This window comes from Acidovorax sp. 1608163 (genome assembly GCF_003669015.1).
In the GTDB taxonomy this organism is placed as follows: domain Bacteria; phylum Pseudomonadota; class Gammaproteobacteria; order Burkholderiales; family Burkholderiaceae_C; genus Acidovorax.
This window is the reverse complement of sequence record NZ_CP033069.1, coordinates 4894743-4952413: the sequence shown is the minus strand read 5'-3', so window position 1 is coordinate 4952413 and position 57671 is coordinate 4894743. Positions and strand designations below refer to the sequence as shown.

46 protein-coding genes (1 of these 46 only partly in view) are annotated in these 57671 nt (G+C 64.0%); 34 read left to right on the top strand and 12 right to left on the bottom strand.

From position 1 onward, the window contains the following. The first annotated feature begins 71 nt into the window (after positions 1 to 71). The 6 genes from EAG14_RS23020 to EAG14_RS23805 all read left to right on the top strand — a co-directional run bounded on the left by EAG14_RS23020 (position 72) and on the right by EAG14_RS23805 (position 5418). Positions 72 to 500: a hypothetical protein gene (locus EAG14_RS23020; protein ID WP_162996071.1), complete on the top strand. Its 429-nt coding sequence runs from the start codon at positions 72 to 74 to the stop codon at positions 498 to 500. 155 nt (positions 501 to 655) lie between these two features. Further along, the gene (locus tag EAG14_RS22125; protein WP_121730618.1) at positions 656 to 2218 is read left to right on the top strand and encodes a recombinase family protein; all 1563 of its coding nucleotides are present in this window, start codon (positions 656 to 658) and stop codon (positions 2216 to 2218) included. Further along, positions 2215 to 3117: a ParB N-terminal domain-containing protein gene (locus tag EAG14_RS22120; protein WP_121730169.1), complete on the top strand. Its 903-nt coding sequence runs from the start codon at positions 2215 to 2217 to the stop codon at positions 3115 to 3117. The genes EAG14_RS22125 and EAG14_RS22120 overlap by 4 nt, the downstream gene beginning before the upstream one ends. After that, a complete protein-coding gene (locus EAG14_RS22115; RefSeq protein WP_121730168.1) occupies positions 3114 to 3995 on the top strand; it encodes a plasmid partitioning protein RepB C-terminal domain-containing protein in 882 nt (293 codons plus the stop codon). Before EAG14_RS22120 ends, EAG14_RS22115 begins: the two co-directional genes overlap by 4 nt. 528 nt (positions 3996 to 4523) lie before the next feature. Further along, positions 4524 to 4886: a hypothetical protein gene (locus EAG14_RS23530; protein WP_240456884.1), complete on the top strand. Its 363-nt coding sequence runs from the start codon at positions 4524 to 4526 to the stop codon at positions 4884 to 4886. After that, complete coding sequence (locus EAG14_RS23805) at positions 4876 to 5418, top strand: GNAT family N-acetyltransferase (protein WP_371414380.1); 543 nt, start codon at positions 4876 to 4878, stop codon at positions 5416 to 5418. The genes EAG14_RS23530 and EAG14_RS23805 overlap by 11 nt, the downstream gene beginning before the upstream one ends. On the opposite strand, the gene EAG14_RS23015 is transcribed toward EAG14_RS23805, so the two are convergent. Next, the gene (locus EAG14_RS23015) at positions 5393 to 5800 is read right to left on the bottom strand and encodes a hypothetical protein (protein ID WP_162996070.1); all 408 of its coding nucleotides are present in this window, start codon (positions 5798 to 5800) and stop codon (positions 5393 to 5395) included. The genes EAG14_RS23805 and EAG14_RS23015 overlap by 26 nt on opposite strands. A gap of 219 nt (positions 5801 to 6019) precedes the next feature. Between EAG14_RS23015 and EAG14_RS22105 the strand changes: the two genes are divergently transcribed. The 8 genes from EAG14_RS22105 (at position 6020) to EAG14_RS22070 (ending at position 15039) form a co-directional block, all read left to right on the top strand. Next, complete coding sequence (locus EAG14_RS22105; RefSeq protein WP_240456883.1) at positions 6020 to 6526, top strand: phage tail protein; 507 nt, start codon at positions 6020 to 6022, stop codon at positions 6524 to 6526. A gap of 4 nt (positions 6527 to 6530) precedes the next feature. Further along, positions 6531 to 7025, top strand: a complete 495-nt coding sequence (locus tag EAG14_RS22100) for a phage tail protein (RefSeq protein ID WP_121730166.1) — start codon at positions 6531 to 6533, stop codon at positions 7023 to 7025. A 23-nt stretch (positions 7026 to 7048) separates the two neighbouring features. Continuing rightward, a complete protein-coding gene (locus EAG14_RS22095) occupies positions 7049 to 7570 on the top strand; it encodes a phage tail protein (protein ID WP_121730165.1) in 522 nt (173 codons plus the stop codon). A 69-nt stretch (positions 7571 to 7639) separates the two neighbouring features. Beyond that, positions 7640 to 12286 (top strand): choice-of-anchor U domain-containing protein, encoded by a 4647-nt coding sequence (locus EAG14_RS22090; protein WP_121730164.1) that lies wholly within the window; start codon positions 7640 to 7642, stop codon positions 12284 to 12286. Between the two features lie 109 nt (positions 12287 to 12395). Further along, positions 12396 to 12797: a YkgJ family cysteine cluster protein gene (locus EAG14_RS22085; protein WP_121730616.1), complete on the top strand. Its 402-nt coding sequence runs from the start codon at positions 12396 to 12398 to the stop codon at positions 12795 to 12797. Between the two features lie 155 nt (positions 12798 to 12952). Next, positions 12953 to 13213 carry an ATP-binding protein gene (locus EAG14_RS22080; RefSeq protein WP_121730163.1) on the top strand — a complete coding sequence of 87 codons (261 nt, stop codon included), beginning with the start codon at positions 12953 to 12955 and terminating at the stop codon, positions 13211 to 13213. Positions 13214 to 13311: 98 nt separating this feature from the next. Further along, positions 13312 to 13506 carry a hypothetical protein gene (locus EAG14_RS22075; protein WP_121730162.1) on the top strand — a complete coding sequence of 65 codons (195 nt, stop codon included), beginning with the start codon at positions 13312 to 13314 and terminating at the stop codon, positions 13504 to 13506. Between the two features lie 129 nt (positions 13507 to 13635). Continuing rightward, complete coding sequence (locus tag EAG14_RS22070) at positions 13636 to 15039, top strand: homoserine dehydrogenase (RefSeq protein WP_121730161.1); 1404 nt, start codon at positions 13636 to 13638, stop codon at positions 15037 to 15039. Between the two features lie 217 nt (positions 15040 to 15256). Here the strand turns inward: EAG14_RS22070 and EAG14_RS22065 are convergent, their stop codons facing one another. Further along, on the bottom strand, positions 15257 to 15892 hold the full coding sequence (locus tag EAG14_RS22065; protein WP_121730160.1) for an FMN-binding negative transcriptional regulator: 636 nt from the start codon (positions 15890 to 15892) through the stop codon (positions 15257 to 15259). Between the two features lies 1 nt (position 15893). Next, positions 15894 to 16391: an OsmC family protein gene (locus EAG14_RS22060; RefSeq protein ID WP_121730159.1), complete on the bottom strand. Its 498-nt coding sequence runs from the start codon at positions 16389 to 16391 to the stop codon at positions 15894 to 15896. Between the two features lie 76 nt (positions 16392 to 16467). On the opposite strand from EAG14_RS22060, the gene EAG14_RS22055 reads away from it, so the two are divergent. Continuing rightward, complete coding sequence (locus EAG14_RS22055) at positions 16468 to 17949, top strand: PLP-dependent aminotransferase family protein (protein WP_240456882.1); 1482 nt, start codon at positions 16468 to 16470, stop codon at positions 17947 to 17949. A gap of 230 nt (positions 17950 to 18179) precedes the next feature. Here EAG14_RS22055 and EAG14_RS22050 read toward each other — a convergent pair whose 3' ends face one another. Then, positions 18180 to 19304, bottom strand: a complete 1125-nt coding sequence (locus EAG14_RS22050; protein ID WP_240456881.1) for an MBL fold metallo-hydrolase — start codon at positions 19302 to 19304, stop codon at positions 18180 to 18182. 147 nt (positions 19305 to 19451) lie between these two features. On the opposite strand from EAG14_RS22050, the gene EAG14_RS22045 reads away from it, so the two are divergent. Next, a complete protein-coding gene (locus EAG14_RS22045; RefSeq protein ID WP_121730156.1) occupies positions 19452 to 20093 on the top strand; it encodes a TetR/AcrR family transcriptional regulator in 642 nt (213 codons plus the stop codon). Positions 20094 to 20277: 184 nt separating this feature from the next. Here the strand turns inward: EAG14_RS22045 and argP are convergent, their stop codons facing one another. Continuing rightward, positions 20278 to 21174 (bottom strand): HTH-type transcriptional regulator ArgP, encoded by an 897-nt coding sequence (gene argP, locus EAG14_RS22040; protein ID WP_121730155.1) that lies wholly within the window; start codon positions 21172 to 21174, stop codon positions 20278 to 20280. Between the two features lie 115 nt (positions 21175 to 21289). Between argP and EAG14_RS22035 the strand changes: the two genes are divergently transcribed. From EAG14_RS22035 to EAG14_RS22020, 4 genes are all read left to right on the top strand, one after another. Next, positions 21290 to 21721, top strand: coding sequence for an ACT domain-containing protein (locus EAG14_RS22035; RefSeq protein ID WP_121730154.1), 432 nt, complete (start codon positions 21290 to 21292; stop codon positions 21719 to 21721). A gap of 192 nt (positions 21722 to 21913) precedes the next feature. Further along, the gene (locus EAG14_RS22030) at positions 21914 to 22459 is read left to right on the top strand and encodes a gamma carbonic anhydrase family protein (protein WP_121730153.1); all 546 of its coding nucleotides are present in this window, start codon (positions 21914 to 21916) and stop codon (positions 22457 to 22459) included. 48 nt (positions 22460 to 22507) lie between these two features. Next, on the top strand, positions 22508 to 23563 hold the full coding sequence (locus tag EAG14_RS22025; protein WP_121730152.1) for a sensor domain-containing diguanylate cyclase: 1056 nt from the start codon (positions 22508 to 22510) through the stop codon (positions 23561 to 23563). A 94-nt stretch (positions 23564 to 23657) separates the two neighbouring features. After that, positions 23658 to 25577, top strand: a complete 1920-nt coding sequence (locus tag EAG14_RS22020; RefSeq protein WP_205603471.1) for a radical SAM protein — start codon at positions 23658 to 23660, stop codon at positions 25575 to 25577. Positions 25578 to 25695: 118 nt separating this feature from the next. On the opposite strand, the gene EAG14_RS22015 is transcribed toward EAG14_RS22020, so the two are convergent. After that, a complete protein-coding gene (locus EAG14_RS22015) occupies positions 25696 to 26775 on the bottom strand; it encodes an ankyrin repeat domain-containing protein (protein ID WP_162996069.1) in 1080 nt (359 codons plus the stop codon). Between the two features lie 1483 nt (positions 26776 to 28258). Between EAG14_RS22015 and dinG the strand changes: the two genes are divergently transcribed. From dinG to EAG14_RS22000, 3 genes are read left to right on the top strand one after another with little or no spacing between them, the layout of a single operon-like run. Further along, on the top strand, positions 28259 to 30421 hold the full coding sequence (dinG, locus tag EAG14_RS22010; RefSeq protein ID WP_121730149.1) for an ATP-dependent DNA helicase DinG: 2163 nt from the start codon (positions 28259 to 28261) through the stop codon (positions 30419 to 30421). A 50-nt stretch (positions 30422 to 30471) separates the two neighbouring features. Next, the gene (locus tag EAG14_RS22005) at positions 30472 to 30828 is read left to right on the top strand and encodes a zinc ribbon domain-containing protein YjdM (protein WP_099742552.1); all 357 of its coding nucleotides are present in this window, start codon (positions 30472 to 30474) and stop codon (positions 30826 to 30828) included. Between the two features lie 7 nt (positions 30829 to 30835). Further along, entirely contained in the window at positions 30836 to 31342 is a 507-nt protein-coding gene (locus EAG14_RS22000; protein WP_205603462.1) for a macro domain-containing protein, read from the top strand. A 35-nt stretch (positions 31343 to 31377) separates the two neighbouring features. On the opposite strand, the gene EAG14_RS21995 is transcribed toward EAG14_RS22000, so the two are convergent. Next, positions 31378 to 32367 carry a M28 family peptidase gene (locus EAG14_RS21995; RefSeq protein WP_205603460.1) on the bottom strand — a complete coding sequence of 330 codons (990 nt, stop codon included), beginning with the start codon at positions 32365 to 32367 and terminating at the stop codon, positions 31378 to 31380. 204 nt (positions 32368 to 32571) lie between these two features. Between EAG14_RS21995 and EAG14_RS21990 the strand changes: the two genes are divergently transcribed. The 7 genes from EAG14_RS21990 to EAG14_RS21960 all read left to right on the top strand — a co-directional run bounded on the left by EAG14_RS21990 (position 32572) and on the right by EAG14_RS21960 (position 46370). Next, entirely contained in the window at positions 32572 to 32892 is a 321-nt protein-coding gene (locus EAG14_RS21990) for a hypothetical protein (protein WP_121730148.1), read from the top strand. A 58-nt stretch (positions 32893 to 32950) separates the two neighbouring features. Next, the gene (locus EAG14_RS21985) at positions 32951 to 33631 is read left to right on the top strand and encodes a PolC-type DNA polymerase III (protein ID WP_121730147.1); all 681 of its coding nucleotides are present in this window, start codon (positions 32951 to 32953) and stop codon (positions 33629 to 33631) included. 172 nt (positions 33632 to 33803) lie between these two features. Further along, on the top strand, positions 33804 to 37766 hold the full coding sequence (locus EAG14_RS21980) for a WG repeat-containing protein (RefSeq protein WP_121730146.1): 3963 nt from the start codon (positions 33804 to 33806) through the stop codon (positions 37764 to 37766). A 302-nt stretch (positions 37767 to 38068) separates the two neighbouring features. Beyond that, complete coding sequence (gene leuA, locus EAG14_RS21975; protein ID WP_121730613.1) at positions 38069 to 39754, top strand: 2-isopropylmalate synthase; 1686 nt, start codon at positions 38069 to 38071, stop codon at positions 39752 to 39754. Between the two features lie 213 nt (positions 39755 to 39967). Then, positions 39968 to 40489, top strand: coding sequence for a C40 family peptidase (locus EAG14_RS21970; RefSeq protein ID WP_099657269.1), 522 nt, complete (start codon positions 39968 to 39970; stop codon positions 40487 to 40489). A gap of 96 nt (positions 40490 to 40585) precedes the next feature. Then, positions 40586 to 41692, top strand: a complete 1107-nt coding sequence (locus EAG14_RS21965; RefSeq protein WP_121730145.1) for a 3-deoxy-7-phosphoheptulonate synthase — start codon at positions 40586 to 40588, stop codon at positions 41690 to 41692. 169 nt (positions 41693 to 41861) lie between these two features. Continuing rightward, positions 41862 to 46370 (top strand): EAL domain-containing protein, encoded by a 4509-nt coding sequence (locus EAG14_RS21960; protein WP_121730144.1) that lies wholly within the window; start codon positions 41862 to 41864, stop codon positions 46368 to 46370. Between the two features lie 1549 nt (positions 46371 to 47919). Here the strand turns inward: EAG14_RS21960 and EAG14_RS21955 are convergent. Continuing rightward, on the bottom strand, positions 47920 to 48492 hold the full coding sequence (locus EAG14_RS21955; protein ID WP_121730143.1) for a Spy/CpxP family protein refolding chaperone: 573 nt from the start codon (positions 48490 to 48492) through the stop codon (positions 47920 to 47922). A gap of 367 nt (positions 48493 to 48859) precedes the next feature. Between EAG14_RS21955 and EAG14_RS21950 the strand changes: the two genes are divergently transcribed. Further along, on the top strand, positions 48860 to 49936 hold the full coding sequence (locus tag EAG14_RS21950; RefSeq protein WP_121730142.1) for a recombination-associated protein RdgC: 1077 nt from the start codon (positions 48860 to 48862) through the stop codon (positions 49934 to 49936). A 73-nt stretch (positions 49937 to 50009) separates the two neighbouring features. Here EAG14_RS21950 and EAG14_RS21945 read toward each other — a convergent pair whose 3' ends face one another. From EAG14_RS21945 to EAG14_RS21935, 3 genes are all read right to left on the bottom strand, one after another. Beyond that, positions 50010 to 51140 carry a glycerophosphodiester phosphodiesterase gene (locus EAG14_RS21945; RefSeq protein ID WP_121730612.1) on the bottom strand — a complete coding sequence of 377 codons (1131 nt, stop codon included), beginning with the start codon at positions 51138 to 51140 and terminating at the stop codon, positions 50010 to 50012. Positions 51141 to 51307: 167 nt separating this feature from the next. Beyond that, positions 51308 to 51784 (bottom strand): Cu(I)-responsive transcriptional regulator, encoded by a 477-nt coding sequence (cueR, locus tag EAG14_RS21940; RefSeq protein WP_121730141.1) that lies wholly within the window; start codon positions 51782 to 51784, stop codon positions 51308 to 51310. After that, positions 51781 to 51984, bottom strand: coding sequence for a heavy-metal-associated domain-containing protein (locus EAG14_RS21935; RefSeq protein ID WP_099657281.1), 204 nt, complete (start codon positions 51982 to 51984; stop codon positions 51781 to 51783). Before EAG14_RS21935 ends, cueR begins: the two co-directional genes overlap by 4 nt. Positions 51985 to 52182: 198 nt before the next feature. Between EAG14_RS21935 and EAG14_RS21930 the strand changes: the two genes are divergently transcribed. The 3 genes from EAG14_RS21930 to EAG14_RS21920 all read left to right on the top strand — a co-directional run bounded on the left by EAG14_RS21930 (position 52183) and on the right by EAG14_RS21920 (position 57081). Further along, positions 52183 to 54522 carry a cation-translocating P-type ATPase gene (locus EAG14_RS21930; RefSeq protein ID WP_121730140.1) on the top strand — a complete coding sequence of 780 codons (2340 nt, stop codon included), beginning with the start codon at positions 52183 to 52185 and terminating at the stop codon, positions 54520 to 54522. A 120-nt stretch (positions 54523 to 54642) separates the two neighbouring features. Next, entirely contained in the window at positions 54643 to 56292 is a 1650-nt protein-coding gene (locus EAG14_RS21925; protein ID WP_121730139.1) for a methyl-accepting chemotaxis protein, read from the top strand. Positions 56293 to 56493: 201 nt separating this feature from the next. After that, the gene (locus tag EAG14_RS21920; RefSeq protein ID WP_099657284.1) at positions 56494 to 57081 is read left to right on the top strand and encodes a hemerythrin domain-containing protein; all 588 of its coding nucleotides are present in this window, start codon (positions 56494 to 56496) and stop codon (positions 57079 to 57081) included. Between the two features lie 152 nt (positions 57082 to 57233). On the opposite strand, the gene EAG14_RS21915 is transcribed toward EAG14_RS21920, so the two are convergent. Beyond that, a protein-coding gene (locus tag EAG14_RS21915) for an alkene reductase (RefSeq protein WP_099657285.1) crosses the window boundary here: on the bottom strand, positions 57234 to 57671 show its 3' end. The gene runs 666 nt beyond the window's last position; 438 of the gene's 1104 nt are visible here — the last part of the coding sequence; its start codon lies off the right edge, out of view; its stop codon occupies positions 57234 to 57236.

Here is a 57671-nt window from a genome sequence, read left to right as displayed (position 1 = left end):
CCTGGAAATTAACACTCAAAGCATCCATCCTGAAATTAAATCTCCCTTCCTGTTCTGACTGGAGGTTCACCATGGAAAAGCGCTGGTGCAACGCGTGCGGGGAGTCGTTTGAACCCCGACCCCAAACCCCTCGCCAGTTGTACTGCGCGAAAGCAGAGTGCCAACAGTCACGCAAACGCTTGTGGCAAAAGACAAAGCGCAAGACCGACGATGACTATCACGAGAACCAGACTCAGGCTCAGTCTAGTTGGCGCAGGGATCATCCAGATTACTGGCGCCGCTACCGTGAATCACACCCCGAATACACCGCGGCCAATCGGCAACAGCAGAAGCAACGCAATGCTCGGCGCTCCCCTGCTTTGCATGAGTCACAAATTGCAAATAGTGACGCGTCACCAAAAAACTCGCCCGTATTGGGCATATTCAAACTTATCGCAATCGCCCCAACCACGTTTGCAGGGCAACATGAATGGACTGTACAGATCAGCCTGGCGCGTTGAACCTGCTCGGAGACGTGTGATTGCAAAGAGAGGACTTCATCGCCAACAGAAGATAACGCTGGTAGTGTGGTGTTGCCGTTGCTAACCCAGGAGATGTTTCCAGTTAGCAGATGACCTTGTGGCCCAGCACCACGAGCCTGTTGAGGAGCTGCACGATGGAAAAAAGTCGTCTGCCATTGCCACAGAACGGGCAACCGAACTTCCGCGCCGCCGAGTACGTGCGGATGTCGACCGAGCACCAGCAATACTCCACGCATAACCAAGTCGCTCGCATTCGGGAATACGCCCAGCAACGCGGCATTGAGGTGGTGAAAACCTATGCCGACGAAGGCAAGAGCGGGCTTCGGATTGCCGGACGGCTCGCCTTGCAACAACTCATTGAGGACGTGGAATCGGGTGCAGTGGACTTCTCCATGGTGCTCGTCTACGACGTCAGCCGTTGGGGACGCTTCCAGGACGCGGATGAAAGCGCGTACTACGAATACCGGTGCAAGCGCGCGGGTATTCAAGTGGTCTACTGCGCGGAGCAGTTCGAAAACGATGGTTCACCCATCTCAACCATCGTCAAGGGCGTGAAGCGAACCATGGCCGGCGAATACAGCCGGGAGTTGTCGACGAAAGTGTTTGCAGGCCAGTGCCGGCTGATCGAGTTAGGTTACCGACAAGGAGGACCTGCGGGCTTTGGATTGCGCCGACTACTGGTTGATCAGACGGGGGCGAGCAAGGCCGAATTGGCACGTGGTGAGCACAAAAGCTTGCAGACCGACAGGGTCGTGTTGGTGCCTGGCCCCCAGGAAGAGGTGCAGGTCGTTCAAAGCATCTACCGTTGGTTCGTCAATGACGGCTTGTCTGAGGCGGAGATCGCCTCGCGATTGAACTGCTCTGGCATCCGCACCGATCTGGGTCGTGAATGGAGCAGAGCCACTGTTCACGAGGTCCTGATCAACGAAAAATACATCGGCAGCAACGTCTACAACCGGGTGTCCTTCAAGCTCCGCAAGCTGAGAGTGGTCAATCCTTCTGACATGTGGATTCGCAAGGAAGACGCCTTCCCTGCCATCGTCGCCAAGGAGGACTTCTACACCGCGCAAGGCATCATCCGCGCGCGCTCGCGTCGCTATTCAGACGAAGAATTGATTGAGCGACTTCGCAACCTCTATCAGCACCGCCAGGCGCTGTCTGGGCTCATCATCAATTCAACCGAGGGCATGCCATCCTCTTCGGTCTACGCCCACCGCTTCGGCAGCTTGGTACGTGCTTACCAACTTGTTGGCTTCGTCCCGTCCCGCGATTTTCAGTACGTCGAAATCAATCGGCATCTGCGCCGGATGCATCCCGCCATCGTCGAGCATACCGAGGAAAAGATGGCGGCGCTGGGCGGTAGCGTACGACGCGATCCACTCACCGATCTCCTCTATGTCAACGAAGAGTTCAGCGTCTCTATCGTTCTGGCTCGTTGTCGGCGCCGCGAGTCAGGACAATTGTTCTGGAAGATGCGGTTCGACACGGGCCTTGCGCCCGATCTCACGGTAGCGGTACGTCTGGATCTCTCCAACCAGTCTGCTCTGGACTACTACTTGTGGCCAAGGCTGGACTTCGGCAATCCCCGCATCAGTTTGGGAGAACGCAATCCAGTGGAACTGGAGAACTACCGATTCGACAACCTGGACTACTTCTATGGAATGGCAGCACGAACCCGGCTGCGGAGAGCGGCATGACCGAGCCGCTTTCTCTGCCCGAGCTGCGCATGATCCCGATGGACCGCATTGAGATCCTGAATCCCCGTGAACGCAACCAGCGCAAATTCAGCGCTATTGTGGAAAACATCGGAGCAGTTGGTCTGAAGAAGCCTGTGACAGTCACACCGCGTCCAGGCGAGGACGGTGCAGAGCGCTACGTATTGGTGTGCGGCGAAGGGCGATTCAAGGCATTCCAACAACTGGGGGAGAAGCGCATTCCAGCGCTTGTGGTCATGGTCTCCGACGAGGATGCGTTCGTCATGAGCCTTGCGGAGAACGTTGCGCGGAGACGGCATCAACCACTGGAACTGCTGCGCGGCATCACATTGCTGCGCGACAAAGGCCATTCCGTCCAAGACATCTCGCGCAAAACCAATCTGCACGAATCCTACGTACGCCATATTCTTGACTTGGTCGACAAGGGGGAGGAGCGACTGCTGGTTGCCGTCGAGCGCGGCAAGATGCCGATTACCGTGGCCATTCTCATCGTCGGTGCCGGCAACGACGACAAGGCAGTACAGATGGCAATGCAAGAAGCCTACGAGTCTGGCGAGCTACGTGGCCCGCAGCTGATGTACGCCAAGAAGCTGGTGGAGCGGCGCCAGTTTCTAGGGCGCTCCATCGCACGTTCCACGCCGCGGAAGCCTGTCGACATCACCTCGTCTAGTCTGGTGCGCGCCTACAAGACAGAAGTTGAGCGCCAGCGCATCATGATCCGTAAGTCCTCGCTCGTCCAACAGCGACTCTTTTTTGTATACGGCGCGCTGCGAAAGATGCTCGGCGACGAGAACTTGGTCAACATCCTTCGATTGGAGGGGCTGGACACCTTGCCCAAGTACCTCGCTGAGCGCGTTTCCCGCAGTGGAGGCTCCGTATGACATCCACAACTCTTGGATTCCTGCCCAAACCGCTCATGATTGAGGTCGACCGCATTCTTCCGTCGGTCAAGCTCGATCAAAGGATTACGGCGACGCACAAGTTTCGGCAAATCAAAGAATCTATCGCCGAGATCGGTCTCATCGAGCCCCTGGTTGTCACAGCTGTCGACCGCAAGACCACACGGCATCTCATCCTGGACGGGCATTTGCGCTTAATGGCCATGAAAGAGCTAGAGCTCAACGAGATTCCTTGCCTGGTCTCGACGGACGACGAGTCATTCACATACAACAACCAGCTGAACCGCTTGTCCACCATCCAGGAGCACATCATGATCCGCCGCGCGATGGATCGTGGCATTCCTGCAGCGAAACTAGCCAAGGGATTGTGCATTGATGTGAGCTTGCTACAAAAGAAGCGTAGCCTGCTCGACGGGATTTGTGATGAGGTGGCCAGGATTCTGAAAGACCACCAATTCTCGACAGAAGTCACGGCAGTGTTGCGACGCATGAAGCCCACTCGCCAGGTCGAGTGTGCAGAACTCATGGTGGCCGCCAACACGGTGACCGCCAGCTACGCCCGCGCGATGCTTGCAGCGACACCGGAAGAAATGCTGGTGGGCGGCAAGAAGACGGTTCGCAATGCCGCGATGTCGCAAGAGCAGGTGGCGCGGATGGAAAACGAGATGACCAACCTGCTGGGGCAGTACAAGCTGGCCGAGCAATCGCACAGCGAGGACATGCTGAACTTGATGATCGCCAGAGGCTACATCGTCAAGCTCGTAGACAACGCACGCGTGCTGCGGTACATGCAGACCCACTTTCCAGAGGTCTTGGAAGAGTTTGCCAAGATCGTGGAAATGACGACCGTGGAAACGTGAGCGCGTTTCAGCTCCATGTATGAGAGCCGCTGAGATGGCTCTGGTAGCACCTGAGACCACGCCAGAAGGTACTCATGCACCGGCACCTAACCGCCGCCGAATCCCTGCAGCAACAACCGACCCTGGGAGGGGCTGTGAAGAGTTGTGCCTCGCGTTTCTCTGAGGCTCAAGAGCCTTCACAATCAGCGTATTTCACCAACCCGCCCCAAGAGATCGACTTGCAGGTAGCCGCTAGTCATGCGCTGGGGCAATCCACCACTCATCGTCAACATCGTCGGGAATATCCCAAAGGGTAAACTTGGCAGAAAAGTGCGTCCAACGGGGCGCGCTCCCTGGTGTCAATGGCGGTATGTAGGATCTTTGCAGGTTTGTGGGAATGATTTCTAGAGCCGTTCTCATTGGAACTGCAAATGTGATTGGTTTGCAAGGCCCCGGGTTTGCAGGTTCAGTGAGAACCTACAGAGCCAGAGTGTCTGGCGAAAGCAAAACGATAAATTGGCAGCTAGCGGAAAACTCACGAGCCGAAGAATGGAAAAAGACCCTTTCTCATCTTCAACAGGAGCGGCTGCGCTCGACCCTGACTTGTTTTCCCGCCAACTCACTTGGTCCGACGCCCTACGCTTCGAAAAACAGGATGTTCATGTGCTAACTCCGGAGGCAACCAGCGCCCAGGTGCTTTGTCTTCGGGTGTCCCGAGTGACGGAGTCACCTGCAGCACCTGGCACTCATCAATTCGCCATTGTTTTTCATGGCCCTGCCGATACGTTACTGGGCCAAGGAACTTATCACCTGGTTCACCCGGAGCTCGGAGATTTTGCTGTCTTCATTACCCCAGTGGGACGCACGCCTGCTGGTGTTGAATACGAGGCATGTTTCACGCATGTGGTGTGATTTAGACAGCTCACGGCTGCCGCCTGATCTGAGTTTGCGGCAGTCCACGGATAGTGACTTGTCGTTCTTGAGAGCTTTGTACCGTACAGTGCGCGACCCCGAGCTCGCATTGACCCAGTGGTCAGAGGCACAGAAGCAGGCTTTTTCAGATTCGCAGTTTTCCCTTCAGGACCAACACTACCGAAAAAACTACCCTGGAGCTTTGTTTCTTGTAATTCAATTCCAGAGTGTGCCAGTGGGGCGGGTCTATCTGGCCAAAGCCGCAGACCAATTGCGCCTAATGGATCTCGCTTTTCTCCCCCATTTCCGGGGACGCGGCTGGGGCTCTTCCGTTGTGCGGGTGGTGCTAGACCTTGCAGATCGGGAAAGGCTAGAAACACAGCTGTTTGTTGAGTCTAGCAATCCAGCCTACGCTTTATACGTACATCACGGCTTCTTAGCCGAGGGCTTGGAAGGCGTCTACGTGCGCATGCGACGCCCCGTTCCACACGCCTTGGGAAACCCATCTAGGTCGACGGATGGTGACGATTGAAAATAGCCTCGACCTCCTGGCCTAGAGCATCATTGGGACTGGTGAAGATCGGATGCTTGCCCAGATCTGGATGAAAAACTTCCCACGTCTCTTGCTCAGGAACTAAACGGCTGGTGGGAGCAAAGAGGAGACGAAAACTTTGCTCGAGGTTACCGCCACCGGGAAGTGGACCGATATCAAGCAATGTGCCTTGCCAATGCCGTCCGTTCGGATGACTGAAGAAAAACTCACGTCCCACGAGTGGTAAAAAATGACTTCGAAGCAGCATGACATCGCAGCCCTGCCCTGACAGCGAAGAAGCGTGTATCAACCCTGAGCCGGCTGCAACCGCAGGGGCTAAGCTTGCAGCCTTGAGCAGGGAGCGTCTTTGGTGATTCAACATAGAAATGGTACCGATCCCACTGGGGCAGTTCTTTGGCGGACGGCGAAGATCTTGCCTCAGTTTTGAATATGGCGCCATATTTGTCTTGCACCGCATCAAACAGCCTCCTATATTCCGCCATGCCTGCGAAGAAAGCCGCAGGCGTGCTTGTCCATAGCTAGTGGCTGTGCCACGTCTTTCTTTCTTCAGTTTTACGGGCCCACGTGCCCATAGCGCACCATGGCACAACCGTATGTTGGCGAAATTCGCATGTTCGCCGGAAATTTCGCTCCGGCGGGCTGGGCTCTGTGCGAAGGGCAATTACTGCCGATCTCCGAAAACGACACGCTGTTTAACTTGATCGGGACCACTTACGGCGGCGATGGGCAGTCCACTTTCGCTCTGCCTGATTTGCGCGGTCGGATCCCCATCCATCAAGGCAACGGCTTCATCTTGGCAGAAACAGGCGGCGCTGAAGAAGTTACGCTGACCGTGAGCCAGATCCCTAATCACAGCCATGCGCTGCGGGCATCGGCCGGAACAGGGTACATAGCGTCACCTGCGGGGGCACTGCCCGCTCGTCACCGGGACTACAAGACTTTTTTGAATGCTGGACCTGCGGCGCAGAGCATGCACCCGTCTACGCTTTCGCCAATCGGTGGCAGTCAGCCACATGAGAATCGGCCGCCATTCTTGTGCGTGAATTTCATCATCTCGCTCTTCGGCATTTTCCCGTCTCCAACCTGACGCCATGGCAGAACCATTCCTTTCCGAGATCCGTATCGTCTCGTTCGTATTTGCGCCCAAAGGGTGGGCGCTTTGTAACGGACAGCTCTTGCCCATCAACCAGAACCAAGGGCTCTTCTCCCTCCTCGGCACCACTTTCGGTGGTGATGGGCGTGTGAATTTTGCGTTGCCAGATTTTCGTGGGCGCATCCCTATCCACGTAGGAGGAAGTCATACCCTAGGCGAGCGTGGCGGGGAACAGGCCCACACACTGTCGGTTGGCGAACTGCCCACCCACACCCACGTACCAAAGGCGGCTACAGCAGTAGGGCGCGCCACGGCCCCTGCGGGCAATGTGTTCGCGGCATCGCGCGGAAGCTACGCGGCATCGGCTACAGCCACCATGCAGGCGGCGAGCGTAGCGTCCGTTGGCGGATCGCAAGCCCACTTGAACATGTCCCCGTTCCTCACGCTCAATTTCGTGATCGCGTTGCAAGGTATCTTTCCTTCACCCACCTGACTAAGTACGACGAGAGACCCCGCATGGCTGACCCGTTTGTCGCGGAAATCCGCATCGTTCCTTTTAACTTTGCACCCAGAGGATGGGCGTGGTGTGATGGACAGCTTCTCCCCCTGTCACAGAACACTGCACTTTTCTCGCTGCTAGGTACAACCTATGGGGGCAATGGAACATCCACCTTTGCGCTGCCCGATTTGCAGGGGCGCGCTCCCTTGATGCCAGGGCAGGGTCCCGGTCTGTCTCTTTACGATCTCGGACAGACAGGGGGAGCGGAGACTGTCAGCCTTCTGGAATCGGAAATGCCTTCACACAGCCATGCGTTACATGGCGGTGATCCCGTGGGAGCCCCGGTAGCAGCCCCCGAAGGCGCAAGCCTGGGTTCATCGCCAGCGCGCAGTTATATCAGCGGCGTAACCGCTAGCGAATCAATGTCGTTAGAGACGGCCAGCCAGACCGGTGGAAGTCAACCGCATAACAACATGCCACCCTATTTGACTGCGTATTTCATCATTGCCTTGCAAGGTGTTTTCCCTCCGAGGACATAGTCCTATGGGTTGCGCTTTCGCCCAAATCAACAACAGGCATTTCAAAAGTCTCCATTAAGTGGCCCCACCATGCGTTGTACCGTTCTGGCCCTAGCCTTAGTGCTGTCTGCTGGCGCTCTGCCTTCTTGGTCGCAGCAGACCAAGCCTGTCGTACAGCGCGAGTTCGCCGGACGGGAGAACCGTTTCGTTGCCATGCCCGCCAGCGATACCTCGGCAACGTTTCGCGCAGCTGCTGCTGGGAGGCAAATTGCCTTTGAAAACACTGGCGTGCTGCTGCAGCCCCGCCGCAGCCAAGCCGCAACGGCAAAGACAGGAACAGCACAGAAGACGGCAAACGAAGGCGGCCTGCGGTACAGCTTCGAGGGCTCATCAGGCACCATACCGCAGGGTGCGCGACCTTCTTCCACCGTATACCACTGGCTGGTGGGCGATCGCTCACAATGGCAGATCGGTCTCAAGAGCTACGGTGCTGTGGCTTACCGCGGTGTATGGCCAGGCATCGATGCCATCTTTGCGGGCGATGCTGGCGGCTTCAAGTACCAGTTTGAACTGGTGGCAGGTGCGAACCCCGCCAATGTGGTTTGGCGAGTGGATGGGGCAGATAGTCTGAGCGTCCAGCCCGATGGTTCGCTACAGTGGCGCGTGGGCGATGAGGTATTGACCGATGCTGCACCCGTGGTTTACCAACCGCTGGGCCAAGGGCGCAGTCCCGTGGCTGCTCGCTACCAAGTGGAACAGACAGCCGCGCGCAGCTGGCGTGTGCGCTTTGCTCTTGCTCCGCACGACCCCAGCAAGCCGCTGATCATCGACCCGGCCTGGACGGGCTACTCAGGCCTAGTTGGCGGCAACGCTGACGATCAAGTGTTTGCAGTGGCGCACGATGACAACGGTAATACTTTTGCGTGCGGCGCGACCGAGTCTTCCAGCCTGTTATCTGGCTCAAGCACGGTGGGCGCCCGGGGTGCAGATGATGCTTTTTTGGTGAAATTCGACCCCAAGGGCGTAGCACAATTCGTAACGTATGTGGGGGGCACAGGCGACGATGCCTGTCACGGGCTGGCGCTGGATGACAGCGGACGCATCTACCTGGCGGGGGCGACGCATTCGCTCAACTTTCCCACCGCAGGCACAGACCCGAACAACCGCTTGCGACGTTCGAAAACCCTGCAGGATCGTGATGCCTTCGTGATGCGATTGGGCAGCAATGGCACCACGGTAGAGTATTCCGGCTTTATCGGTGGCTCCGAAGATGATCAGGCCAATGCTATCGTTGTAGATGGGTTAGGCCGCGCCTATGTAACCGGCTTCTCCACCTGCACCACTACGTCCGCCGCAGGCTGTACCACGGGTGCGCCAGCTTTCCCTGCTTTTGTGGGGCCTAGCCTAAGCCACGGCGGCGATCAGTTAGGCACAGGGGGTATGGATGCGTTTGTGGCGCGCGTGGCGGCCAACGGCGAGGGGCTGGAATATGCCGGCTTCCTTGGCGGCGATGGGGGCGACGAGATGGGCAACGCGCTGGCGCTACTACCGGATGGCCGGTTGGCTGTAGCAGGTGCCACGGACTCCACGGCAGGACTGCCGACCCTCACCGGACCGCGCACCGTGCTGGCCTCTCGCTCACAAGACGCGGTCGACGCGTTTGTGGCTTTTGTCTCAGCTGACGGAGCCAGCGCGCAGATGCAGATACTGACAGGCTCGACACCTGGCAACGGCGAGGTTGGCATTGACCGTGCCCTGGCGCTGATGCCGGATTCAAACGGAGGACTGCTGGTAGCAGGTGAAACCAATTCACCTAATTTTCCCGCTGACAACACAGGTACGCGATTCCTGTCGGGCGGCCCACAAAGCACCGCAAACGGAAGCATGGATGGCTTTATTGTCCGACTGCATCCCACCGCACCATTTGCTACGTACCTGGGTGGCTCAGGCTATGACTATGTTGCCGCATTAGCGGAAGACGGCAGCTCGCTTTACGCGACGGGAGCTACCAGTGTGGGCTCGGGTTTCCCGGTAGTGGCCCAGAGCGGCATTGCCACGGCGCGGCCGGGGCAACAGGACGGCTTCCTCAGCAAGATCACGCTGGCCACGCCGGGTACCTTTGTGTACTCAGGTTTTTTGGGCACAAACGGGGCCGATGCCATGCATGCGTTGTCCGCCACCTTGGTGGATACAGACACCATTCTTTCGGTCGGTGGGGTCACCACATCGGGCGCCGCAGGGCTAACGAATCCCACTACCAGCGCCTCCAACGGTACCACCGCAGCCAACGGACTGGTGTTGCGCATTGACCCCTTCGGCCCACCTCATCGTATTGATGTGGTTTCCGGCGCCACGCAATCTGCACCTATCGGTCAACCTTTTTCCACACCTCTACAGGTGAAGGTGTTTGACATCGACTCCCATGCACTATCCAACATCGTGGTTACCTTTGGTGCGCCGACCTCCGGGCCCTCGGCCACGCTGGACGCGGGTGGCTCGGCCACAACCAACGCGTCGGGGATCGCCACGCTGAACGCCACCGCCAACATGCTGACTGGCACCTACAACATCACGGCCGCAGCAGGCGGTGTACAGACATCGCTGGCTCTGACCAATGCAAAGGGCTCTCAAGCCACCCTGACAGCTTCGGCCAGTCCGACCAACATCACCTACAACGGAACAACAACACTATCCACCAGCGGGGGCACTGGCGCTGGTGCTGTCTCGTATGCGGTGACCGCAGGCGCATCCAATTGCTCCGTCGCGGGCAGTGCAGTCACAGGTACGGGGGTGGGCCCGTGCACCATCACGGCCACCAAGGCCTCCGATGCCAACTATCTGGAAGCCACTGCCACAGTGGATATCAACGTCAGCAAGGCCAACCAAGCGTCGTTGACTGCCTCAGCTTCGCCCTCCACCATCGCATTCAATGGCACAGCCACACTTGACGCTATCGGCGGTTCGAGCGGGGGCACCGTGAGCTTTGCGGTAACGGCAGGCGCAAACGTCTGTAGCGTGACAGGCAATTTACTGACCAGTCTGGACGTGGGCTCGTGCACCGTCACAGCCACCCGCGTTGGCAATGCGCTGTACAACGATGTTTCGGCGCAGGTGGTGGTCACGGTAGGCCGTGCGCTGCAGACCGGCTGGACCGTGAGCGGCGCCCCCTCTGCCACGATCTCCGTTAACGGAACAGTTACCCTGACCACTTCCGGTGGAGGCGGCTCCGGAGCGGTCAGCCTGGCCATCACAGCGGGCGCAGCCTCTTGCTCTCTATCGAGCAATGTAGTCACTGGCGTGACGCCCGGTACGTGCACGGTGACGGCCACAAAAGCTGCTGATGCGCAGTACGAGTCCGCATCAGCAACGGTGGATATCCAAGTCGATCAGGCTGCGCAGGCGCCACTGGCCGCTACCGCAACGCCGGGCGCTATCCCCTATCTGGGCACAGCCACGTTGGCCACAACGGGAGGATCGGGTACAGGGACGGTGAGCTTTGCCGTCACCACCGGGGCTGGGCAATGCCAGCTGAACGGAAACCTGTTGACGGGCGTCGGCGTCGGCGGATGCACCGTCACGGCCACAAAAGCAGCCGATCTCAACTATGGGGCAGCCACGGCCACGGTAGGCGTGCTGATCAGCAAAGCAGCCCAGCCTGCACTGTCAGTGTCGGCATCGCCCTCGTCCCTGGTACTCAATGGCCGTGCGACGTTGTCGACCTCCGGGGGCGCAGGTGCCGGCCTGGTGAATTACGCCGTGACAAGCGGTGCAGGTGTTTGCTCCGTGACAGGGACTACCCTGACTGGATTGGCCGTGGGCGTGTGCGAAGTCACAGCCACCAAGACCGGCGACGCAAACTATGAAGGTGCCTCAGCCACGGCGATGGTGTCGGTAGGCAAGGCACTGCAAACCATCACCTTTAGCGCACTGGGCAACAAGGCTCTGGGCAATCCCGACTTCACAGTGTCAGCAACTGCCAGCTCGGGGCTGGCTGTGGGCTTCAGCACAGACACGCCACTGGTATGCACAGTGACGGGCAACACCGTCAGTCTTTCGGGCATGGGCACCTGTCGAGTGATTGCATCGCAAGGCGGCGACCTAATCTACAGCGTTGCCGCAGTCGTAGTTCAAGCCTTCACCGTGTCGCCCCCGCCCACAGCAGGTCCATCGGTAAGTGGAAATACGCCCTCAGGCCCCGCATCAGCAGCCATCTCCACACCAGCCTGGGTATTTGCGGAGCCGGGTACAGGCAAATTCCAAAACGCTGGTTTTATGCCGCTCACGGGCCATCCAAAATCGCCTTCAGAGCCCCCTCCTTCTGGAGTTTCTTTTCCTCTAGGACTGTTCAATCTGGTAGCCATCAGTGGTGTCCCGGGCTCGGCGTTTACGGTGAAACTGACCTACCCCACTGCACTGCCGCCGGGAACCCAGTATTGGAAGTTCGGCCCTACACCTGGAAATTCCACACCGCACTGGTATGCGTTCCCTGGCGCAGTAATTTCGGGCAACACGATCACACTGACCGTCGTAGACGGCCAGCAAGGTGATGATGACTTGCAGGCAAATGCTGTCATTCTGGATCCGGGCGGACCCGCGCTCGTTGCCAGTACTGGCGGCACCGGAGTCGCTGCGATTCCAACACTGTCGGAATGGGGGAAACTGGCACTTTTCATGTTGATGACTGCGTTGGCTTGGCGTGTAAAGCGCTCAAGCTCACGTCGTAGGAGTGCAACCTGAAGTTCTCCCCCCTTACACGAGGCAGAAAAGAGGTTCGGTAGTTCTTTGCTACCTCCGGAAAGAAATACACGAGCACCTCTTGCCTATGGGCGCAGGCACAATTCAGCCCATGCGCTCCCCCATCTCCATCGTCGACGTTGACCGCCTAGACACCTGGTCCCGCTACCGCGCGGGCCTGTGCGAGACCTGTGCGGCCAACTGCTGCACCATGCCGCTGGAGGTGCAGCTGTCTGACTTGGTGCGGCTGGGGCTGGTGGATGCGTTTGAGGCCGAGCATGAGGAGCCCCGGCACATTGCCAAGCGGCTGCAGAAGGCGCGGCTGATTGACCACTTCAACCACAAGAACGTGGTGTTCACCATGGCGCGACGGGGCAGTGGGGACTGCAATTTTCTCGACCCCAAAACCCGCCTGTGCACCGTGTACGAGCAGCGGCCCGAGACCTGTCGGCTGCACCCGCAAAAAAAGAGCCCCAAGCCGGGGTATTGCGCCTACGGGCGCCGGGGCGGTTGACGGCGCTGCGCTGGGGCGGGAACATGGCTGCTGGCGGTGCTGCCCCCATCGCCGCTGGCGCCGATGAAGGGGCCTTGGCCCCCCGGTGGCAGATGCCCCAATGCCGCCCCACCCGCACGGCGGCGCCACGCCGTTGATAAGGTTCTTTGCACCCCATGCCTCCCAAAGCCCTGCCCGCCATTGACCCCGCCCGCTGCACGGGCTGCGGCTGGTGCGTGGCGGTGTGCGCGCCGCATGTGCTGTCGCTGCAAGTGCAGGCACAGGGCACGGGGATTGAGCCCAAAGCTTGGGGCCCCAAGCGTTCGCACCTGGACGATGCAGCGGGTTGCACGGGCTGTGCACTGTGCGCGGTGCGCTGCCCGTTTGATGCGATTGCAATGGTGCGCACCGGGCAGCCTGCGGTGCCTGATCTTTGAATAGAAATGGCCAAATGGTCGCTCGCGCTTATCTAACAAGCGCTGGCAGCTACAGATAACGTAGCAGCGCTTTCTGCGATAGGAAGAGAAAGCGATGCATGGCCAGACAGCCCGCGCAGTGCGCGTTGGCCACGCGCCGGGCGGTGCGCTACACTGCAGCGGTCATGTCGTTCACTCCATCCTCCGTCATCGCACCTGCCGCAACTTTTGCGTGCATGGGCATGATGCTGCCTGCGTTTACGCGGGCGATGGGTGCACGAATGATGATCACCATTACCACCGCGGCCACCTGAGCGCAGCGCAGGTGGCCGTTTCGGCAGCCACCTGGTGATCGCTCTCTCTTCTCTTCCAAGACGAATGCACGAAACCCAGCTCTGGCAGCTGGGTTTTTTTGTTTGTTCGTTTGATGTTTGGAGAAGCCGATGTACCGCGATCCAGTCCAGAGTCTTGAGCCCCAGTCCAGCCCCGCCGTTGCGGTGGCCACACGCCCACTGCGCGTGGGCATGATCGGGATTGGCACCGTGGGGGCTGGCACCTTCAGGGTGCTGGCGCGCAACCAGGCAGAGATTGCGGGCCGCGCCGGACGGGGCATCAAGCTGGTGATGGTGTGCGCGCGCAGCCTGGCGCGGGCGATGAGCGTGGTGGGCACCGATGTGGCGCTGACCAACGACCCAATGCAAGTCGCCACCCACCCCGATGTGGATGTGCTGGTGGAGGCCGTAGGCGGCACCGGCCCGGCGCGTGAATGGGTGCTGGCCGCCATCCGTGCGGGCAAGCATGTGGTCACGGCCAACAAGGCGCTGCTGGCGGTGCATGGCAACGAGATCTTTGCCGCCGCGCGCCAGCACGGCGTGGCCGTGGCGTACGAGGGTGCGGTGGCCGTGAGCATCCCCATCGTCAAAGCGCTGCGCGAGGGGCTGACGGCCAACCGCATTGAGTGGGTGGCTGGCATCATCAACGGCACCACGAATTTCATCCTGAGCAAGATGCGCGACGAGGGGCTGGGCTTTGCCGAGGCGCTGTCGCAAGCGCAGGCGCTGGGCTATGCCGAGGCGGACCCGACGTTTGACATCGAGGGCATCGACGCGGCCCACAAGATCACGCTGCTGGCGGCCAATGCGTTTGGCATGCCCGTGCGCTTTGCCGATGCGCAGGTGGAGGGCATCACCCGCCTGCAGGGGCTGGACGTGGCCTGTGCTGAGCAACTGGGCTATCGCATCAAGCTGCTGGGCGTGGCGCGGCGGCGCAAAGACGCGGCAGCGGGTGCGGAGGTGGACGGTGTGGAGCTGCGCGTGCAGCCGGCCCTGGTGCCCGCCACGCATTTGCTGGCGCATGTGAACGGCTCGATGAACGCGGTGATGGTCAAGGGCGATGCAGCCGGTGTGACGATGTTCTATGGCGCGGGGGCGGGGTCTGAGCAGACGGCATCGGCGGTGATTGCCGACCTGGTGGACGTGGCGCGCCTGGAGGGCACCCGGGCACCGCAGCGTGTGCCGCACCTGGGGTTCCATCCCCAGGCAATGAACGAGCAACTGGCCGTGCTGCCCCGCGCTGCCGTGCACACCCGCCACTACCTGCGCGTGCCGGTGCACACCGCCCAGCAGGTGGAGGCCGTGGGCGCCTGGCTGGCGGCGCAGCAGGTGCCCGTGCAGCGTGTGGAGCTGGCCTGCGAGAAGGCACTGCCCGCAGGCAGCGGGCCCCAGGTGCTGGTGCTGACCGATGCCGCCCCCCAAGCCACGGTGGACCTGGCCGTGCACGCGCTGGCCGCCCACCCAGCAGTGGCTGGGCCGGTGGTGACGCTGCGGGTGGAGGTGCTGGAAGGGTGATGGCCCTGGGGGTTGCGGGGCGCTGCTTGGCGCCCCCATCCCTCGTCGCCCTAAGCCTGTTGAAGCGCGGCCCACACGGCGCATCCAGGCATGGGCAAGCCCCGCCTGGGTGAAGAGGCGCGGTTGAAACTTTTAATCAAATATGACCCTAGCGCTTGATTGACAGGCGCTAGCAGCTATATATTTGATAGCAATTTGCGGCAATGGGCTCTGCGCCTCACCCCATCAGCCGCCCCAGCACCAGCGCCGCCATGTCCTCGGCCGCTGGGGTGCCTTCGGCCAGCAGGCCTTGCACCACGCCCGCGCGGTCTTCGTCGGTGCGGTTCTGGCTCACCTTCCACAGGCCTTCCCAGCGTTGCACCTCCAGCTCGATGCCGACGATGGCGCGCAGCAGCTTTTCGATGTAGTCGGGCGGGGCATCGTCGATGCGCCACGGGTGGGGACGGTGGGCTTCGTGCTGCTCGCTCAGGGTGTGCAGCAGGGCGCGCAGGCGCGCCGGGTCGTCCACCGCCGTGAGCGCGCCATGGGCGTGCACGGCGGCGTAGTTCCAGGTGGGCACCTGCTTGCCATCCACCGCTTTGGACGGGTACCACGACGGCGAGATGTACGCCTGCGGCCCGTGGAAGATGGCCACGGCCTGCTGCGGCAGCAGCGGCCACAAGCCATTGGCCCGCGCCACATGGCCCACCAGCGTGCCATGCGGGCCACGGGTGGGGTCCAGAAACAAAGGCACGTGGTTGGCGTGCAGGGCCCCGGCATGCGCCATCACCAACGTGGCCAAGGGTTGCGCGCGCACCAGCGCGTGCAGGGTGGGGGCATCGGTCACGTGAAACTGGCGGTTGGCGTTGGCCATGTCAGGCTCCTTGCGTTGTAGCGGCTTCTACTCCCAGCACCGGGGCGCAGTCGATCTGCGTCTTGACCGAGTTGGCCAGAAAGCAGGCCGCATGCGCCTGGTGGTGCAAGTCGGCCAGCACGGCGGCGGTGGGCGCATGGGCAGCGTCAAACACCGTGACAGGGTGCAATTGCACGTGGCTCACCACCAGGCGGCCTTCGGCATCTTTGGCCATGGTTCCTGCGGCGGCGTCGGTGTAGCGGTTCACGCGCCAGCCCGCGCGGCTGGCAATGTCCAAGAACCACAGCATGTGGCAGCTGGCCAGGGCGGCGATGTAGGCCTCTTCGGGGTCCACCGCTGCAGCGTCTGAGTAGGGCAGGGGCACCACATGCGGCGACGATGATGCCGCTACGGTGGCGCCGCCATCAAACTGCCACTGGTGGCTGCGGTGGTAGCGCTTGTCCAGAAAGTCATCGGTGCCACGGGTCCAGACGACGGTGGCGGTGTGCGGTGCAGCCATGGGTGAAGTTCCGGCGAGGGTTTTTACAATGGTTCTTCAGTTTAGGCGCCATGGCGCATTCACAAGGAGCCAATTCGTGTCCGTTGCCAGAGCCAATCCAGCGCCCAGTGCTGTGCCCTCGTCGGCCACCTTGCGCCAGCAGGTGTATGCGCAGCTGCGCAGCGCCATTGAACAGGGCCGCTGGCCTGCGGGCATGCGGCTACCGCCTTCGCGTGCGCATGCGGGGCTGCTGGGGGTGTCGCGCAACACGGTGCTGTGGGCCGTGCAGCGCCTGCTGGCTGAGGGCTATGTCGAAGCCCGCGTGGGCGATGGCACCTATGTGGCGCAGGCCCTGGCCAAGCACGGTGCCGGTGCGCCTTCCAGTGCACCACTGCATGCACCGGCGTTGGTGGCGCCACCCCGGGGCCTGTCGCGGCGCGGGCAGCTGGTGGCCGACACGGCGGCACGCTGGCGCCCGCCGCTGGTGGCCGCCAGGGCGTTTCGCATTGGCGCGCCCGAGGTGGCCAGCTTTCCGTTTGCCGTGTGGGACCGCCTGGCGCGCCAGGCCAGCCAGGCCCAGCGCGCCGCCCGCGCCCACTACCTGGACCCGGCGGGCGACCCTGACCTGCGCCAGGCCGTGGCGCAGTGGCTGTGGGCGTCGCGCGGCATTCGGTGCGATGCGGCGCAGGTGGTGGTGTGCTCGGGCTCACAGCAGGGCATTGATTTGATTGCGCGCCTGCTGCTGGACGTGGGCGACGAGGTGCTGGTGGAAGACCCCGGCTACCCCGGCATTCGCGCCAGCCTGCTGGGCCACGGCGCCCTGGCACGGCCCGTGCCGCTGGATGCCAGCGGCCTGTGCATTGCGCAGGGCGCTGCGCAGTGGCCTGCCGCACGCATGGCGGTGGTCACGCCCACGCACCAGTTCCCCACCGGCGTGCGCATGGATTTGCCGCGCCGCCAGGCCCTGTTGCAATGGGCGCGCAAGCACGATGCCTGGGTGGTGGAAGACGACTACGACGGCGAGTTCCAATACGGCAACGCCGCCCAGCGCGTGCCTGCGCTGTGCAGCCTGCCGGGGTCGGAGCAGGTGCTGTACGTGGGCACGTTTTCTAAAACCCTGCACCCGGGCCTGCGCCTGGGCTTTGTGGTGGTGCCGCCCGCGCTGGTCGAGGCGTTTGCCATGGCCCGCGCCATCACCGACCGGCACGCGCCGGGCGACACGCAGGCCGTGCTGGCCCGCTTCATTGCCGAAGGGCACCTGCTGCGCCACCTGCGCCGCATGCGCGAGCTGTACCTGCACCGCCAGCAGCTGCTGATTGACACCCTGGCCGAAACCAGCGGCGGCCACTGGCAACTGCCCCCGTGCGACCGGGGCATGCACCTGCTGCACGAAGCGCCCACAGGCAGCGATGACGAGCCCCTGGCCCGCAGCGCCCAGGCTGCGGGCGTGATGCTGGCCCCGCTCTCGCGCTACGCCATCAACTCGCCCCGGCGCGGCTGGCTGCTGGGCTACGCGGGCTATGGGGACGAAGAAATCCGCACGGCGGCGCGTGTGGTGGGGGCGCTGGCAGGGCGGTAGTCTCAGCGCCTGTTCAAAAGACGCCTGCAAAACCACCCAGCCGGATACGCGCTTTGATGAGCCCCTAGGGATGTCCTGCATAACCCTCGCGAGTCGGTGATAGTGCGGATCGGGATAGGCCGCAAGGCGTCTTTTCGCAGCCAATAGCCGGGCTATTGGCAAGAAAAGCAACGCAGCGGACTGCCCGAGGCCGCGCTATCACAGACCGCAGGGAGTTATGCAGGACATCCCTAGACTCCAGACGCCGGGGCCACCAGCGCTGGGGCCTGCGCTGCGCTGGGCTGCGTGGCCTGCACGCTGCGCCACCAGTGGCGAGACAAGGCCGGTTGGCGCAGGTCAATGCGCTCGCCCATCACCGGCGCCACCAGGGGCACCTGGGCGGCTTCGGCCAGGGCGGTGATGCGCTCGAAGGGCTCGGTCCAGGGGTGCAGCGACAGGTCGAACGTGCCGTTGTGGATGGGCATGAGGTAGCGGCCCTTCAGGTCCAGGTGGGCCTGCAGGCTTTCTTCGGGCTGCATGTGCACGTCGGGCCAGTCCTTGTTGTAGGCCCCGGTTTCCACCATCGTCAAATCAAACGGGCCAAAGCGCTCGCCAATGGCTTTGAAGCCGTCGAAGTAACCGGAGTCGCCGCTGAAAAACACGCGCAAGCCGTTGGATGTGGATTCACCCCCATCGCCCGACCCCACCACGCGCAGCACCCACGATGCCCACAGCGTGCGGTCGCTGTCCGTCAGGCCACGGCCTGAGAAATGCTGGGCGGGTGTGGCCGTCAGCTCCAGCGCGCCTACGGTGGTGCTCTGCCACCAATCGAGCTGCTGCACCTTGGCCGCAGGCACGCCCCAGCCGATGAGCCGGTCGCCCACGCCCAGCGGGGTGATGAAGTGCGCCACCTTGGGTGCCAACTTCTGGATGGCGCTGTAGTCCAGGTGGTCGTAATGGTCGTGCGACAGCACCACGCCTTCGATGGGAGGCAGCTCGTCAATGCTGATGGGCGGGGCGTGAAAGCGCTTGGGGCCCATGAACTGGAAGGGCGAGGCACGCTCGGAAAACACCGGGTCTGTCAACCAGAACTGGCCCTGCAACTTGAGCAGCATGGTGGAGTGCCCCAGGCGCCACAGGCTGCCATCGGGCGCGGCCAGCAGGTCGGTGCGCAGCACCGGGTGCACGGGGATGGGCGCGCGGGGCACGGTGTCGGCGTCTTTGCCCGTCGCAAAGTTCCACAGCACCTTGGCTGTCTTGGCCGCCCCCAGCGACTGGCGCGGCTTGGCATTGCGGTACTTGCCGCCCTCTTGCAGCGCGTTTTCGGTGTGCGTGGTGGCAGGGAAGGTGGTGCAGGACGACGTGACAACGGCCATGGCAAGGGCTCCGATCAAGACTGTGGCAATGGTCCAGACCCGGGAAAGACGGCGGGGCATGGGCAAATTCCGGTGGTTTTGCAAATGTGCACTGCACAGTGTAGTTTAGTTTTAAGAAAAGTAAACTGCACGGTGTAAAATTTCCCCATGAGTGCCCAGCCTTCCCCCACCCGCCTGACGGACCGCAAGCGCGATGCCATCGTGCAAGCCGCTATTGAGGAGTTTCGCCAGCACGGCTTCAACGGCACCAGCATGGACCGCGTGGCCGCAGCGGCCGAGGTCTCCAAACGCACGGTGTACAACCACTTCCCCAGCAAGGAAGACCTGTTCGAGGCCATCCTGATGCTGATGTGGGAGCGCAGCCGCTCGCCCGAGGAACTGGTCTACAACCCCCACCAGCCGCTGCGGGGCCAGCTGCTGGAGTTGCTGGGCCACAAGATGCGCCTGCTGGACGACGCCAGCTTCATTGACCTCAGCCGCGTGGCCATGGCCGACATGATGCACACGCCCGAGCGCGCACGCGCCATCGCCACCAAGCTCTCGGCCAAAGAAGAAGGCCTGCCGCGCTGGCTGCGCGCCGCCCAGCAAGATAGGCGCCTGCGCCCCGGTATGGATGTGGCCTACGCCGCCAACTTGCTGCAGGGCATGATCAAGGCCTTTGCCTTCTGGCCCCAGCTGGCCATGGGCCAGCCGCCCCTCACACCCGCCCAGCAGACTCAGGTGATGGGCGATGCGGTGGACATGTTTTTGGGGCTGTATGCCCCACCGGCACCGAACGCCAGGGCCTGAACCACCGCCTGCGGGCCAGCTAGGGATCCTCTGCACGAATCGAGCGGCAAGTGTGCACTGTGGATCGGGATGGGCTGCAAGGCGCAAAGCGCAGCAATAGCCGTAGCTATTGCGAGCATTTGCAACGCGGCAGACCGCCCGAGGCCGCAGATGCACACGGCGCGGTGATTTGTGCAGAGGATCCCTAGAGCAGTTGCCGGGCGGCCTGCATCACCCGCTGAGCAAGGCGCTCCAGTCGCGGCGGCTGCTGCGCCCAGCCATGCCAGTACAGGGCAACCTCTGTCGCGGCTTCGGGCATGACATCCACCAGCTCCCCGCGCTCAATGGCATCTCCGATCTGCAGCTCAGGCACCATCCCGTAGCCCAGCCCCAACCGGATCGCCGCAACAAAGGCCTCGGATGCAGGCACGTAGTGGCTCACATAGGCGTTACCCTGCAGGCCAAACGCATTGAGCAACGCATTGGCGTGCAGCGAGTCCTTGCGATTGAACACCACAGCGGGTGCCCGGCGCGCCGAGGTCCGCGTGATCCCACGTGGGCCGAACCACTGCGCGGCAAACGCGGGCGTGGCCACCAGCCGGTAGCGCATGCGCCCCAATGGCTCGGCCATGCATCCACGCATGGCATGCGGCTGGGCCGATACGCAGGCATGGGTCACCCCCGTCTCCAGCAGCGCATGCGTGTGCTCTTGGTCATCCACCAAAAGCTCGATGGCAATGCGCTCACGCTGCACCACGGCCGACAGCGTCGGCAGCAACCAGGTAGCGAGCGAGTCAGCGTTGACTGCAAGTGTGATGGGAAAAAAAGCATCTCCGCCCCCCTCACTGCCCATGATCCCCGCCAGCAGGTCATGTTCCATCACACGGGCGCGTTGCAGGTGCTGCAAAAGCTGCCGCCCCACATGGGTGGCACGGCTGGGCCGGCCGCGCACGATCAGTGGCTGGCCAAGCCGCTCCTCCAGGCCCCGCACGCGCAAAGACACTGCCGAAGGCGTGATGTGCAGCGCCGCAGCAGCCTGCTCAAAACTACCCGCCTCCGCCACGGCCAGGAATGCCTCACATTGTTTGGAATCGAGTGCCATAGGAGCTTTAGCGTTCAAAGTTAAGAAATTCTCAGCCAAATCGAGATTTTCCAAACTTTGGTGAACATTTGCCGCGCGCCGTCCACAATTTGGGGATCGTTTTATCCGCCTACCTATGACGCCCACACCCGCCATCGCATCTTCATCGACCAGCGCACGCAGCATCACGCTCCAAGCCTTGCCTTCGCTCTACGCCATCGCCCGCCTCGCACCCCAAGCGGCCATACCGCCATGGGCCGATGGTGAAGGGTTCGTTTCCATCTCCCGCAGCAGCGAGGAGCTGTCCATCACCTGCCTGCAGGCGCGTGTCCCCGATGGCGTGCAGGCTGACCGGGACTGGGTGGCATTCCGCTTTGTAGGCCCCTTCGCCTTTGGCGAAACAGGCATCGTTCTGTCGGTGATCCGCCCACTGTCGGAGAACGGCATCGGCATCTTCATCGTCTCCACGTTCGACGGGGACCACCTGCTGGTCTCCAGGACGGACAGCGAGCGCGCCTGCGCGCTGCTGGCCGCCGCAGGCCACACAGTGCTGCCAGCGGTTGGCTGAACGTCCGCGCACTGGGGCGGTCCGCCGTGCACCCTATTTGGCGGTTGGGCCACGATGGCTTGTGGCGCAGCAGCCCAGCATGGCACCCTCCCATCATCACAGTCTTGCGGTCATGGGATGATGGTCGCCCCCCAAGCCCCTGCGGCAGACGCAGGAACACTTCGACCCATTCCACCTTAGCCGCGCCCAGTCATGCCCACGTCCCCTTACCTCGATAGCGCCCCCGTTCTCGGCACGGGTGTTTTCATCCACGCCAGTGCGCAAGTGATTGGCGATGTGCAACTGGGCGACGACAGCTCGGTGTGGTGCAACGCCGTGCTGCGCGGCGATGTGAACCGCATCACCGTGGGCCGCTGCAGCAACGTGCAAGACCTGACCATGGGCCATGTCTCGCACCGCAATGCCAGCAAACCCGAAGGATCGCCACTGGTGATTGGCGACTACGTCACCGTGGGCCACTCGGTCATCCTGCACGGCTGCCGCATTGGCAACGAATGCCTGATCGGCATGGGCTCCATCGTGATGGACGACGCCGTGATCGAAGACCGCGTGATGCTGGGCGCTGGCAGCCTGGTCTCGCCCGGCAAGGTGCTGGAAAGCGGCTACCTCTACATCGGCCGCCCGGCGGTGCGCCAGCGGGCGCTGACCGACGCCGAGATTGCCTACCTCAAGTATTCGGCCGAGCACTATGTGCGGGTGAAGAACAACTACCTGGCCCCACCAACGCCCGGTATTTGAGCCCGGCGCTGCCGCACGCGCCACGGCCCCGGCCATAATTTCCGGCGTATGAGCGAAATTCTTGAGCAACTCTCCGAATCCGTCTCTGCGGCCCGGTCCGTCGAGGAGCTGACACGCCCGCTGCTGGAAATGCTGGAGGCGCTGACGGGGCTGGAATCCACCTACCTCACCTCCATCGACGAGGCACAGGGGGTGCAGCATGTGCTGTATGCCCGCAACTCCAGCGCCATGCAGATCCCCGAGGGACTCGTGGTGCCGTGGAACGAAACGCTGTGCAAGCGCGCATTGGAAGAGGGCCGCACCTTCACCGACGATGTGCCCGCCTGCTGGGGCGATTCGGGAGCCGCACGCGATCTGGGCATCCGCACCTATGCGAGCAAACCCGTGCGCATGGGCGACGGCGCGCTGTACGGCACGCTGTGCGCGGCCAGCACCCATACCCGCCCGCGCACGCCCGAGGCCGAACGCATCCTCACCCTGTTCGCGTACCTCATCGGCCAGCAGGTGGAGCGCGAACGGCTGATCCAGAAGCTACTGTCCGCCAACGAGCAGCTGGCCACCGTGGCCGCCACCGATCCGCTCACGGGGCTGCCCAACCGCCGCGCCCTCATGGAGGCGCTGGAGCGCATGCTGGCGCAGGGGCTGCGGCGCAAGATGGGTGTGCAGATCGCGTTCATCGACCTGGACGGATTCAAGGCGATCAACGACACCCACGGCCACGCGGTGGGCGACCAGTTCCTGGTGGCCATTGCCCAGCGCCTGCGGGGCGTGCTACGCGCCGAGGACCTGGCCGCCCGCCTGGGCGGCGACGAATTTGTGGTGATCAGCCTGAGCGCCCATGCGGGCGAGGTCGCGCAGTCTGCCCAGGATGTACTCAGCCAGCGCATCACCCAGGCCACCCAGGGTCACTTTGCGCTGCCGGGCGTAGCCCTGGACTACGCCGGTGCCAGCGTGGGCGTGACCACCATTACACCCGACCAGCACCGAGAGACCGAAGACGCCCTGCGCACGGCCGACCAGACCATGTACAAGGTCAAGCACGCACGCCGCCAGGCCCAGGCTGCCTTGGCCCAAGCACGCAGCGGGACCGCCCCCCACAGCTGACCCTGGCAACGGCCCCTCGCAGGCGATAGTAGCCACACACCCGGCGCAGAACCGGGGGCCCGGGATAATCGGGGCATACCACCCCCGAGATTCCATGGCCTCTTCCCCGTGCCGCGTGCTTGCCGTCATCCCGCCGATGACGCAGCTGAACACGCCTTATCCCTCCACCGCGTACCTCACGGGCTTTCTTCGCTCGCGCGGCATCACTGCGTTCCAGGAAGACCTGGCGCTGGCGTTGGTCCTGCGGCTGCTGTCGCCAGAGGGCCTGCAGGATGTGGCGGCGCGCGTACAAGCCCTGCCCGCCAAGCAGCGCAGCCCCGCCGTGCAGTCCTTTGCCGCACAGCAAGACCGCTACCTCGCCACCATCGGCCCGGCGATTGCCTTCCTGCAAGGGCGCGACAGCACCCTGGCGCACCGCATCGTGGGCCGGCACTTTTTGCCCGAGGGGCCACGCTTTGCCACGCTGGATGTGTATGTGGACGACGACGGTGGCGACCCGCTGGGCTGGGCCTTTGGCGCACTGGGGCTGACGGACAAGGCCAAGCACCTGGCCACGCTGTATTTGAACGATCTGGCCGACGTGCTGCGCGACGCGGTGGACGAGCGCTTTGAATTTGTGCGCTATGCCGAATCGCTGGCGGGTAGCCAGCCCACGTTTGACCCGCTGGCCCAGGCACTGGCCAAAGCCCAGGTCTCGCCCACGCTGGTGGACGAGTTGCTGGAGCAGCTCACGCACGAGGCCATCGCGCGCCACCAGCCCACCGTGGTGCTGCTGTCGGTGCCCTTCCCCGGCTCGGTGTATGCGGCGTTTCGCATTGCGCAGGCCATCAAGGCGCGGCACCCGCACATTGCCACCTTGCTGGGCGGTGGCTTTGTGAACACCGAACTGCGCGAGCTGGCCGACCCGCGCGTGTTTGACCACTTTGACTACGTGACGCTGGACGCGGGCGAACGCCCGCTGCTGGCGCTGCTGGAACACCTGCGCGGCGAGCGCGGGCGCCAGCGGCTGGTGCGCACCTTTGTGCGCAGCGAAGACGGGGCGGTGCAGTACATCAACATGATGGAAGCCGATATCGCGTTTGCCGAGGTGGGCACCCCCACCTGGGACGGCCTGCCGCTGGACCGCTATCTGTCGCTCCTGGACATGCTCAACCCTATGCACCGCCTGTGGAGCGACGGGCGCTGGAACAAGCTGACCGTGGCGCACGGCTGCTACTGGAAGAAGTGCAGCTTTTGCGATGTGAGCCTGGACTACATCAGCCGCTACGAGGGCGCGAGTGCTGGGGTGCTGGCCGACCGCATCGAACAGATCGTGCGCGAGACGGGGCAGACGGGCTTTCACTTTGTGGACGAGGCCGCACCCCCCAAGGCGCTCAAAGCGCTGGCCACCGAGCTGATTGAGCGCAACGCGGGCATCAGCTGGTGGGGCAATGTGCGGTTTGAAAAAACCTTCACCCCTGACCTCGCTGAGCTGCTGGCCGACAGCGGCTGCATCGCGATCTCGGGCGGGCTCGAAGTGGCTTCGGACCGGCTGCTGCAGCTCATGAAAAAAGGCGTGTCGGTAGACCAGGTGGCCCGCGTGACCAAGGCGTTCAGCGATGCAGGCATCCTGGTGCATGCGTACCTGATGTACGGCTTTCCGACGCAGACGGTACAGGACACGGTGGACGCGCTCGAGTACGTGCGGCAGTTGTTTGCCAATGGCTGCATCCAAAGCGGCTTCTTTCACCGCTTTGCCTGCACCGTGCACTCACCCGTGGGCAAGAACCCCGAGGAATACGGCGTGACCCTGGCACCGCTGCCACCAGGCGACTTTGCCAAGAACGATGTGGCCTTTATCGACCCCACGGGCGTAGACCACGACGCGCTGGGCAGCGCGCTCAAAAAGGCCATCTACAACTACATGCACGGCATCGGGCTGGAAGAAGACGTGCGCAGCTGGTTCCCCTTCAACGTGCCCAAAACAACGGTGCGGCGGGACCGCATCGAGCGGGCACTGCGCGAGCGGGGGTAAAGCGCAGGGGCTCAGCACCCTGTCGATCGGCGAACGAAATGCGTTCAGGCTGCGCCCGTCGAAGCCAGGGTGCGCCCCGGTAAACGCCCCTGGGCAGGCTCCGTGCTCATTCCGGCCATCACACCGTGGCCATGTAGGCCAGCAGGGCGTCAAAGTCCGCGCGGTCCTTGGGCGTCTTGTCCATGGGTTCAAAGCCTTTGTGCAGCAGCCCTACCAGGTGCTCGCGCCGCTGCACCAAGTCGGCCTGGTGCACGGGGTCTTGCACCAACAGTTCAAAGATGGCCTGCTTTTCCAGCAGGTGGCCACTGTGGTTGTCGTGGAAATACCCGGCGTTCAAGTCCAGCAGGTTGCCCATCTTGGGCATGCCCGTGGTCTTGGCCCCCTTGGCCAACAGCGACCGCACGGCCTTGGACTGGTGGTAGTAAATGGCGATCTCGATGGGGTAGCTGTGCTCTGAAAAGTCTTTGTTGCGCACATTCGGGTCCGCCCCGTACTGCAGCAGCAGATCCACGATCTTGGGCGCCGAAAAACGGCAGGCTTCATACAGGTTGGGATAGCCCCGGTGCAACAGGTTGGGGTCGGCACCATGCTGCAACAGCAGCTGGACGATCTTGGCGTTCTTCTTGGTCACCGCCCGGTTCAGGCACGAGGTGCCAGACGGCAGCATGCTGTTGGGGTCGGCCCCCTTTTCCAGCAGGGCCTGCACGGTGGCGGCGTTCTTGGCAAGGCCGATGGCCACGGTCAGCGCATCGCTGGGGTCGTTTTCTGCGCGGTCCGTTGCGGCAATGGTGCGGCCCACGCGCCCCAGTTGCGCCACAGGGGCCAAGGTCTTCATAAGGGCCATCACATCGGCAGGCGGCTTCTTCTTGCCGTGCACAAAGCCGTATTCCATGGTGCGCGCAATTTCGTCGTCCCGCAGGTCGGCATGCAGCGCATGGCACACCCTCGACAACGGCCCAATGAACTCGTCGGCATGCGTGGAGCCCGAGGTGAAGGCCGCATCGATCACCAGGCCAGCGCGCTCGCAATGGTCGAACCCCATGCCATCCGGCGGATAGATAGCCACCTTGCGGGCGGCAAAGAAGGCCTTGATGGAGTCCTCCAACGCCTCGCCAGGCGGGGCGCTGAACGCTGCATGCAGCGCATCGGCATCGTCGATGTGATGGCAAACCAAGGTGAATCGCGTCGTGTATTCCATGTTCCCTCGTCGATGGGCAGGCGCTTGCACGGGCTGGACTGTCAGGAAGCCTGCAGTGGCCATGATAGGAGCTCAGCGCCACGCAAACCCACGCGGGCAGCCCAGCCCATGCCCGGCACGCGGCAGCGCAGGGAGAATCCACCGATTTTTGTGATGGGCGGTGTATTCATCGTAAGAGGGATACCGCCACGCTGATTTGCGGGTTGATCCGCAAATCGGCTTTAGGGATTTTCAAAGACTGTGTTTAAGGTGAGCCCTGCTATTTTCAAATTCTATAAAGAAATATTTTACAAAACGACTGAATACATGAGACAACCTCTCTCAAATTCAGATTTTATAAAAATATCCAATACCAAATCAGCGGATTGATTTTGGATTAGAAACAGTGACCCACAGGCAGATGGAACATCTGAGCCTGTACCGTCTCAACAGGGTCAATCCACAGCAGCCGCGCATCTCAAACCATTGCAAAGCGAATGCAACGCACAGCAGGTCATCTTGGTCCACTGGTGGACAAGCAAAAAGCCAGCGCTCACTCTTTCAAAAATCCTTACAAACAATAGATCATCATTTTTATGTCTGCTCGGATTGCGTGCCCAAGGTGAGGGGGTACACACGCGGACCACGGCAGCCCCCCGTACATCCCCCGACCATGGGCCTACCTCAAACGGCGACCACGCACCCGGCCGCAGAGGCCCAACCCTATCGATTCACCCCCAACTCATTTCAAACTGAGGTACGGCGTTTTTGAAAGCGTTTCGGCACTTCATCAATTTTATTTGTATTTTTGATTCATCAATTTTCATGAAATTTGGATATTTTTATGCGTTGTGCATTAACCATGAGACGGCTAATCCAATGTCATCAAAAAATACAAAAATATCCACCTAAAAATTGACTGGTAGAACATGGATTTTTATTAAAAAAATCAATGATTTCGCCAAAAATAAAAAATCCAAAAATTAACAACATGAGTTCAGAAAAATCAAAATTCATCTAAAAAACGAAATAAGAAATTGAATTTTTAGAACCTGTATATTTTCGGAAAACAGGTTTTCATATTTTTCCATGAGGGTTTTTAATAATTTTCACTAATCAACACAGGGGTTCAAAAGTAGCCAGAAGGGCCATTTTTTGGCGATTGGCGGCTGCATGGCCTTGGACGGTCCTGCGGACTGACCCGAACAGGCCGGTGGCCGGGCGCAGAAAACCCAACGGAGGAAAGCGCTGTTCCGTGAGCTACTGCTTTTTCGGGGTTTTGCGCTTTTTGGGGGGCAGGGCGCCTCGGCAAGCCGCTTGGAAAAAGGGCGGCCGTCGCCAATGAAGCAGAAATGGCCTCTAGCGCTTACCTTGAAAGCGCTAGCAGCTATAAAAAACATAGCAAAAAACCAAGCCACCCCCCATCCATCCAACGGCCTCAGCAACCGCCAAACAAGGCGGCCAGAGCGGCCATGCCACACTCTCGCCCTTACAGCAGGTGGTTATGTCTTCTACAGAATGGGCCCAGGCGGCCCTGCAGTCGTTTGATGCGGTGGTGTCGGCCACCGAGGGGTTTCGCAGCCGCACCGGGCAGCGGCTGATGGCCGAGCAGGTGGCGCGCACCTTCAGCAGCGCCACGCTGGGCAAGGTGGATGAAGAAAGTGGCGAGGCGGCGCCCACGCGTTCCATCGCCGTCATCCAGGCGGGCACGGGCGTTGGCAAGTCGCTGGCGTATTGCGCGCCCGCCATTGCGCTGGCGCTGTCGCGCGGCACGCGGGTGCTGATCTCTACCGCCACGGTGGCGTTGCAAGAGCAACTGGTCAACAAAGATCTGCCCGCACTGGCCGCACTGATGCCGCAGCCCTTCAAGTTTGCGCTGGCCAAGGGGCGCGGGCGTTATGTGTGCAAGCTCAAGCTCGACCGCCTGGCGGGCACGGGCGAGGCCGAGGAAGAGGGCGAAGACGACCTGTTTGCCGAAGAAGAAGCCGCCGCCCGCGCCAAGCGCCCCCGGCACGAGACCGAGGCGCGCATCCAGTTCTATTCGACGATGGCGCAGACCCTGTCGAAAGGCGCGTGGGATGGCGACCGCGACAGCCTGGACACGCCGCCCGAGCCCGAGGTGTGGAGCCCCGTGGCGGCCGAGGGCGCCTCGTGCACGGGCAAACACTGCCCGGCCTTCAGCCAGTGCACCTACTACGACAAACGCAAGGAGCTGGTGGGCGCGCAGGTGATCGTGGCCAACCACGATTTGCTGCTGTCGTCACTGGGCGCGCGCGTGTTGCCCGAGCTGGACAACTGCCTGCTGGTGCTGGACGAAGCCCACCACCTGCCTGCCACAGCGCTCGACCAGTTTGCGTGCAGCATGGACCTGTCGCGCATCACCTGGATCGAGCGCCTGTCGAGCCGGGGCCTGCGCATTGGCGCGCTGCTGGAGGTCGAAGAGATTGCCGACATCCCCAAGCACTCGGCCCAGCTGCGGCAGACGCTGCAGGACCTGGCGCGCATCGTGATGGAGGTGTACGGCGCCCAGCTCAAGAGCCAGCCCAGCGCCTGGGGCCCGGCGCGCGTGCGCGTGCCACGCGGCGAATTGCCCGAACAGCTCATTGCGCCGCTGGGCCTGCTGGCCGCCAGCGCCGAGGGCTTCCTCGACGCCCTGCGCGCCATCAGCAAGGCCTTGCGCGCCGAGATGCGCGACAAGCCCGACGAGGCCAAGCGCCTGTCCACGCTGTACGCACAAATCGGCATGCTGGCCCCGCGCCTGGAAGCGCTGCACGCCACCGCGCAACTGCTGCTGCAGGATGCGCCCGAAGGCGCGGTGCCCGCCGCCAAATGGTTCACGCTGGAGGTGGATGGCGACTTCATCGTGGTCAAGGCGCATGCCAGCCCCATCCTGCCCGGCACCACGCTGCGCAACCACCTGTGGAGCGCGGTGCGCGGCGCGGTGCTGACCTCGGCCACGCTCACCAGTTGCGGGCACTTTGACTTCTTTTTGCGCGAGGCGGGCCTGCATGGCGACGAGGCCACCACCACGCTGGAGGTGCCCAGCCCCTTCAACTACGCCGCGCAGGGCACGCTGATTGCCGCCGAGACCCATGCCGACCCCAAGAACGCCGCGCAGTTCACCACCGAGATGGTCGATGCGCTGCTGCACGACATTGCCCGGGTGGAATACGGCGCGCTGGTGCTGTTCACCTCGCGCGAGCAGATGCGACAGGCCGTGGACGCATTGCCCACCGCCATGCGCAGCGTGGTGCTGGTGCAGAACGCACTGCCGCGCACGCAGCTGCTGCGCCGCCACCGCGAGCGGGTGGAGAACGGCGAGCCCTCGGTCATCTTCGGCATGCAGTCGTTTGGCGAGGGGCTGGATTTGCCCGGGCGCCTGTGCGAGTCGGTCTTCATCACCAAGCTGCCTTTTGCCCCGCCCGATGACCCGGTGGGCGAGGCCCGCGCCGAATGGCTGCGCGCCGTGGGCCGCGACCCCTTCAGCGAGCTGGTGGTGCCCGCCACCGCCATCCGCCTGGCGCAATGGGTGGGCCGCGCCATCCGCACCGAAGACGACCAAGCCCATGTGTACTGCTACGACAAGCGCCTCACGCGCACCAGCTACGGCCAGCGCCTGCTCAAAGGGCTGCCACCGTTTGCGCTGGAACAACGCGCGCCACTCTGAGCGCTGTAAAGTCGCCAGCCCTTTTCACCACTACAACCAGAAAGAAGCCCATGCCCCACACCGTGCCCGCCTGCCCCCAATGCGGCCAGGAAAACACCTACCCCGATGGCACCAACTACGTGTGCCCCGACTGCAGTTTTGAATGGCCGCAAGTGGCCGACACAGCAGACACCGACGCAGATGCAGGCGACGGCATCGTGCGCGATGCCAACGGCAACCCCCTGGCCGATGGCGACGCCGTGATCCTGGTGAAAGACCTCAAGGTCAAGGGCTCGTCGTCCACCCTCAAGAAGGGCACCAAGATCAAAAGCATCCGCCTGGTCGATGGTGCGGATGGCCACAACGTGGACTGCAAAACCGACCTGGGCAGCATGTTGCTGAAGTCGGAGTTTTTGAAGAAGGCCTGAGCCGCAGATGGCACACCCACCACTTCAAGATGCTGCACCCCAGGTGCCCGTGGTACGGGTGGTGCAGGGCGACTTGCTGAACCAGGACGTGGACGTCATCGTCAACGCCTGGAACCGCAACATCATCCCGTGGTGGTTGCTGGTGCCGCAGGGCGTTTCCGGAGCCATCAAACGCCGGGCGGGGTATCAGCCTTTTCGTGAGCTGGCACGCCATGGCCCCATGCCGCTGGGCAGCGCCATGCTCACCGGGGCAGGGCGGCTCCCGTACCAAGGCATCATCCACGTGGCGGGCATCAGCATGTGGTGGGTGGCCTCGCAGCAGTCGATCCAGAAATCGGTGCAATCTGCCATGGCCGTGGTCAATCAACAACGGTTCGCCTCTGTGGCATTTCCCGTGATTGGTGGCGGCACAGGCGGGGCACAAGCCGACCAGGCCTTGCAATGGATGCACGAGGTCTTCAACACCACACCCACTCAGGCAGAGGTCAGGGTGGTGAGGTATTCACCGCAGTAAACAGCGCCGGGGCCAAGATCGGCACGGGCAACTGGCTATGGCGCCTGCCGGGCCAGTTCAGTCACCACGCGCTCCACGCCCGACACCACGCGCGCCAGGCGCTCGAAATCGACCTTGTCGGGAGTGTCTTGGCTGCTGTGATAGTGCGGGTAGCGGTAGGGCGCCGTGTCCGTCACCATCAGTGCGGGGTAGCCTGCGTCGATATAGGCCGCGTGGTCGGAATAGTCCACACCGGGGATGAACCGGGGCGCCGCAATGCCCTCCGACGGAAAAGAGGTGTGCGAGCGAAACGAGCGCACCACTGTGCGCACCAGGCCCAGGTCGCCCGTGGCCCCCACAAAGGCGATGAAATTGCCCTCTGAGGGGTAGAGCAGGCTCAGAGGCCATGGGTACTTTTGCGAACCCGCTACGTCTGAGTAATAGCCCATGGTCTCCAACGACAACATGGCGATCACGCGGGTGTTTTGTGCCGCCAGGGCTTTGACATGGACCTGGCTCCCCATCAAAGGGGTTTTGAAATAGGGTGGCTCTTCGTTGGTGTAGAGCACAAACATGATGTCGGCAGAGGCGTCCCCCATGTCGCGCAGGCTGCGGGCCAACTCCAACACGGCGGCAGTGCCCGTGGCGTTGTCATTGGCGCCAGGGGTGTGGTGGGCAGAGTCGTAATGCGCGCCCACCACCACGGTGCGCTGGCCTGGGGCCGTGCGGCTGGGCAATATCGCCTGCAGGTTGCGCACCGGCTTGCCTGCCACGGTGTATTCCTGCCGTTCAACCGCATAGCCCATCAAAGCCAGTTGCTGTTCCAGATAAGTGGCCACGGCCTCCAACGCTGCGGGGTTGCGCAGGTTGTGCTCTTGTTGGGCAACGGTGGATACATGGGCACGCAAGCGGTCGGCCAGCACAGATTCCTGCGGCGTCAGGGCGGGCAATGCGCCCCGGTAGGAGTGCGATGGCATGGTGGTCATCACCAGCACCCCGCACGCCAGCACGGCCAAAACGCCCATCAATGCGGCAGAAATGCGCAACACACTTTGCAGGAGGCGGACCACGAACGGGTGAACTCGCATGGAAAATCGGAGGTTCTTTGGAATGAAGGACGGGGGAGCGCTTTGGCGCTTCCCTGTGATTCTCCGCGACAGACCGCCCCTTCCATGCCGACCCCAACCAAACCGCGACACACCAGATACGCCCGCCACGCAGCATGCACAGCATGGGCCTGGGGTGCCATCGTGCTCTCGTGCCATGCCGCAGGCGGCACTGGCGAGTACCCGCTGCCTTGGCCTACTGCAGGCGAGGTACTGGTCTACCGCTCTTGTGGCTGCGGCGATGCGTGCTGGGTGGCCGAGGTGCGCGATGCGCGCAAGCGCACCGTGAAGGCCCGGCTGCGCTGCGACTGTGAGCAACTGCACGCCAGCGTGGCGCCCGGCCTGAAAGAGACCTTGCATGCTGAGCGCTGCGAGGCCATCTATCCCGAAGGCGGCGACGCCGACAAGGCCGACAAGCCCACCGCGATTGCCCGTGCGCTTCGGCAGCTGCTGGGCCGCCGCTGAGCGGCGATACTGCCAAAGCACGCAACGCCTGCGGCCCTCTCCGCGCCACACAGATCCCATGCCTCCCATCGCCGTCATCGACTTTGAAACCACCGGTATGTCGCCCAGCCAGGGCGCGCGTGCCACCGAGGTGGCCATCGTGTTGCTGGAAGGCGGAAAAGTGGTGGACCGGTTCCAAAGCCTGATGAAGACGGGTGTGTGGATACCGCCCTTCATCACCGAGCTGACGGGCATCACCAACGCCATGGTGCAAGAGGCGCCCGAGGCTGCCAGCGTGATGCGCGATGCGGTGCGGTTTGTGGGCGACGCGCCCATGGTGGCGCACAACGCGTCGTTCGACAGCAAGTTCTGGCAGGCCGAGCTGGCCCTGGCCGACACACCCGCGCCGCAGCCCTTTGCCTGCACGGTGCTGCTGTCGCGACGGCTGTACCCCCAGGCGCCCACCCACAAGCTGGGGCCGCTGGTGCAGCACCTGGGCCTGCCGCGCGCGCAGCGGGCCCACCGGGCGCTGGCCGATGCCGAGATGGCCGCCGCGCTGCTGGCGCGCATGCAGCACGACCTGACCACCCAATGGCAGCTGCCAGCGGCTGACTTTGTGCTGCTGCAAGGCATGCAGCGCTGCGCCCTCAAGGCCCTGCCGCAATGGCTGCAGCGGCAGGCCAAGGCCAAACCCAGGTCCACGGCAGCCACCGCGGCGGCACAGGCCACCCAGCAGCAGATGTGTTTGCTATTTGATTGATAGCTGCTAGCGCTTGATTAGCAAGCGCTAGAGGCACTTTTTTATCTAATTCACCAAGCCACTGAGGGCAGGGCAAAAGTCTGGGCTTGTCGGGTTCATGCCTACGGGTGCAAATGGTTACCACGGGGGCCGGGGGGCGTGGCTACGATGCCGCCCGGAGGAACACAACCCAATGACAATCACTGCACCGGCAACGCCATGGCTGGCCAAGGTACCGCTGGGGGCGGACGGGCAGGCACACGCGCTGCTTATCGTGCACGTCGACCAGGCCATCGCGCCCACCCCGGCGCTGCGCCAGGTGGTGGAGTTTGAGGACAACGGGCAGGGCGGTTTCATCAGCGCGGCGCAGGCCCTGGATGGCCGCTGGGGCTACATCGATGCGCAGGGCCAATGGCTGATTGCGCCCACGCTCGACAACGCGCGCGGCTTTTCTGACGATGGACTGGCCCGCTTTTGCCGCGACGGGCGCTGGGGCTACATCGACCTGCTGGCGCAGGAGGTGATTGCGCCGCAGTTTGAAGACGCCCGCCCCCTGCGCAACGGCCTGGCCGCTGTGAAGGTGGGGCCGCAGGGCTGGCGCATCATCGACCGCCAAGGCCGCTTCACGTGCGAAGCCCGCTTTCACCAACTGGACAACTTTGGAGCCGTGGGCCTGGCACTGGCCGAGCAGTGGGACCCGCGCAGCCACCAGCGCCTGCGCGGCTATGTGGACCACCAGGGGCAGTGGGTGATTGCGGCCCGCTTTGCGCAGGCCCGTGCCTTTGACGACCATGCGGTGACCGCAGCCTCTGTGGACGGAGAAACCTGGGGATTGATCGATGCAGAAGGGGAGTGGGTGCTCAAGCCCTGCTACCCATGCATCGAGGCCTTCAACAGCGAAGGGCTGGCCTACTACGACGAGCCGGACAGCTGGAACAACGGCCACGGCTACCTGAACACCCGGGGCAAGGTGGTGGTCAAAGGCGGGCGCCACCTCAGCCGCCACATGGCCTGTGGGCTGGTGGCAGACAGCGATGACGGCACCCGCTTTGTGGATGCCCACGGCAAGCTGCTGCAGGGCCCCGCGCTGAGCTACGCCAGCGACTTTCGCGCCGAAACCGAATGCGCCGTGGCACGGCTGGCCAGCCCCGCCCAGCGGCCAGAGCCCGCCACCAGCGCCTGGGGGCTGCTGCACACCAGCGGCCGCTGGGTGCCCGCAGCGCTGGGCCTGCTCGAGCCCCTGACCGACGGTGACGGCTGGATACCCAACACCCTGCCCGACACACCGCTGGTGCCGTTCTTGACCACCGACGGCCACTTGGCCTGGATGGACAAAGAGGGCCAGGTGGTATGGCGCGCAAAGTACGAAGCGGGACAGGTGTCGCTGCGCGACACGCAGGGCCACACGCTGTGGTGCAGTGGCCCCTTGCCGAACTTGCCGCACTGCAGCGCACCCCGCCCGTTTTTCCATCGGTCTGCCAACGACCACCTGGAGCAGATCGACTGCGTTGACGATATAGCCCGCTACGCCCAGGCCCTGGCCACCGACGCCGAAGAGCGGCTGCACCAGCTGGCCCAGGGCCTGCCGAAGCGCAGCGCCACCGGCACGCCCGACGCCGATGGGGAAGAGGAGGACGGCGAAGACAACGACCCCCACGCGGCCGACCAGCGCCACACGGTGGTCGTGCGGCGTGTAGCCCGTGCGTACCTGAGCGAAGAGCACAACGGCCCCTACGCCTTCATGGGCGAAGGGCTGGCCCACGCCGTGGCGCAACTACGCCAAGCGCTGCACGAGCGCTTGCAAGCCCATTGGGGCCCGGCCGACCCCGACCCAGAGCACGCAGCCCCCTGGCAGCACAGTGGCACCCCCATGGCCGCCTGGAGCCTGCCGCTGCGCCAACCCCTGGTGGCAGACACGCCGGACAAGCTGGTGTGCGTGCCAGAGGCCAACACCCTGTGGCTCAGCCTTTACCCCCGGGCCGACACAGGCGATGGCGATGCCTGGTGGGAGCTGTGGCTGATGGCGGCCCCGAGTGTGGACGCACTGCAAGCCGCGCAACACGCACGCGATGCACGGCGGCCCATGGCTGCACCCAGCCCCCCTGTGCCCAGCGCTGAAGGGACACCGCCAACCAATAGCCCACCCACCACACGCGAGGCTTGGCAGCGCGCCGTGCAGCAAGACCCCAGCGCCATCGGCCACGTGCCTACCGCATGGCTGGACGATGCCCTGGTCGACGAGGCATTGGCCGCAGCCCCCAAGGTGCTGGGCGATATCCCGCACGCATGGCACACGGCCGAGCGGCTGCACGCCCTGGTAAGCCAGGGCCTGGCCCAGGCCCGCGAGATTCCACCGCACTGCATGACGCGGGACGCGCTGCTGCTGGCACGCGAGCGGTATGCCGGAGACCCCGACTGGGACTGGCACGACGAGCGCTGCAGCCAGCTCCCCTCCCTCACCCCCAACCGGTGGGACCACAACAGCCTGTACGACCTGTGGGGCTGCCTGCTGACCCCGGCCCTGGCCCTGCATGCCGTGCAATGCGGCGCCCCGCTGCGCGATGTGCCGCACTGGCTGCGCACCGATGCGCTGGAGCACGCCGCGCTGCAGGCCGACATCTACAACATCAGCTACATCGCTGCTGACAAAGTCACCCCCGCACTGGCGCAGCGCGCCGTGCAACACGACTACGGCCGCCTGATCACCCATGTGCCCCTGGCACTGCTCACGCCCGCGCTGTGCCTGGCATCGGCCCGCGCCAATGGCCTCACGCTGCAAGACATCCCCGAGCCCCTGCGCAGCACCGAGGTGTGCGTGGCCGCGCTGGAGGACCGGCACGATGTGTTCCACCATGCCCCCCCAGGCCTGGCCGTGGACGTGACCACCCGGCTGATCGACAACGACGTGGCCCGTGCCCGCCAGCAGGGCGAGCCCCGCCATGGCAGCCACTGGCACGTGCAGCGGGCCTGGGCCCACCTGTGGAATCAGCAACCTGCGCAGGCACTGGAAGACGCCCTGCGCGGCCTGCCAAACGCACGCTACCCACAGCACGCGCATTACGTGCTGGCCAGCGCCTACCGGGCACTGGGACACATCCGGCAGGCGGCGCTGGAGGCATCGACCGTGCTTTCGCTGCAATCGCCCTACACCGCCGAGTGGGACGCGCACGAAGACACCACCTGGCTGGCCCCCTTGGCGCGCGAGCACATGCAGGCCGCGGACGAGGCCACGCTGGTGCAGCAGTTGCAAAGCCACCCCCGCTCGCTAGCCGACGTGCCCCGTGCGCGCATCACCCACGCCATGGTGGACGCCGCCCTGCAGGCCGACGAGAGTGCCGTGTGCTTTGTGCCCAAGCGGCTGATGACCCCCGCACGCTACGCCGCTGCGCTGCGCCAGGGCGTGAAGACCCTGGAACAGATCCCGGCCCCCATGCTGAGCGAAGAGGCCTGCGCCGACCATGTGCGCGAGGCGGGGTGGCGGCTGGCCGATGTGCCCACGCCATGGCGCACCGTGGCGGTGTGTGCCGTGGCCATGCACGCCAGTGCCAGCGCGCTGCAGCATGTGCCCGCACGCTTGCAGCCCCAGGTGCTGCAAGCCGCCCAGGCCCTGGCCGTTCAGACCGTCAGCGACAGCCAGGAGCAAGGCGCCATCGCCCAAAGGCTGGCAGAGCAATTGGCCGGGCAATGGCAGGCCTTGCAGCGCACGCCCGGCATGCCGTGGATGCAGCGCGCACGCAGGCAAGGGGGCTGGGTGGCGCTGCTGGCAGGCAGCCTGGTCCTGACCCCATCTTCCCAAACGGCCACGCGGGGCGGCCTGGTCGGCTTTGCGCAGCAGCGCCCCGTGCTGGCGTTACTGCTGCACCTGTTGGGCGGCGCGTGTGCGCTGGTGGGGCATGCCTTTGTGTCGGTGGGCGCGTGGCGGGCGGAAGGGGCCTGGGCAGGGCTTGCCAGCTTCACGCTGTTGGGGTTTTCTGAGCTGTATTGGGCCTGGCGCTTCGTGTGGGCCGAGCCCGCGCGCCCCCTGCTGGGCACCACCGCAGCCTTCGTCGCCGCCTACGTGCTGTGCTGGTGGCCGCTGTACCGCAAGGCAGGGCAAGCGCTGACACCGCCACGTCCAGACCGCACCTGCCCCCCAGGCACATGGGGGGCAGGCTGAACAGGTGGTTTGGGGCCTGTGCTAACATTTTGGTTCTTATGCAACGCAGCCTGTCCCTGTTCACCCTATCGCTAAGCCTACTAGTGCTCGGCCGGGGTCTGCCTGCGTTCGCCTCTTTTGTTGCCACTTCGCGCAACACCTGACTTCCCCCTGACCCCGGCCCACAAACCAGCCTTTGCACACGCAAAGGGCTGTAGGGGATGTCGTCCGTTCGTTGAACTTTGATGACCCCGTGCCGGGGTACTGCGCACACACTTCACCCCGCGCGGCCCTGGCAACCACCGTTTGTGGAGCCTTTCATGATGATCGCCAAACCCGCTACCAAGTACCAAGGCATCGCCCCCATCAATTTGCCCGACCGCCAATGGCCCAGCCGCACCATTGCCCGTGCGCCCATCTGGCTCTCGACCGATCTGCGCGACGGCAACCAGGCACTGTTCGAGCCCATGAACGGCGAGCGCAAGATGAAGCTCTTTCACGAGCTGGTGCGCATCGGGTTCAAGGAGATCGAGGTCGGCTTTCCGGCCGCGTCGCAGACCGACTTTGACTTTGTGCGCCGCCTCATCGACGAAAACCTGATCCCCGACGATGTGACCATCATGGTCATGACCCAATCGCGCGAAGACCTGATCGCGCGCACCGTAGAGGCGGTGAAGGGCGCGCCCCGCGCCATCGTGCACCTGTACAACGCCACCGCGCCTGCGTGGCGGCGCATTGTGTTTGGAATGAACGTGACACAGGTGATGCAGCTCATCGCACACCATGTGGGCTACCTCAAGCAGCTCACCGACGCGCAGCCGGGCACACAGTGGACCTTGCAGTACTCGCCCGAAACCTTCAGCGCCACCGAGCTGAATGTCTCGCTCAAGGCCTGCCAAACCGCTATTGCCGCATGGAACGCAGGCCCCGGCCGCCCCATCATCATCAACCTGCCCACCACGGTGGAAAACGCCACGCCCAACGTGTTTGCCGACCAGATCGAGTGGATGCACCGCCACCTGGTGCCGCGTGAGCACATCGTGCTGTCGGTGCACCCGCACAACGACCGGGGCACCGGCGTAGCTGCCGCCGAGCTGGCCATGATGGCCGGGGCAGACCGCGTGGAAGGCTGCCTCTTTGGCAATGGCGAGCGCTGCGGCAATGTGGACATCGTGACGCTGGCGCTCAACCTGTACACCCAGGGTGTGTACCCGCACCTCGATTTCTCGGACATCACCGCCGTGGCGCGCGTGGCCGAGGAATGCACCTCGCTGCCCGTGCACCCGCGCCACCCGTATGCGGGCGACCTCGTGTTCACCGCGTTCTCGGGATCGCACCAGGATGCAATCAAGAAGGGCTTTGCGGCGCAAGACCCGAATGCTTTGTGGGAAGTGCCTTACTTGCCCATCGACCCGGCGGACCTGGGCCGCACCTACGACAGCGTGATCCGCGTGAACAGCCAGTCGGGCAAGGGCGGCATTGCCTTCTTGCTCGAACGCGAACACGGCGTGGTGATGCCCCGGCGCATGCAGGTGGAGTTCAGCGCCGTGGTGCAACGCCACACCGACACCAGCGAAACCGAAATGGGCGCCGCCCAGTTGTGGGAGCTGTTCCAGGCCACCTACCTGCGCGCACCGGCCGAGCCGGCCGTGGTGTGCCACAGCCACCGGCTGGACGAAGATGGGCAGGGCATTGAGCTGGATGTCTCCATCGAAGGCGTACGCCAGACGCTGCGCGGCCAGGGCAATGGCCCCATTGCCGCCACAGTGGACGCACTGGGCCTGCCCCTGCGCGTAGACCACTACGAAGAACGCGCCACCGGCACCGGCGCCAACGCCCAGGCGCTGGCCATTGTGGAAGCCGCGATGGACGGCGTGACGGGCTCCACCTTCGGTGCGGGCACCAGCCACAACATCGTCACCGCCTCGGTGCAGGCCATTGTGAGCGTGGCCAACCGGCTGGCCCAGCGGCGCCCCCAGGCCCAGCCCCAGGTGGCGCAAAGCGCCTGAGGCGCGGGGACGGTCCAAAGCCCGTTCTGGGCACTGGGCAACGCATGCAAGACACCGGTCACAAGCCGGTGTTTTGCCCCGCATCGTTTACTATGAATAACATAGCTTTTAGCGCTTGCTGGATGCGCCTTACAGGCACTTTTTACGATAAATAACCTTGCCCCAGCCAACGCCTAGGCCCCATGCGGGCAAGCATCCGTTAACCTTCGGGCCATGCGATCTTTCCATCGATCTTTCTGTGCTGTGTGGCTGGCCTCAGCCGCCGTTTTGCTGGTGGGCTGCGGCACCGTGCGCCCACCGTCCTCCGGCTCGGCAGATGCAGCCCCCTGGCCCACGCAGCGGTCTGTGGGCACCACGCTGTCAGACGAGCAAGCCCACGGCATTGCCATCCACGCCCTGGGGCTGGTGGGCACGCCTTACCGCTACGGCGGCAACACCCCCGAATCGGGCTTTGACTGCAGTGGGCTCATTGGCTACGTGTACCGCAACCAGGTGGGCACCGCCCCACCACGCACGGTGGCTCAGCTCAGCGGCTGGGGCCAGGTGATTGACGGCAGCGAGCTGCGCACCGGTGACTTGGTGGTGTTTGGCCGGGGCCGCAGCCCCTCGCACGCCGGGATCTATGTGGGGGAGGGGCGCTTTGTACATGCGCCCTCTACCGGCGGCGAAGTGCGCATGGACCACCTGGAATCCAAATACTGGGCGCGACAAAACGCATCGTTTCGCCGGCCTTGAATTCGGAGTCCCTTGCCAGGGCCGCGCCCGCATTTGACGGAGCGCACCCCATTGGCTTTCGCGAGGGGCCCGCCGCGCCGCGCGACAATCGGGGGCATGACCCACGCACACCGCTCTGCCAACCCCATCTCCACGCACGACACCACCCGCATTGATGACACGCGCATCAAGGCCGTGCGCCCCCTCATCACGCCCGCCCTGCTGCAAGAGTGGCTGCCCACGCCCGATGCGGCCCTGACGCTGGTTGAATCCAGCCGCGCCGCCATCTCGCGTGTGCTGCACGGGCAGGACGACCGGCTGGTGGTGGTGGTGGGGCCCTGCTCCATCCACGACCACGCACAGGCCATGGAGTACGCCCAGGCCCTGAAGGCCCAGGCCGATGCACTCAAGGACGACCTGCTGGTCGTGATGCGCGTGTACTTTGAAAAGCCCCGCACCACCGTCGGCTGGAAGGGCTACATCAACGACCCACACCTGGACGGCAGCTTTGCCATCAACGAAGGCCTGGAGCTGGCGCGCAAGCTGCTGCTGGACGTGCTGGCCACCGGGCTGCCCGTGGGCACCGAATTTTTGGACCTGCTCTCGCCGCAGTTCATCAGCGACCTGGTGAGCTGGGGCGCCATTGGTGCGCGCACCACCGAGAGCCAGAGCCACCGCCAGCTGGCCAGCGGGCTGTCGTGCCCCGTGGGCTTCAAGAACGGCACCGATGGTGGCGTCAAAGTGGCCAGCGACGCCATCCAGGCCGCGCAGGCGGCGCACGCCTTCATGGGCATGACCAAGATGGGCCAGGCTGCAATTTTTGAAACGCGTGGCAACCAGGACTGCCACGTGATTCTGCGCGGCGGCAAGCAGCCCAACTACAGTGCGGCCGATGTGGATGCCACCTGCGCCGTGCTCAAGGCCGCAGGCCTGCGCGAGCAGGTGATGATCGACGTGAGCCACGCCAACAGCAGCAAGCAGCACCAGCGCCAGATCACGGTGGCGGCCGAGGTGGCCCAGCAGATTGCTGCGGGCGACGCCCGCATCACCGGGCTGATGATCGAAAGCCACCTGCAAGAAGGCCGCCAGGACATCGTGCCCGGGCAAGCGCTGCAAAAGGGCGTGTCGGTGACCGACGCCTGCATCAGCATGGCGCAAACGGTGCCGGTGCTGCAGGGCCTGGCGGCAGCAGTGCGTGCGCGCCGGGCGCTGCGCAAGGCATAACCCTCAGCCCAAATGGCATGGCGGTAATGCCCTGTCACAACGGTGTCACGGTGTAGCATTGGCCGCAGCCCACGTTACACCCCACCTCCACCCGTTCCATGCCGGTGACTTTGCCTGACAGCCCCCTGCCTATGCACTGCAACCTCCCGCCAAGGGGGGCCGTGTGAGCATGGCTGGGCCGGTGCTGGCGCCGGCAGAGTCAGCCCGGCTGCAGGCCCTGCAGGCCTATGCCATTTTGGACACCCCGCAAGAGGCGTCCTTCGACCAACTGGCCACCCTGGCCACACGCCTGTGCAATGCACCCATGGCGGTGGTCAACTTTCTGGATGCCGAGCGGCAGTGGTTCAAGGCCTCGGTGGGGGTTCCCCTGCGCGAGACACCGCGCTCCATCGCTTTTTGCGACCACGCACTGCGCACCCCCGAGGTGCCCACCGTGGTGGAAGACGCGACCCAGCACCCGCTGTTTGCCACCAATCCGCTGGTGGTGGGCGAGCCCCATGTCCGGTTTTATGCGTGCATTCCGCTGGTGACGGCCGAAGGCCAGGCCATTGGCACGCTGGCGGTGATGGACACCCGCAGCCGAAGCCTGAGCGCCGAGGCCCTGCAAGCGCTGCAGATGCTGGCGCGCCAGGCCATGGACCAGCTGGAGTTGCGCCGGCAAAAGCACCTGCTGGGCCAGATGCTGCAAGAGCGCGACCAGATGCACGCCACCCTGCGCCTGCAAAGCCAGGCCCTGGAGGCCGCAGGCCGCGTGGCGCGCCTGGGCGGCTGGATTGTGGAGCTACCCAGCCAACAGCTGACCTTATCGCCCGAGATGGCGGCGGCCTTTGGCTTTGCGCAGTCTGCCCCCACGCTGGCGCAGGTGCTGGCAGCCTACACACCGCCCCACCGTGAACGCATGCAGGCCGCATGGCAAGCGTGCATGCAGGCGGGCACGCCCATCAACGCTGTGGCCGAGATGGTGAGCCCCCAAGGCCAGCTGATGTGGGTGCGCACAGCAGGGCAGGCCGTGCGCAATGCCCAGGGAGAGATCCAGCGCATCCAGGGCGCTTTTCAGGATGTGTCTGCACAGCACCAGGCCGAGATGCAGGCCCAGCGCAACGCCCGCCACCATGCTGATCTGCTGCAGGTGCAGCAGCAGATTTCGTCGCTGGACATGGCGCTGCCCGAGGCACTGAAGCTGGTGGCCCACACGGTGCAACAGCAAACCGGTGCGCGTGGCGCGCTGATTGAACTGCTGGAAGACGAACAGCTGGTGGCCAAGGCCTCGGTGGGCGACATGGTGCGGCCCGAGGGCAACCTGCTGTCGGTGCATGACAGCATCTTGTGGCCTGCGCTGCACCAGGGCCGCACCGTGTGGTGCAACGACACCCTGGCCGCAGGCTGGGACATGGCCTCCATGCCCCACCGCTTTGGCGTGCGTTCGGTGATGGCGGCGCCTTTGCGGGCGGGCAACAGCATCGTGGGCTCCTTGAAGGTCACCTCCGACCAGCCCGAGGCCTTTTCGCGCAGCGATGTGGACCGGCTGGAGATACTGACCGAATCCCTGGGCACCACCGTGCAGCTGCGGCATGTGGCCAGCCAGCTGCAGGCCTCGGCCCAGCAGTACCGGCTCATGTTCAATGAGCACCCGCACCCCATGTGGGTGTACGAGCGCGCCAGCATGCGCCTGCTGGCCGTGAACGAAGCAATGCTCTCGCAGTACGGCTACACCGAGGCCGAGATGCTGCAGATGCACCTGCTGGACCTGTGGCCCCCCACCGAGCGTGAAGCCGTGCGCGCAGCGGTGCAGTCGATCAGCCCCGAGCGGCGGCATGTGCCCTCGGTCTGCTGCCAGGTGCGCAAGGACGGCAGCCTGTTCGATGTCGAGATCACCGCAGGCAGCATCAGCTTCAATGGCCTGGCGGCGCGCCAGGTGCTGGCCGTGGACATTACCGAGCGGCTGCAGGCCGAGCGCGAGATTGCCCGCATGGCACGCGCCCAAAAGCTGCTGAGCGCCTGCAACGAAACCCTGGTGCGCGCCACCTCGGAATCGGCCCTGCTGCAGGCCATTTGCCAGATTGCGGTGGACATTGGCGGCTACCGCATGGGCTGGGTGGGCCTGGCACAGGACGACGCGCACAAGACCATTGTCCAGGCGGCCCACGCCGGCCACAGCCAAGGCTACCTGGACAAGCTGCACCTGAGCTGGGACGCCAACAGCCCCAACGGGCAGGGCCCTGCAGGGCGGGCCGTGCGCACCGGCGAGCCGGTGATCGTGCAAGACATCCGCAACAGCGAGGACTTTGGCGACTGGACACAGCGCATGCTGGACAACGGCTTTCACGGCATCATTTGCCTGCCGTTGCGCGAGCGGGGCCGCGCCTTTGGCCTGCTGTACCTGTACGCGCCCGACATCCTGCACATCAGCGCCCAAGAGGTCGCGCTGCTGCAAGAGCTGGCCAACGACCTGGCCTTTGGCATCAACAGCCTGCGCGCGCACCAGGCACAGCAGCGCATGCTGGACTCGGTCATCAAGGTGGCGGCAGCCGTGTCGGCCACCACGGGCACCGAGTTTTTTGTGCAACTGGCGCGCAGCATGGCCGAGGCCCTGGGTGCGCAGGTGGGTTGCCTGATCCGGCTGGTGCAGCAAAGCGATGGGCAACTGCCCAGGGCCGTGAACATGGCCACCGTGATCGATGGGAAGGTGCAGCTGCCTTTTGACCTGCCCATGGACGACACCCCCACCGTGCACCTGCTCACGCAGCGCCAGTACGTGGTGGCCGACCAGGTGCTGCAGCAGTACCCGCGCTCGCCCCTGGGCAGCAAAATCAACGCCCGTGCCTATGCAGGCCAGCAGCTGTGCAGTGCAGACGGGGAGGTGATCGGCGCCATTTTTGTGCTGTTCAGGCAGCCCCTGGCCGACCCGGACTTTGTCACCTCCACCCTGCAGATTTTTGCGGCGCGTGCCTCGGCCGAGATCGAGCGCCAGACGGCAGACGCCCGCATCCGCCACCAGGCTTCGCTGCTGGACAAGGCGCAAGATGCCATCCTGGTGCGCGACCTGGAACACCGCATCATTTACTGGAACAAAAGCGCCGAGCGCATGTACGGCTGGAGCCAGCTGCAGGTGCTGGGCCAGTCGGTGCAGACGCTGCTGTACGAAGACCCCACACCGTTTTTCCGGGCCACCGAGGCCACGATAGAGCATGGCGAATGGACGGGCGAGCTGGTGCAGCAGCACCGCGATGGCCGCACCATCGACGTGGAAGGCCGCTGGACCCTGGTGCGCGGTGAAGACGGGCGACCGCAGTCCATCCTGGCCATCAACACCGACATCACCCTGCGCAAGGCCACCGAGCGCGAGATCCAGCGCCTGGCCTTCTACGACCCGCTCACCAACCTGCCCAACCGCATGCTGCTGATGGACCGCATGCACCAGGCCCTGGTGGCGGCCCGGCGCCACCAGCAGGGCGGGGCGCTGCTGTTCATCGACTTGGACAATTTCAAGCAGCTCAATGACACCCTGGGCCACGACCAGGGCGACCTGCTGCTGCAGCAAGTGGCCAAGCGGCTGAGCCTGTGCGTGCGCAGCGTGGACACCGTGGCACGGCTGGGGGGCGACGAGTTTGTGGTGATGCTGGAAGAGCTGAACCCCGCGGGCGACGACCTGGTGCTGCAGGCACGCGGCGTGGGCGAAAAAATCCTGGCCATGCTGTCCATGCCCTACCCGCTGCAGGGCTACCAGTACCGCAGCACGCCCAGCATTGGCATCGCGCCGTTCACCGGCGTGGCCTCCACCACCGTGGGCGAGTTGCTCAAGCAGGCCGACTTGGCCATGTACCAGGCCAAGACCGCCGGGCGCAACACCTTGCGGTTTTTTGACCCGCAGATGCAGGCCGTGGTGACGGCGCGCGCCGCCCTGGAGGCCGACCTGCGCGTGGCCCTGGCGCAAGACGAATTTTTGCTGCACTACCAGCCCCAGGTGCGCCAGACCGGCGAAATCGCCGGGGTGGAGGCACTGCTGCGCTGGAAGCATGCACAGCGCGGCATGGTGCCGCCGTCGGACTTCATCGCCCTGGCCGAGGAAACCGGCCTCATCCTGCCCCTGGGTCGCTGGGTGCTGCACCACGCCTGCAAGCTGCTGGCCAGCTGGCAGGACGACCCGCTGCGCCGCGACCTGACCATGGCCGTGAACGTCAGCTCCAGCCAGTTCCGCAACGCCAGTTTTGTGGACGACGTGGCGCGGGTGCTGGCCATCACCGGGGCGCCTTCGGGCCAGCTCAAGCTGGAGCTGACCGAAAGCCTGCTGGTGGAAGACATGGAAACCACCATCGCCACCATGATGGCGCTGCGCGCCTACGGCGTGGGCTTTTCGCTGGACGACTTTGGCACCGGCTACTCGTCGCTCAGCTACCTCAAGCGCATGCCGCTGGACCAGCTCAAGATCGACCAGAGCTTTGTGCGCGACCTGCTGACCGACCCCAACGACGCCGCCATCGTGGACACCATCATCGGACTGTCGCGCAGCCTGGGGCTGGAAGTGATCGCTGAAGGCGTGGAAACCACCGAGCAGCGCGCCCTGCTGGCACGGGCGGGGTGCGAGCTGTACCAGGGCTATTTGTTCAGCAAGGCGCTGCCCGAGCCTGAGCTGGACGCCTTCTTGAGCGCCAGCCCACAAAGCCATCCACAGGGCTAAAAGCCTGTTTGCCACGTCCCAGGGGCCGCACAGCGGTCTTTGTGCGGCAGATTCGGCCCTGCCTCGCACCGAATCTGCCAGCGCCCCCACAGCAGGCGCTACAGGCCTGGCAACGCGCCAAGGCCACCCCCCCTCATGCCCTACACCTCCACAGGCGCTGCAAACGCTTCTGAGGGCCTTTGGAGCGGCGAACACAACCCCACTTGGCCTCGTTGTCCCGTCTTGTCGTGCGGCTTGGTCGTTTTCGCCGCGCCTGGAACGTCTGACCTTTTCGCATTGCAAGCCCGCATCGCAAGTTCCACACCCTGTTCACCAGGGGATGCATTCACTCCAGGTTTTGCTTTCGCCCTCGTCTTTGCTGAAACCCAAGGGGACTTGCCCGGCCCCGGAGTTGTTCTTCTGTCTTCTTCTTAATTTCTTTATAAATACATAGTCGTAGTAGTAGAGCCCGGTGTTTTGTGTGGACAACTGCTTTTTTCCGTTGGCTGGCAAGCACTTGCGGCGTGGCAAACCCTGTGCGCCACCCGGTGTTTGTGCTGTCACGCCAACGGGGACAAACTGAGCGCATCGCCATTTGCTGTGGATAAGCAGGCACTTGTGCCAAAGCTATCCCCAGTCTTATGCAACGCCCTCTGTTTGAAAGGCGTTTTGTACAAAAAATGCCTCTAGCGCCCGCTCTATAAGCGCTAGCAGCTCATTTTTCAATAGCAAACCCCACACAAGCTGGCGTGGAGGGGGATGTATCCCAGGCGCAGATGCTTGGCCGTCAGCCCACGCAATCCCTGCTCACAACCTGCTCAAGGTCTTTGAAAGGCCGCATCAGGGGCCTTGGCGGGCGCCCGGCCAGGGGATGGGCTGCCCGGGCCTTGCTGCGCCCCTTCCACAGGCTTTGAGGCCCGGCATGGCGCCTGTGCCACCGTTTTGGCAGGCCAGGGGACCTGAAGAGCGGTTTGCTCCGCCCACCCCAGCCCCACCCCCAGCCCTTTGGCCTGATTTGCAGCCTGCCGAGCCTGCAGAGGGTTTGCGAAGGCTGTAACTGGCGGCGGAACATGGCCTTCGTTTTTCCAAAGTCCACTTTGGTGGCAAGCACCTTGCCATCCCCACCCGGTTTTGGCATCCGCGGCACCGGTTTGGGGCCCCAAGGATGTTCTTGGGTTGTTCTTTTAAAGTCTTATAGATAAATAGCAGTAGTAATAGAGCAAGCCCTTTTTTGTGGACAACTGCTTTTTCATCAATGCTGACAGCCACTTGCAGCGCAGACAACCCTGTGCCCCGGCCTGTATGGTTGGCATGCCTGACAGACAACAACTTTGGCGAAGCGGCTTTTTGTGTGGACAACCCCCCAGTTGCTCCTGAAAAAGCCACAGCGTTGTCCACAGGCGCTCAGGCCTGCCTGGCGAACCCAAGGTATGTCCTGCCTAACTCCCTGCGGTCGGTGATAGCGCGGGTTATGCAGGGCATCCCTAGAGACCGGGCATGAAAAAACCCGCCCTCCTTGCGGAGGGCGGGTTTTCAAGATGGGTTCCGATCGCCCGACAGGGCGGCCAGATCAGCGGGCGGGGCGGTCGTCTGGGCCGCCGCGTTTGCCGTGGTCGGGCCCGCCGTGGGGGCCGCCATGGCGCATGCCAGGGCCGGCGTGGCGGGCTTCGGTGTCAAAGGTCTTTTGCTGCTCTGGCGTCAGTGCGGTGTAGAACTTTTTGACCGCCTCGTCGCGGCGCTCGGCCTGGGCGGTGTGTTGGGCACGCAGCTCGCGCATGCGGTCGATGCGCTCGGGGGTGGTGAGCTTGTCCAGTTCCTTGGGGTCGGGGCGGGCAGGACGCTCGCCCGGCTGCATGGCACTGGTGAAGGTCGTCCAGGCGCTTTCCTGGGCGGCGGTCAGTTTCAGCTTTTCCTTGAGTGCGGCCTGGCGCTTGGCCATGTGCTCTTCGTGGCGCTTTTGCATGTCGGGGCCACCGGGGCGGCGGGCGGGGGCGTCTGCTGCTTTGGTGGTGGCAGCGGGTGGGGGCGGAGGGGTTTGTGCCAAGGCGGGCAGGGCCAGGGCGGCCAGGAAGGCGGCGGTGGCTGCGCTGGTGGCGGTGTGGGCGATGAAGCGGCGGGTGGCGTTACGGGTTGAGAAGGCCATGGTGTCAGTCCTTTCACATCGGTGAATTGGTCCACCGCAACGACCGTTGCAGCGGTTGAATGCAGTGTGCGCCGCCCATGTATCGCGCCCGTGAGGGCGATTGAAGGCTTTGTAAAGTTGTGACAACCAACGGTTCGCTGCCGGTGGCCATGGGTTATGCACAGCTTGTTCTCACCCCAATTCCAATCAAATATGCCGCTAGCGCAATACCTATAAGCGCTAGAAGCTATTAAATAGATAGCAAACGCTGGCACTGCACTGCAGCCCGCGTTGCGCTGTGTTGCAACCCGTGGGCTTGGCTTGCTCTGGCATGGGGCTGGCAGCGCGGACAATCACCCCCGTCAGACCAACGAAGCGAAGGATTTCCGTGTTCAAGAACTTGATCGTGTACCGCATTGCACCCGGCTGGCAGGCGGATTTGACGCAGGTGGAAGAGGCGTTGGCCAAGTCGCCCTTTATGGAGTGCGGTGCCACCCAGGAGCAGTCGCTGGGCTGGGTGCCCCCGCGCGGCGATCAGCACGGCGCGATGGCCGAGTCGGTGGGCGGGCAGTGGATCTTGCGCTTCATGGTCGAGTCCAAGGTGCTGCCCGGCTCGGTGCTCAACCGCAAGGTCAAAGAAAAAGCCGCCCGCATCGAGCAAGAAACCGGCCGCAAGCCCGGCAAGAAGGAAAGCAAGGAACTCAAGGACGAGGCCAAGCTGGATTTGCTGCCCATGGCCTTCACCAAGCAGGGCAGCATGTGGGTGTGGATCGACACCGAGTCGCGCCTGCTGGTGCTGGACACGGGCAGCCAGGGCCGCGCCGATGAGGTGGTGAGCCTGCTGGTCGAGTCGCTGCCGGGCCTGTCGGTGTCGCTGCTCAACACGCAAACCAGCCCGCAGGCCGCCATGGCGCACTGGCTGCTGGAGCAGGAGCCGCCCGTGGGCTTCAGCATCGACCGCGAGTGCGAACTCAAAAGCGCCGACGAAGCCAAGGCCGTGGTGCGCTATGCGCGCCACCCGCTCGACATTGACGAAGTGCAGCAGCACATCCAGCAAGGCAAGCTGCCCACCAAGCTGGCCTTGACCTGGGACGACCGCGTCTCGTTCATGCTGACCGAGGGGCTGCAGGTGCGCAAGCTGTCGTTCCTGGACACGGTGTTTGAAGGCACCAAGGCCGACGATGGCGGCTTTGACACCGACGTGGCCATTGCCACGGGCGAGCTGGTCAAGTTGATTCCCGACCTGATCGAAGCCCTGGGCGGCGAGGCCGAAAGCGGCGTGGCCAGCGCGGCCGAAGCCATTGCGGCGGGTGGGGCTGGCAGTGCCGGGGTTGCCGCCCCCGTCGCAGCGCCTGCTGCCCTGCGCCCTCAGCCTTCGGCCCCGGCCCGCAAGTCGGGCGGCGGCGTGGTCACCGGCCCGGCCACGGCGCCGGTGGATACCGATCCGGAATCTGCGCCGTTCTGAGCGCTGAGCGCTGCCAAAGGTCCTAAAAAAATGCCGAGGCTGACCTCGGCATTTTTTCTTTGCAGGCCTGCGCTTACTTCAGGCTGTCCACCGCCAGCCGGCCCACGCTCGAGTCGTCGGTGAAGAAGCCATCCACCCCGGCCTTGAGGAACACCTGGATCTCGCCCACGCTGTCGCCGCGCACCGTGTTGTCGGTGGTGGGCGCCTTTTTGTAGGCGGCGGGCAAGAAGGCGTTTTCGGGCCGCAGTGTCCAGATGTGCACCGCCAGGTTCAGCGCGTGCGCGTCCTTCACCAGCGCGGTGGGCGTGCCCAGGGCGCCGTCTTTCACGGGGATGACAAGGTCCTTGTGCGCACCCACCACATCGGCGTAGGTGGCAATCTCTTTGAGGCCCGCCGCCGTGGCCATGTCGGCGTAGGTCTGGGTGTTGCCCGCCGCCGCAAAGTCGTAGGGGCGGCCGCTGCTCGACAGCAGCTGCACCAGGCGCACCGAGCTTTGCTTGCGCAGTGCCTTGAGGTTGGCCACTTCAAACGACTGCACGTACACCGGGGCGTCCTTGCTGTTCCAGCCGTTCTTCGCCAGCACGGCCAACAGTGCGGGCTCCAGCGGCTTGCCGATGGACTGGAAGAAGCTCGGGTGCTTGGTCTCTGGGATGACGCCAATGGTGCGGCCCTTGGCCGCAGACTGTGCCTTGGCCAGGTCGATCACTTCCTGCAGCGTGGGCACCTCGAACTGCCCGTTGTAAGCCACGTTGGCTGGGCGGATCGCCGGAATGCGCTCGCGCGCACGCAGCGTCTTGAGCTCGGCCAGGGTGAAGTCCTCCACAAACCAGCCGGTGATGGCGGTGCCGTCAATGGTCTTGGTGGTCTTGCGCGCCGCAAACTCAGGCCGGTCCACCACATCGGTGGTGGCCTCACGCACGCTGCCATCGGCGTTGAGGATGGCAATCGCGTTCTCGTGCCGCGCCACCAACACTCCGTCTTGGGTGATGACCAGATCGGGCTCGATCAGGTTGGCGCCATCGTCAATCGCCTTTTGGTACGCCGCCAGCGTGTGCTCTGGCCGCAGCGCCGAAGCCCCCCGGTGCGCAATCACCGTGGGCACGGGCGGCCAGGCCGGGGTGTCGCTGCCGCCGCAGGCCATGGTCATGGTCATGGTCATGACCAGCGTGGCCGCCAGGGCCAGCAGGGTTTTGTGAACTTGCATGCGCTTCTCCTCATTTTTTGTGAAACGGGCCATGCTGCAGCGGTTGTGTGAAAGGGGCGTGACCACGCCGCAGTGCTTTGAATGGTTTTGGGCTCTAGGGCTCATATAGAAAGCGCTAGTAGCTACGAATTTTATAGCAATTCAATGAAATGCAATGCAAATCAGCGCTACAGCATGCCAACGGGCGGGCTCGTGGCCCCCAGCCCCGCGCTCGCCAGGTCGTCCAGGATGGGGCAGTCGGGCCGGTCGTCGCCGTGGCAGCAGCCCACCAGGGTTTGCAGGGTGCGCTGCATGGCCTGCATGGCGGCGATGCGGTCGGTGAGCTGGGCGATGTGGGTTTGGGCAATGCGCTTGACCTGGGCGCTGCTGCGGCTGCGGTCTTGCCATAGGGCGAGCAGGGCGGTGATTTCTTCGATGGAGAAGCCCAGATCGCGGGCGCGGCGGATGAAGTGCAGGGTGTGCACATCGGCCTCGGTGTATTGGCGGTAACCGCTTTCGGTGCGGGCCACGCCTTGCAACAGGCCCAGCGATTCGTAGTGGCGCACCATGCGGGCCGACACGCCCGCTAGCCGTGCGGCTTCGCTGATGGGCACGGGCCAGGCGGGTGGCGCGGTGGGGACCCGCCGGGCGGTGGGGGTGGTCATGCGGCGACTGGGTAGCCTTCTTCCGCAATGGCGGCGGCCAGGGGTTCGCGTGCGGCGGTGGTTTGCACCTGCACTTGGCCGCTGGCGCGGTCGATCTGCACGGTGGCAGCAGGGTCGACTTGCTGGATGGCCTGAGTCACGGCGCGTTCGCAGTGGCCGCAGGTCATGCCTTGGACTTGGAAGGTTTGGGTGGTGGGCATGGCGTGCTCCTGGGTAAACGTGAAATGGGGATGAAAGGGGTGAAACGGTGTGGAACCGATCTGGGCGCCATCATGAACCTTCACATGGTGGCAGGGTCAAGCGGTTGTTTTGCCTGGGTCGAAAAAAGGGTTGAAAAAGAGGGTTGATATGGCGCAAGCCTTGACCTTCACATGGCGTCAAGGATTACTGTCTGACCTATGACGACCTCCAACCCCACCCCATCCTCCACCCCACCTTCTGTTTCCTCCCCTGCGGCCGAAGCCGCCCTGTCGCTGGACCTGGGCATTGGCGGCATGACCTGCGCGAGCTGCGTGGGCCGTGTGGAGCGGGCGCTGCGCAAGGTGCCCGGCGTGCAAGATGCCACCGTGAACCTGGCCACAGAGTCAGCCCGTGTCTCTTTTGCTGCCGCTGAGGCAGCGGCCATGGAGGCCCAGCTGCGCCGCGCTGTGCGCAATGCGGGTTACGAGCCGCGCGCGGCCGATGCGGGTGACGGGCCTGAGGATGCATCGCCCTGGGCGGGGTTTTTGCCCGTGGCGGTGGGGCTGGCGCTGTCGGCCCCACTGGTGCTGCCCATGTTGGGCGACTTGTTTGGCCAGCACTGGATGCTGCCCGCCTGGGTGCAGTTTGCGCTGGCCACGCCGGTGCAGTTCATCCTGGGCGCACGCTTTTACAAGGCGGGCTGGGCAGCGGCCAAGGCGCTGAGCGGCAACATGGATTTGCTGGTGGCGGTGGGCACCAGCGCGGGCTGGGGCCTGTCGATGTGGCTGTGGCTGACGGCGCCGACCGATCACCCCGGGCATGTTCCGCATCTGTACTTTGAGGCCTCGGCCGTGGTGGTCACGCTGGTGCTGCTGGGCAAATGGCTGGAGGCCCGCGCCAAGCGGCAGACCACCGCCGCCATCCGCGCGCTGCATGCCCTGCGGCCGGATGTGGTGCATTTGCTGTCTAAAACCGGCGAGGTGGATGTGCCTGTGGCCGAGGTGCTGGTGGGCGACCGGCTGGTGGTGCGCCCCGGCGAGCGCATTCCGGCCGATGGCGTGGTGGCCGAGGGGCAGACGCAGGTGGACGAATCGATGCTGACCGGCGAGCCCTTGCCCGTGGCACGCGAAGTGGGCGGGCGGCTGACGGGCGGCTCCATCAACGGCGAAGGCCGGGTGGTGATGCAGGTGCAGGCCGTGGGGGCCGAGACGGTGCTGGCAAAAATCATCCGCCTGGTGGAAGACGCCCAGGCCGCCAAAGCGCCGCTGCAGCGGCTGGTGGACAAGGTATCGGCCGTGTTTGTGCCCGTGGTGCTGGGGCTGGCGCTGATCACCTTGCTGGGCTGGCTGGTGGCAGGCGCAGGGGCCGAGGTGGCCCTGATCCACGCCGTGGCGGTGCTGGTGATTGCCTGCCCCTGTGCGCTGGGGCTGGCGACCCCGGCGGCCATCATGGCGGGCACGGGTGTGGCCGCGCAGCACGGCATCTTGATCAAGGACGTACAGGCCCTGGAGGTGGCGCACCAGGTGGACACCGTGGCCTTTGACAAGACCGGCACGCTGACGGTGGGCCAGCCCCGCCTGGTGGCGCTGGAATTGGCCCCGGGCGCTGATGAAACCACCGTGCTGGCCGCCGTGGCCGGGGTGCAAGGTGGCAGTGAACACCCCCTGGCCCGTGCCGTGGTGGCCGCTGCCCAGCAGCGTGGCGTGGCAGCGGCTGCGGCCGACAGCGTGCAGGCGGTGCGGGCCGTGCCCGGGCGCGGCACCGAGGGCACGGTGGCCGGGCTGGTCTGGCGCATTGGCAGCCTGCGCTGGATGCAGGAGCTGGGTGCGGCACTGCCTGCGCAGCGGCAGGGGGATTGCGCAGGCTTGTTGCAACGTGCCCAGGCCTTGCAGGCCGAGGGCTACACCGTGTCGGCCGTGGCCACAGACGCGCCCCAAGGCCCGCAGGTGCTGGCCCTGCTGGCCTTTGGCGACGAGCCCAAGCCCGGCGCCCGCGAGGCGCTGGCGGCGCTGAAGGCGCGGGGCATTCGCACGGTGATGATTTCGGGCGACAACCGGGGCGCGGCCGAGGCCATGGCCCGCCGCCTGGGGCTGGACCCTGCGGCCGGCGAAGTGATGGCCGAGGTGCTTCCGGGCGACAAGGCGCAGCAGATACGGCTGTTGCAGCAGGGCAACGTCGCAGATGTAAAAACCGCCGGGGCCAGCGCCCCACGGCGCCACATTGTGGCGATGGTAGGAGACGGCGTTAACGATGCCCCCGCACTGGCCGCTGCGGACGTGGGCATGGCCATGGGCAATGGCACCGATGTGGCCATGCACGCGGCGGGCATCACGCTGATGCGGGGCGACCCGATGCTGGTGGCTGCGGCGCTCGACATCTCCCACCGCACGGTGCGCAAGATCCGCCAGAACCTGTTTTGGGCCTTTGCGTACAACGTGGCGGGCATTCCGCTGGCGGCGCTGGGCTACCTCAGCCCCGTGGTGGCGGGGGCGGCCATGGCCCTCAGTTCGGTGAGCGTGATGGCAAATGCCCTGCTACTCAAACGCTGGCGCATGTGATAAACCACATGGCCGAGGTCTGCGATGTCTGGCAAACTGCAACAAATAGTTTCAGAAAAGTAAACTAAAAAATTGGCAGCGTCGGCTCTGTTGGCGTATCTCTCTTGAGGAAGACAAATCATGAATCTCTTTTCGCTCATGCGGCTGTTCACCATCCGTTTCCGCATGCTGGGCGCCATTGGCGTGGTGTTGGGCTTGCTGGGGTTGCTGGGCGGTGCGGGCATGTTGGGCATGTTCCGCATCTACTCCATGAGCGAGGATTTCATGCACAACTCCTTCAAGGAGGTGTCTTACATGGCCCAGCTGCGTGGCGAGATGGGGGCCATTCGCCAGTACGAAAAGGACATGATCATTGGCTACGAGAAGCCCGAGGCAGTGAAGGCCGCCTATGCCAAGTGGCTGGACAGCCAGGAGAAGGCCAAAAAAGTGGCCAGCCAGTTCCTGGAAGGTCCAGAGGATGTGGACAACCCGGTGGTGCGCGACATCATCAAAAAGCTGGACAGCTACAAGGAGGCGTTTGCCCATGTGGCGCGGCAACTGGAGGCCGGTGGCTACGACACCGCCACCATCGCCAACCGCATGAGCGGCAAGGCCGTGGCTGAATTCTCTGAGGCCGACAAGCTGATGGGCCAGCTCGATGAGGTGCTGCGCAGCGAGGTGCAAAAGTCGGTGGCCGAGCAACAGAGCGTCTCCGAGCAAACGAAGTGGCTGTTTGCCTTGGCAGTGATCATCACGGTGGTGGTGGTGGTGCCGCTCACTTTGCTGAACATGCATTCCATCTGCAAGCCGTTGGACGAGGCCCAGCGCGTGGCCAAGGCGATTGCGGGGGGCGACTTGTCGCAGTCCATTCGTGCCGAAGGGCGCGATGAAGTGGCCGACCTGCTGCGCGCCCTGTCCGACATGCAACAGGGCCTGGGCACGCTGGTGGCGCAGGTGCGCGATGCCAGTGGCAACATCGCCACGGCCAGCCAAGAGATTGCCACGGGCAACCAGGACCTGTCGCACCGCACCGAGCAAACGGCCAGCAACGCCCAGGCGGCGGTAAGTTCGCTGTCGCAAATCACGGCTACGGTGCAGCAGACGGCGTCTTCTTCGCAGATGGCCAACCAGCTGGCGGCCTCTGCATCCAGCACGGCCACGCGGGGTGGCTCGGTGGTGGAGCAGGCGGTGTCCAGCATGCACGAGATCTCGGCCTCCAGCCGCAAGATCGGCGACATCATCGGCCTGATCGATTCGATTGCCTTCCAGACCAACATCCTGGCGCTGAACGCGGCCGTAGAAGCCGCCCGTGCGGGCGAGCAAGGCCGTGGCTTTGCCGTGGTGGCCAGCGAAGTGCGCAGCCTGGCCCAGCGCTCGGCCGCTGCGGCCAGCGACATCAAGGTGCTGATCCAGAGCAGCGTGACCGCCGTGAACGGCGGCGTGCGCCATGTGGAAGACGCGGGCACGGCCATGAAGGACATCGTGAGCAGCGTGCAGCGCGTGGGCGACATCATTGGCGAGATCACGGCAGCGGCTTCCGAGCAGTCTGCGGGCATCGGCCAGGTGAACCAGTCGGTGGGTGAGATCGACCGCATGACGCAGCAAAACGCAGCGCTGGTGGAAGAGTCTGCTGCCGCCGCCGAGTCCCTGCGTGAGCAAGCTGCGCGCTTGTCGCAGGTGGTGCAGCAGTTCCGCCTGTCGGCATCCATGGACCACCATCAGCACGCCGCCGTGGCAGCCCCGCAGGGCTTGTCTGCGCCCCGCTCGGGCCCCCGCGCTTTGCTGGGCTGATGGGTGGACTGGCGGGCACCCGGTGCGTGGGCCCGCCACCTTGCTGCAAACCCCCACCCGTTGGGGTTTTGCTTTTTTGGGCCCCGTTTTGTGCGCTGCAGGGCCCCATGCCTGGGCATTTGTTGACCTGTGTCACGCAGGGGCTGGCGGGGCCGTGGCACTCTCGCCCGATTCGTCTACCCGCCCCCCGGTGCTTGCCCTATGCCTCCCGTCAGTTTGCAGATCATCCGTGAAGAACATGCGTCGCTCGCTGCGGTGCTGCATTCGCTGAGGCTGCTGATGGACCAAGGCCCGGGGGACAACCCCGCCACGTTCTTTGACGTGGCGCGGGCCATGCTGTTCTACATCGACGAGTTTCCTGAACGCCAGCACCACCCCAAAGAGACGCAGTGCCTCTTCCCCCGGGTGGCCCTGTGTGCGCCCCATGTGGCTGAGGTGATTGCGCGGCTGGACCAGGAGCACGATGGCGGCGAGGCGGCGGTGCGGGAGCTGCAGCACCTGCTGCTGGGCTGGGAGCTGATGGGTGAGGGGCGGCGCGAGGCGTTTGTGCAGGCCCTGGGGCGCTATATCGACTTTTACCTGGAGCACATGCGCCTGGAAGAGACGCTGGTGCTGCCTGCGGCACAGGCGCATTTGAGCGATGAGGACTGGGCCGCTGTGGATGCCGCGTTTGCCACCAACACCAACCCCCTCACCCACGGCCGCCCGCGCGACCCGGCGTATGACCGTCTGTTCACCCGCATCGTGATGCGGGCCCCCAGCCCGATAGGATTAGGTTCACCCCCCTGAGCGGCTTCGCCGCTTCCCCCCGCTCTCGCTTCGCGGGCAGGGGGACGTCGCCAGCGCGGCGGGACGGCCCTTGCGCGGCGACCCTGGCTTGGGCTGCGCCAGTTTCATTCAGCGTGTGTGAAACTCCGCAGCTCTTGCTTTGGTCCGCTGCCTTAGGCGTTCAGCGCAGGGTAGTCCGTATACCCCTCAGCCCCGCCGCCATACAGCGTGGCACGGTTGAGTTCGTTGAGCGGCGCGTTTTGCTGCAGGCGTTGCACCAGGTCGGGGTTGGCGATGAACGGGCGGCCAAAGGCCACGATGTCGGCGCCTTGGGCCAGTGCCGATTCGGCCAGTGCCCGGTCGTAGGCGTTGTTCACCATCCAGGCGCCCTTGCCGCCAGCGGTGCGGTAGGCGGTGCGCATTTCGTCGTAGCTGAAGGGGCGGTCTGCCAGCTCGCGGGGGCCGCCGGTTGAGCCTTCGATCACGTGGATGAAGGCCAGGCCCAGCTTGGCCAGCTCGCACGCCACGTAGTCAAACAGCAGTTGCGGGTTTTCGTCCACGATGTCGTTGGCGGGGGTGACGGGCGAGAGGCGGATGCCGGTGCGCCCGCC

Coding starts and splice junctions, on each gene's coding strand:
- EAG14_RS22085 (WP_121730616.1), top strand. CDS start 12,396: ATGCGCTCCCCCATCTCCATCGTCGACGTTGACCGCCTAGACACCTGG.
- EAG14_RS22090 (WP_121730164.1), top strand. CDS start 7,640: ATGCGTTGTACCGTTCTGGCCCTAGCCTTAGTGCTGTCTGCTGGCGCT.
- EAG14_RS21945 (WP_121730612.1), bottom strand. CDS start 51,140: ATGCAAGTTCACAAAACCCTGCTGGCCCTGGCGGCCACGCTGGTCATG.
- leuA (WP_121730613.1), top strand. CDS start 38,069: ATGATCGCCAAACCCGCTACCAAGTACCAAGGCATCGCCCCCATCAAT.
- EAG14_RS22050 (WP_240456881.1), bottom strand. CDS start 19,304: ATGGCCGTTGTCACGTCGTCCTGCACCACCTTCCCTGCCACCACGCAC.
- EAG14_RS22065 (WP_121730160.1), bottom strand. CDS start 15,892: ATGGCCAACGCCAACCGCCAGTTTCACGTGACCGATGCCCCCACCCTG.
- EAG14_RS22060 (WP_121730159.1), bottom strand. CDS start 16,391: ATGGCTGCACCGCACACCGCCACCGTCGTCTGGACCCGTGGCACCGAT.
- EAG14_RS22100 (WP_121730166.1), top strand. CDS start 6,531: ATGGCAGAACCATTCCTTTCCGAGATCCGTATCGTCTCGTTCGTATTT.
- EAG14_RS21930 (WP_121730140.1), top strand. CDS start 52,183: ATGACGACCTCCAACCCCACCCCATCCTCCACCCCACCTTCTGTTTCC.
- EAG14_RS22025 (WP_121730152.1), top strand. CDS start 22,508: ATGAGCGAAATTCTTGAGCAACTCTCCGAATCCGTCTCTGCGGCCCGG.
- EAG14_RS21925 (WP_121730139.1), top strand. CDS start 54,643: ATGAATCTCTTTTCGCTCATGCGGCTGTTCACCATCCGTTTCCGCATG.
- EAG14_RS21980 (WP_121730146.1), top strand. CDS start 33,804: ATGACAATCACTGCACCGGCAACGCCATGGCTGGCCAAGGTACCGCTG.
- dinG (WP_121730149.1), top strand. CDS start 28,259: ATGTCTTCTACAGAATGGGCCCAGGCGGCCCTGCAGTCGTTTGATGCG.
- EAG14_RS22080 (WP_121730163.1), top strand. CDS start 12,953: ATGCCTCCCAAAGCCCTGCCCGCCATTGACCCCGCCCGCTGCACGGGC.
- EAG14_RS22015 (WP_162996069.1), bottom strand. CDS start 26,775: ATGGAATACACGACGCGATTCACCTTGGTTTGCCATCACATCGACGAT.
- EAG14_RS22005 (WP_099742552.1), top strand. CDS start 30,472: ATGCCCCACACCGTGCCCGCCTGCCCCCAATGCGGCCAGGAAAACACC.
- EAG14_RS21970 (WP_099657269.1), top strand. CDS start 39,968: ATGCGATCTTTCCATCGATCTTTCTGTGCTGTGTGGCTGGCCTCAGCC.
- EAG14_RS22075 (WP_121730162.1), top strand. CDS start 13,312: ATGGCCAGACAGCCCGCGCAGTGCGCGTTGGCCACGCGCCGGGCGGTG.
- EAG14_RS21985 (WP_121730147.1), top strand. CDS start 32,951: ATGCCTCCCATCGCCGTCATCGACTTTGAAACCACCGGTATGTCGCCC.
- EAG14_RS21935 (WP_099657281.1), bottom strand. CDS start 51,984: ATGCCCACCACCCAAACCTTCCAAGTCCAAGGCATGACCTGCGGCCAC.
- EAG14_RS21920 (WP_099657284.1), top strand. CDS start 56,494: ATGCCTCCCGTCAGTTTGCAGATCATCCGTGAAGAACATGCGTCGCTC.
- EAG14_RS22095 (WP_121730165.1), top strand. CDS start 7,049: ATGGCTGACCCGTTTGTCGCGGAAATCCGCATCGTTCCTTTTAACTTT.
- EAG14_RS21960 (WP_121730144.1), top strand. CDS start 41,862: ATGGCTGGGCCGGTGCTGGCGCCGGCAGAGTCAGCCCGGCTGCAGGCC.
- EAG14_RS23530 (WP_240456884.1), top strand. CDS start 4,524: ATGGAAAAAGACCCTTTCTCATCTTCAACAGGAGCGGCTGCGCTCGAC.
- EAG14_RS22070 (WP_121730161.1), top strand. CDS start 13,636: ATGTACCGCGATCCAGTCCAGAGTCTTGAGCCCCAGTCCAGCCCCGCC.
- EAG14_RS23020 (WP_162996071.1), top strand. CDS start 72: ATGGAAAAGCGCTGGTGCAACGCGTGCGGGGAGTCGTTTGAACCCCGA.
- EAG14_RS23805 (WP_371414380.1), top strand. CDS start 4,876: ATGTGGTGTGATTTAGACAGCTCACGGCTGCCGCCTGATCTGAGTTTG.
- EAG14_RS22125 (WP_121730618.1), top strand. CDS start 656: ATGGAAAAAAGTCGTCTGCCATTGCCACAGAACGGGCAACCGAACTTC.
- EAG14_RS21965 (WP_121730145.1), top strand. CDS start 40,586: ATGACCCACGCACACCGCTCTGCCAACCCCATCTCCACGCACGACACC.
- EAG14_RS22020 (WP_205603471.1), top strand. CDS start 23,658: ATGGCCTCTTCCCCGTGCCGCGTGCTTGCCGTCATCCCGCCGATGACG.
- EAG14_RS22030 (WP_121730153.1), top strand. CDS start 21,914: ATGCCCACGTCCCCTTACCTCGATAGCGCCCCCGTTCTCGGCACGGGT.
- EAG14_RS22045 (WP_121730156.1), top strand. CDS start 19,452: ATGAGTGCCCAGCCTTCCCCCACCCGCCTGACGGACCGCAAGCGCGAT.
- cueR (WP_121730141.1), bottom strand. CDS start 51,784: ATGACCACCCCCACCGCCCGGCGGGTCCCCACCGCGCCACCCGCCTGG.
- EAG14_RS22000 (WP_205603462.1), top strand. CDS start 30,836: ATGGCACACCCACCACTTCAAGATGCTGCACCCCAGGTGCCCGTGGTA.
- EAG14_RS21955 (WP_121730143.1), bottom strand. CDS start 48,492: ATGGCCTTCTCAACCCGTAACGCCACCCGCCGCTTCATCGCCCACACC.
- EAG14_RS22035 (WP_121730154.1), top strand. CDS start 21,290: ATGACGCCCACACCCGCCATCGCATCTTCATCGACCAGCGCACGCAGC.
- EAG14_RS22120 (WP_121730169.1), top strand. CDS start 2,215: ATGACCGAGCCGCTTTCTCTGCCCGAGCTGCGCATGATCCCGATGGAC.
- EAG14_RS23015 (WP_162996070.1), bottom strand. CDS start 5,800: ATGTTGAATCACCAAAGACGCTCCCTGCTCAAGGCTGCAAGCTTAGCC.
- EAG14_RS22105 (WP_240456883.1), top strand. CDS start 6,020: ATGGCACAACCGTATGTTGGCGAAATTCGCATGTTCGCCGGAAATTTC.
- EAG14_RS22115 (WP_121730168.1), top strand. CDS start 3,114: ATGACATCCACAACTCTTGGATTCCTGCCCAAACCGCTCATGATTGAG.
- argP (WP_121730155.1), bottom strand. CDS start 21,174: ATGGCACTCGATTCCAAACAATGTGAGGCATTCCTGGCCGTGGCGGAG.